44 protein-coding genes and 2 other annotated features (1 of these 46 running past the window's edge) are annotated in these 57,671 nt (G+C 45.1%); of the genes, 20 read left to right on the top strand and 24 right to left on the bottom strand.

Features of this window, described 5'->3' with window-relative positions; all coding sequences use genetic code 11:
• The 10 genes from HW45_RS00770 to gltB (HW45_RS00725) form a co-directional block, all read right to left on the bottom strand.
• On the bottom strand, positions 1-722 hold the start of the coding sequence (locus HW45_RS00770) for an ATP-binding cassette domain-containing protein (protein WP_006072888.1). It extends 733 nt beyond the left edge of the window; the window shows 722 of its 1,455 coding nt (coding positions 1-722); the start codon lies at positions 720-722; its stop codon lies beyond the left edge, outside the window.
• A gap of 115 nt (positions 723-837) precedes the next feature.
• Positions 838-1,446 carry a TRIC cation channel family protein gene (locus HW45_RS00765; RefSeq protein WP_412104864.1) on the bottom strand — a complete coding sequence of 203 codons (609 nt, stop codon included), beginning with the start codon at positions 1,444-1,446 and terminating at the stop codon, positions 838-840.
• Between the two features lie 113 nt (positions 1,447-1,559).
• Positions 1,560-2,378: a vitamin B12 ABC transporter substrate-binding protein BtuF gene (btuF, locus tag HW45_RS00760; protein WP_006072890.1), complete on the bottom strand. Its 819-nt coding sequence runs from the start codon at positions 2,376-2,378 to the stop codon at positions 1,560-1,562.
• Between the two features lie 4 nt (positions 2,379-2,382).
• On the bottom strand, positions 2,383-3,336 hold the full coding sequence (locus tag HW45_RS00755; RefSeq protein WP_006072891.1) for a cobalamin biosynthesis family protein: 954 nt from the start codon (positions 3,334-3,336) through the stop codon (positions 2,383-2,385).
• A gap of 48 nt (positions 3,337-3,384) precedes the next feature.
• A complete protein-coding gene (mtnN, locus tag HW45_RS00750; protein ID WP_006072892.1) occupies positions 3,385-4,080 on the bottom strand; it encodes a 5'-methylthioadenosine/S-adenosylhomocysteine nucleosidase in 696 nt (231 codons plus the stop codon).
• 85 nt (positions 4,081-4,165) lie between these two features.
• Positions 4,166-4,606, bottom strand: a complete 441-nt coding sequence (locus HW45_RS00745) for a DUF1499 domain-containing protein (protein ID WP_038223970.1) — start codon at positions 4,604-4,606, stop codon at positions 4,166-4,168.
• 89 nt (positions 4,607-4,695) lie between these two features.
• The gene (locus HW45_RS00740; RefSeq protein ID WP_038223967.1) at positions 4,696-6,108 is read right to left on the bottom strand and encodes an FAD-dependent oxidoreductase; all 1,413 of its coding nucleotides are present in this window, start codon (positions 6,106-6,108) and stop codon (positions 4,696-4,698) included.
• Positions 6,109-6,126: 18 nt separating this feature from the next.
• Positions 6,127-10,590 (bottom strand): glutamate synthase large subunit, encoded by a 4,464-nt coding sequence (gltB, locus tag HW45_RS00735; protein ID WP_038223965.1) that lies wholly within the window; start codon positions 10,588-10,590, stop codon positions 6,127-6,129.
• Positions 10,591-10,961: 371 nt separating this feature from the next.
• Positions 10,962-12,431: a glutamate synthase subunit beta gene (locus HW45_RS00730; protein WP_038223963.1), complete on the bottom strand. Its 1,470-nt coding sequence runs from the start codon at positions 12,429-12,431 to the stop codon at positions 10,962-10,964.
• Entirely contained in the window at positions 12,431-16,978 is a 4,548-nt protein-coding gene (gltB, locus tag HW45_RS00725) for a glutamate synthase large subunit (RefSeq protein ID WP_038223961.1), read from the bottom strand. The genes HW45_RS00730 and gltB (HW45_RS00725) overlap by 1 nt, the downstream gene beginning before the upstream one ends.
• Positions 16,979-17,504: 526 nt before the next feature.
• On the opposite strand from gltB (HW45_RS00725), the gene HW45_RS00720 reads away from it, so the two are divergent.
• The 3 genes from HW45_RS00720 to HW45_RS00710 all read left to right on the top strand — a co-directional run bounded on the left by HW45_RS00720 (position 17,505) and on the right by HW45_RS00710 (position 21,330).
• Entirely contained in the window at positions 17,505-18,443 is a 939-nt protein-coding gene (locus HW45_RS00720; protein WP_038223959.1) for a TIGR01212 family radical SAM protein, read from the top strand.
• Positions 18,444-18,511: 68 nt separating this feature from the next.
• Positions 18,512-20,863 (top strand): aerobic respiration two-component sensor histidine kinase ArcB, encoded by a 2,352-nt coding sequence (gene arcB / locus HW45_RS00715; protein WP_006072899.1) that lies wholly within the window; start codon positions 18,512-18,514, stop codon positions 20,861-20,863.
• Positions 20,860-21,330 (top strand): hypothetical protein, encoded by a 471-nt coding sequence (locus HW45_RS00710; protein WP_006072900.1) that lies wholly within the window; start codon positions 20,860-20,862, stop codon positions 21,328-21,330. Before arcB ends, HW45_RS00710 begins: the two co-directional genes overlap by 4 nt.
• A gap of 68 nt (positions 21,331-21,398) precedes the next feature.
• Here HW45_RS00710 and arcA read toward each other — a convergent pair whose 3' ends face one another.
• Positions 21,399-22,115 (bottom strand): two-component system response regulator ArcA, encoded by a 717-nt coding sequence (gene arcA / locus HW45_RS00705; RefSeq protein WP_038223957.1) that lies wholly within the window; start codon positions 22,113-22,115, stop codon positions 21,399-21,401.
• Between the two features lie 329 nt (positions 22,116-22,444).
• Between arcA and HW45_RS00700 the strand changes: the two genes are divergently transcribed.
• Together HW45_RS00700 and HW45_RS00695 are read left to right on the top strand one after the other, a co-directional pair.
• Positions 22,445-22,834, top strand: a complete 390-nt coding sequence (locus tag HW45_RS00700) for a DUF3293 domain-containing protein (RefSeq protein WP_038223955.1) — start codon at positions 22,445-22,447, stop codon at positions 22,832-22,834.
• A 101-nt stretch (positions 22,835-22,935) separates the two neighbouring features.
• The gene (locus HW45_RS00695) at positions 22,936-23,418 is read left to right on the top strand and encodes a putative 4-hydroxy-4-methyl-2-oxoglutarate aldolase (protein ID WP_006072903.1); all 483 of its coding nucleotides are present in this window, start codon (positions 22,936-22,938) and stop codon (positions 23,416-23,418) included.
• Positions 23,419-23,441: 23 nt separating this feature from the next.
• Here HW45_RS00695 and HW45_RS00690 read toward each other — a convergent pair whose 3' ends face one another.
• A complete protein-coding gene (locus HW45_RS00690) occupies positions 23,442-23,915 on the bottom strand; it encodes a hypothetical protein (RefSeq protein WP_038223952.1) in 474 nt (157 codons plus the stop codon).
• 277 nt (positions 23,916-24,192) lie between these two features.
• Positions 24,193-24,308 (top strand) — a sequence feature (Thr leader region).
• Between the two features lie 29 nt (positions 24,309-24,337).
• Here HW45_RS00690 and thrA point away from each other — a divergent pair.
• From thrA to HW45_RS00665, 5 genes are all read left to right on the top strand, one after another.
• Positions 24,338-26,797: a bifunctional aspartate kinase/homoserine dehydrogenase I gene (gene thrA / locus HW45_RS00685; protein WP_038223951.1), complete on the top strand. Its 2,460-nt coding sequence runs from the start codon at positions 24,338-24,340 to the stop codon at positions 26,795-26,797.
• A gap of 1 nt (position 26,798) precedes the next feature.
• The gene (gene thrB, locus HW45_RS00680; protein WP_038223949.1) at positions 26,799-27,761 is read left to right on the top strand and encodes a homoserine kinase; all 963 of its coding nucleotides are present in this window, start codon (positions 26,799-26,801) and stop codon (positions 27,759-27,761) included.
• Entirely contained in the window at positions 27,758-29,038 is a 1,281-nt protein-coding gene (gene thrC / locus HW45_RS00675; RefSeq protein ID WP_031493147.1) for a threonine synthase, read from the top strand. The genes thrB and thrC overlap by 4 nt, the downstream gene beginning before the upstream one ends.
• Before the next feature lie 139 nt (positions 29,039-29,177).
• A complete protein-coding gene (locus tag HW45_RS00670; RefSeq protein WP_038223948.1) occupies positions 29,178-29,975 on the top strand; it encodes an arylamine N-acetyltransferase family protein in 798 nt (265 codons plus the stop codon).
• Between the two features lie 86 nt (positions 29,976-30,061).
• A complete protein-coding gene (locus tag HW45_RS00665; protein ID WP_038223947.1) occupies positions 30,062-31,054 on the top strand; it encodes a Gfo/Idh/MocA family protein in 993 nt (330 codons plus the stop codon).
• A 75-nt stretch (positions 31,055-31,129) separates the two neighbouring features.
• Here the strand turns inward: HW45_RS00665 and HW45_RS00660 are convergent, their stop codons facing one another.
• A complete protein-coding gene (locus tag HW45_RS00660) occupies positions 31,130-32,614 on the bottom strand; it encodes a carbon starvation CstA family protein (protein ID WP_006072910.1) in 1,485 nt (494 codons plus the stop codon).
• Positions 32,615-32,890: 276 nt separating this feature from the next.
• Here HW45_RS00660 and HW45_RS00655 point away from each other — a divergent pair, with 276 nt between their 5' ends.
• Positions 32,891-33,232 carry a DUF2799 domain-containing protein gene (locus HW45_RS00655; RefSeq protein WP_031493145.1) on the top strand — a complete coding sequence of 114 codons (342 nt, stop codon included), beginning with the start codon at positions 32,891-32,893 and terminating at the stop codon, positions 33,230-33,232.
• Between the two features lie 40 nt (positions 33,233-33,272).
• On the opposite strand, the gene murQ is transcribed toward HW45_RS00655, so the two are convergent.
• Entirely contained in the window at positions 33,273-34,205 is a 933-nt protein-coding gene (murQ, locus tag HW45_RS00650; protein ID WP_038223946.1) for an N-acetylmuramic acid 6-phosphate etherase, read from the bottom strand.
• A gap of 8 nt (positions 34,206-34,213) precedes the next feature.
• Positions 34,214-35,332, bottom strand: a complete 1,119-nt coding sequence (locus HW45_RS00645; protein ID WP_038224064.1) for an anhydro-N-acetylmuramic acid kinase — start codon at positions 35,330-35,332, stop codon at positions 34,214-34,216.
• Positions 35,333-35,434: 102 nt separating this feature from the next.
• Between HW45_RS00645 and nagZ the strand changes: the two genes are divergently transcribed.
• Positions 35,435-36,418: a beta-N-acetylhexosaminidase gene (gene nagZ, locus HW45_RS00640; protein ID WP_038223943.1), complete on the top strand. Its 984-nt coding sequence runs from the start codon at positions 35,435-35,437 to the stop codon at positions 36,416-36,418.
• A gap of 91 nt (positions 36,419-36,509) precedes the next feature.
• Here nagZ and btsR read toward each other — a convergent pair whose 3' ends face one another.
• Positions 36,510-37,235 carry a two-component system response regulator BtsR gene (gene btsR, locus HW45_RS00635; protein WP_006072915.1) on the bottom strand — a complete coding sequence of 242 codons (726 nt, stop codon included), beginning with the start codon at positions 37,233-37,235 and terminating at the stop codon, positions 36,510-36,512.
• A complete protein-coding gene (locus HW45_RS00630; RefSeq protein WP_038223941.1) occupies positions 37,232-38,935 on the bottom strand; it encodes a sensor histidine kinase in 1,704 nt (567 codons plus the stop codon). The genes btsR and HW45_RS00630 overlap by 4 nt, the downstream gene beginning before the upstream one ends.
• Positions 38,936-39,185: 250 nt before the next feature.
• Here HW45_RS00630 and HW45_RS00625 point away from each other — a divergent pair, with 250 nt between their 5' ends.
• On the top strand, positions 39,186-40,259 hold the full coding sequence (locus tag HW45_RS00625) for a 3-deoxy-7-phosphoheptulonate synthase (protein ID WP_006072917.1): 1,074 nt from the start codon (positions 39,186-39,188) through the stop codon (positions 40,257-40,259).
• 8 nt (positions 40,260-40,267) lie between these two features.
• Positions 40,268-41,395, top strand: coding sequence for a bifunctional chorismate mutase/prephenate dehydrogenase (gene tyrA / locus HW45_RS00620; RefSeq protein ID WP_038223939.1), 1,128 nt, complete (start codon positions 40,268-40,270; stop codon positions 41,393-41,395).
• 53 nt (positions 41,396-41,448) lie between these two features.
• On the opposite strand, the gene HW45_RS00615 is transcribed toward tyrA, so the two are convergent.
• Both HW45_RS00615 and ettA read right to left on the bottom strand, forming a co-directional pair.
• The gene (locus HW45_RS00615) at positions 41,449-42,456 is read right to left on the bottom strand and encodes a M23 family metallopeptidase (RefSeq protein ID WP_038223937.1); all 1,008 of its coding nucleotides are present in this window, start codon (positions 42,454-42,456) and stop codon (positions 41,449-41,451) included.
• A 146-nt stretch (positions 42,457-42,602) separates the two neighbouring features.
• Positions 42,603-44,270 (bottom strand): energy-dependent translational throttle protein EttA, encoded by a 1,668-nt coding sequence (gene ettA / locus HW45_RS00610; protein WP_006072920.1) that lies wholly within the window; start codon positions 44,268-44,270, stop codon positions 42,603-42,605.
• Positions 44,271-44,573: 303 nt separating this feature from the next.
• On the opposite strand from ettA, the gene sltY reads away from it, so the two are divergent.
• Together sltY and trpR are read left to right on the top strand one after the other, a co-directional pair.
• Positions 44,574-46,517, top strand: a complete 1,944-nt coding sequence (sltY, locus tag HW45_RS00605; protein WP_038223934.1) for a murein transglycosylase — start codon at positions 44,574-44,576, stop codon at positions 46,515-46,517.
• 72 nt (positions 46,518-46,589) lie between these two features.
• Positions 46,590-46,877 carry a trp operon repressor gene (trpR, locus tag HW45_RS00600; protein ID WP_006072922.1) on the top strand — a complete coding sequence of 96 codons (288 nt, stop codon included), beginning with the start codon at positions 46,590-46,592 and terminating at the stop codon, positions 46,875-46,877.
• 43 nt (positions 46,878-46,920) lie between these two features.
• Here trpR and yjjX read toward each other — a convergent pair whose 3' ends face one another.
• The gene (yjjX, locus tag HW45_RS00595; RefSeq protein WP_006072923.1) at positions 46,921-47,436 is read right to left on the bottom strand and encodes an inosine/xanthosine triphosphatase; all 516 of its coding nucleotides are present in this window, start codon (positions 47,434-47,436) and stop codon (positions 46,921-46,923) included.
• 190 nt (positions 47,437-47,626) lie between these two features.
• Between yjjX and HW45_RS00590 the strand changes: the two genes are divergently transcribed.
• A complete protein-coding gene (locus tag HW45_RS00590) occupies positions 47,627-48,286 on the top strand; it encodes an OmpA family protein (protein ID WP_038223932.1) in 660 nt (219 codons plus the stop codon).
• Positions 48,287-48,355: 69 nt separating this feature from the next.
• Here HW45_RS00590 and pheA read toward each other — a convergent pair whose 3' ends face one another.
• The 4 genes from pheA to bamD all read right to left on the bottom strand — a co-directional run bounded on the left by pheA (position 48,356) and on the right by bamD (position 52,712).
• Positions 48,356-49,537, bottom strand: coding sequence for a prephenate dehydratase (gene pheA, locus HW45_RS00585; RefSeq protein WP_006072925.1), 1,182 nt, complete (start codon positions 49,535-49,537; stop codon positions 48,356-48,358).
• Positions 49,538-49,549: 12 nt separating this feature from the next.
• Positions 49,550-49,669: a sequence feature (Phe leader region), on the bottom strand.
• 122 nt (positions 49,670-49,791) lie between these two features.
• Positions 49,792-50,118 carry a ribosome hibernation-promoting factor, HPF/YfiA family gene (hpf, locus tag HW45_RS00580; protein ID WP_006072926.1) on the bottom strand — a complete coding sequence of 109 codons (327 nt, stop codon included), beginning with the start codon at positions 50,116-50,118 and terminating at the stop codon, positions 49,792-49,794.
• A 286-nt stretch (positions 50,119-50,404) separates the two neighbouring features.
• Complete coding sequence (locus HW45_RS00575; protein ID WP_051867632.1) at positions 50,405-51,826, bottom strand: lytic transglycosylase F; 1,422 nt, start codon at positions 51,824-51,826, stop codon at positions 50,405-50,407.
• Positions 51,827-51,986: 160 nt separating this feature from the next.
• A complete protein-coding gene (gene bamD, locus HW45_RS00570) occupies positions 51,987-52,712 on the bottom strand; it encodes an outer membrane protein assembly factor BamD (protein WP_006072929.1) in 726 nt (241 codons plus the stop codon).
• A gap of 130 nt (positions 52,713-52,842) precedes the next feature.
• On the opposite strand from bamD, the gene rluD reads away from it, so the two are divergent.
• From rluD to clpB, 3 genes are all read left to right on the top strand, one after another.
• Positions 52,843-53,817, top strand: a complete 975-nt coding sequence (gene rluD, locus HW45_RS00565) for a 23S rRNA pseudouridine(1911/1915/1917) synthase RluD (protein ID WP_006072930.1) — start codon at positions 52,843-52,845, stop codon at positions 53,815-53,817.
• Positions 53,817-54,545, top strand: a complete 729-nt coding sequence (gene pgeF / locus HW45_RS00560) for a peptidoglycan editing factor PgeF (RefSeq protein WP_038223928.1) — start codon at positions 53,817-53,819, stop codon at positions 54,543-54,545. The genes rluD and pgeF overlap by 1 nt, the downstream gene beginning before the upstream one ends.
• Positions 54,546-54,631: 86 nt before the next feature.
• Positions 54,632-57,205: an ATP-dependent chaperone ClpB gene (gene clpB / locus HW45_RS00555; RefSeq protein ID WP_038223925.1), complete on the top strand. Its 2,574-nt coding sequence runs from the start codon at positions 54,632-54,634 to the stop codon at positions 57,203-57,205.
• Positions 57,206-57,671 lie beyond the last annotated feature (466 nt).

Genomic DNA, 57,671 nt, shown 5'->3' with positions numbered 1-57,671 from the left:
CGAATTAGCGCAAGCCATTGTTCGCTTTGCGCTGAAGATTGAGCCAGTAGCTGTGAAATGACAGGGTGAGCGCGCCATTGCTGATAGCTTAGTTGCTCGGTCAATGTACCATCTTCAAACATGGCGACATGATTAACCCAAACAGGGATTTCATCTTCCCTTGAGGTGATCACCACCAATTGAATATGCAGTGATAGGTCGCGAAGGTAGTCGGCGAGCATCTTGCGATGCAGCGTATCTAAGCCGACAAATGGCTCATCCAAAATAAGCAGTTTAGGTGAGGTTGCTAATGCTCTGGCTAACATAACGCGACGTGTTTCGCCGGTTGATAGTTGCTTAAAGCCTCGCTCTTTTAAGTGCAAAAGATCCAGCTCTTGAATCAACTGCTCTGCTACAGTTTCGTTGCTGGCAAACTCGGATACCAGTTGAATCACGGTGCGACCAAAATCGATTCGATCCATAAAGTCGGTATCGTCATTGGCATTTTCTAGTTCAAGTAATCGCTGCTGTTCTGCTAAAGAAACTTGTGCGATGCCGGTTTGTAAACCAAGAATCTCCCCTTCTTTAGGAAGGATTTCTTGGCACAATAAGTCGCCTAATAAGGAGCCTACATTGCCTTGGGTTTCAAATACTGCCCAATGTTCACCAGATTGAATGCGCCAATCTGGAATAGAGATAGAACCAGCTTGGTCAAAAGAAACGTGATTGAAGATGACATCCATAGACTTTTCCCTGTCATTGGTCTGAAAGACGATGAATGAACCAACATACTAAAGCGAAAGGGAAAAATGAAGAGTAAAAGCTAGAGATTGTTATCTCTAGCTTTTGGTAATTAGGTTACTTATCTAAAGCAAACGTAGGTAAGGATAAGTGCCAGCGAATAGCGCCTAAGCGAATAACCAGCGTTGCAACAATACAACACAAGAAGGCCACTTCTGAAGAAGCACCAAGTAACAGAGCTGAAGTATGGAAAACACCACCTATGATACAGGCTGTTGCGTATACCTCACGGCGCAGTACCATAGGGACCTCGCGAGCCAGCACATCCCGAATAATACCGCCACCGCATCCGGTAATTACCCCCATAATGACTGCAACCATATAGGAGTCTTGGAATAGCATTGACTTCTCAACCCCGATACCGACAAAAACCGCAAGACCAACGGCATCGCACACTGGTAACACATACCAAGGAAGTCGACGTGGATGGCGAATCAATAGCATGGTCACAATACAGGTGATGAAAATGACCCAAAGGTAAGTGTTGTCGGTGATCCAGAAAACTGGCGTTGCACCGAGTGCCATGTCTCGAATCGTGCCGCCACCTATCGCTGTGACGCTACCGAGTACCATTACACCAAAAGGATCCATCCTGAGTCTTCCTGCAAGTATCACTCCTGATATCGCAAACACTGCCGTACCAAATAAGTCGACCAAATAGAGCATGGAGTCCACAGCTAGTTTCTCACTGAAGCATTAAAAGGAAAGTTCGCCAATTTTACGGGATTTAACGATTGCGCCTAGTGGTTCGTAGCTGAATGTGATCCATCTCTCAATTATTATTGAGTTCTTACCTGATCCAGATACTTGCAAACCTGTTGTATGGCTAGAAGTGTTCTTGGTGTTGGTCTGTTTAGCCAGTCAGACGTCAATGACCACACATGATGTTGGCTAACTGCTGGTAACTCCCGCTGCCACTTGTGCCACATGGTGCCGTTTTTAATGGCATGTTCTGAAGTAAAAATGGCTTGGGGCTGGCGAACTATTACTTGTTCAGGGCTGACTTGTGGATAAGGGGCTTTGCTATCGGCAAAAATATTTTCACCACCACAAAACTCAAACACTTCGCTCGGCCAACTGCCTTGCGCTAAGGTGATAATGGGCTTTTCACTTAGCTGGTAAAAGTAGCGAACGGGTGTTTCTGTGTCATATTTTTGCTTTAACTGCGCTAAACCTCGACGAAACTCTTTGGCTGCGTTTAAGCCAATGGAAGGGTCATCGGCATATTGGCTTAATTTCTCGATGTTGATAGCGATATCATCGAGAGTTTTGGTTTGTGAGTAAAATAGGTTAAATCCCAGCTTTTCTAGTTTCTCCAATTCACGTGCAGGGTTTCCCGCAGGCCAGACAAGAATGAGGTCAGGTTGCATCGCCACGATTCGTTCCAATTTGATACCTTGGTAATTGGCCACTCGCTCCAACTCTTTCGCTTGCTCTGGATAGTCACTGTATTCACTTACTGCGATAAGCTTATCGCCAAGTCCTGCGGCATACGCCAGTTCCGTAGCATGAGGAGCTAAACTGATAATACGTTGTGTGTCTGCTAGAGCATGTTGAGTTGCCAAAAAAGTAATGACAAGTATGAGCCAATTCTTCATGAAATTAGAAACCTCTGTGAATGATAAACATGACTAGGCTCTGCATCACTAGCCAAAAATAGATACGCCAAGCAATGTGTTTCTGCAACAAGGCCAAGTGATAAGCTGATGGTGCTACTTTTCCGCCGATACGTGCTCGCTGAAGTTTTTCACCTTGATAGATAGCTGGCCCACCAAGAGCAAGCTCAAAACGGTGTGCACAGCCACTGATGAGCCAAGCCGTGACTGGGTTATGCCACGATTTAGCTTGCATTATGGCGTGTTTAATAGAGGTAATGGGCAGACCAGCAAACATGAGTATTGAAAACAGCTTCTGGGGTGCGAAATCCAACAGTGAAAATAGCCAAGCAATAGGTTTACCGAAACTAGCAAAGCCTTTTTGGCTAGGACTCCAATTGCGAGCGAGCTCTAAAGTCAGTCGATACAGCAAAGCGCCAACACCACCACTAACGCCGTACCAAAACAGCACGCCGACTACGTTTCTAGCATAACTCAGAAGTAGAGTTTCAGAGCCTGCCTTGCCTATGCCCAGAAGCGATAGGTTGTTGGTCTCTCGGTTTACTTTGGTTGACAGCAGTCTACGCGCATTGGCTTTATCTTCTTGAGCGAGGGCATTAATAAGTTTGTGGGCGTACTGTTCGTTGTTGCGCCAATCAATGGCCAAGAGAAGCAAGGCTAATTGATAGAATTCTGGCTTCCAAACTAATGGCTCAAGAGCCCAAAGTACTAGGCTAGTGGGGACTAACATTAGTAACAGGGCAAGCCAACCCGCAAGGCGTTGTTGCTCGTTTGTTGACGATGGGGAATTGACTTTACCTGCTACTAGCGCAGCAATCTGCTGCCAAAATCGAACAGGATGAGCGGCGGAGGGGATTGGAATTAGCAGATGAAATAACAGCGCACTCCACATTACCAGTAGTGCGCCATTTCCATATAAACTCTCTAGAAAAGAGCTCATTCAGCAGTCCTTGCGTTTTATTTCCCTTAGGAGGCTTAAGTTGAAGGGTTACTTAAGCAAATCCACCATATTTACTACCATTTCAGACGAGCTTTGCGCTGCCAAAGGTAGGAATTCTTCGAAGCTCATTGGTGACTCTTTGTCTGCCACGTCAGAGATAGCACGTACCACTACGAAAGGTGTATTGAACTGGTGGCAAACTTGCGCGATAGCTGATGCTTCCATCTCGACAGCGATAACACCAGGGAAGTTCTTACGGATAGTTTCTTGACGCTCTGGACGACATACAAACTCATCACCAGTACAAATTAGACCACGTACTGCGTGCTTATCTTTCATCTGTGCAAGCGCTTGTTCTGCTGTTTCCATCAATTTAGCGTCGGCAGCGAAGGCCGCTGGTTGACCCGCCATCTGACCAATTTCATAGCCAAATGCCGTCACATCAGCGTCGTGATGACGAACTTCAGTGGAGATGACGACATCTCCTAGGTTGAGTGAAGACTCAAAGCCACCTGCAGAACCTGTGTTAATAACCACATCAGGTTGGTAATCGCTAAGAAGAATCGTTGTTCCTACAGCTGCCGCTACCTTGCCAATACCTGACTGTAGCAAGACAATGTCTGCACCGTTAAGTTGACCAGTAAAGAAGGTGCAACCGCCTTTTTTAGTTTCAACAAGGTTTGTTAATGCTGATTTTAGGATGGAAACTTCTTGTTCCATTGCGCCGATTACGCCGATTTTCATAGAGATTCTCTCAGGTTGGAAAACGTATTTGGCGTGCAGTATAGCAATAGTCTTTGCACAGCCCAACCATTGCTATAGCAATTACTCAAGGGTTTGCTTCAATCAGTCCTGATTCGATCAACTTGAGGCGAAATGCTTCAACTCTTTCACGGTTCACGTCAAAGTCGTAATAGCCAATTCTAGCTTCGGAGCGAACCAATAATTGGTCTCCTTCAATTTTTAGCTCCATATCATCGACATAGCGAAAAACACTGGAGGTGTATTCGACTCGCAGATAATTGCCTTCTTTGGCCGCAACTTCGGCATTCGGAAGGGTTAAGGCGACTTGTTCTATCTGATTGATATTGGTGTTTGGCGTCAATGTGAATGGGGCAAGTGTAAACTCTTCTCGGCTATCTTGAGTTGAAACACACCGAGGACTATCGCCACAGGGTTGCTCTGTCCGGTCCGTTGTTGTTTTATAACCTGCACCGCATGCGGTTAGGATCATCACTGAAGAAAGTGTAAGCCACTTGGGTAATGTCATAATCATCCCTTAAACAAAAGCCCAGCTAGGCTGGGCTAAGAAAACAATGGTCATTCTGATTGATGGAGATCGGAATGGCGTGTCTGGTATTAGACCTCTAAGAAGTCTAGTATGCCTTCTGCCGCTTTGCGCCCTTCGTCAATGGCAGTAACCACGAGATCTGAACCACGAACTGCATCACCACCAGCGAAGATCTTCTCATTGGTCGTCTGATACATAAATTCTTGAGAGGCTGGAGCTTTGATCCGTCCCCATTGATCGAGTTCTACACCGTGAGGTTCAAGCCATGACATCTGGTGCGGTTGAAAACCGAACGCCATGATAACAGCATCAGCGGCAAGAACGTGTTCACTGCCTTCTACTGGTTCTGGACGACGACGACCAGCCTCATCGGGCTCACCTAGTGCCGTTTTCACTACTTTAACGCCGCATGTGTTGCCATTGGCATCCACCTCTATGCCTAGAGGCTGCAAGTTGAACATAAAGTTCACGCCTTCTTCACGAGCATTTTTTACCTCGCGTCGGGAACCCGGCATGTTAGCCTCATCTCGTCGATAAGCACAGACAACGCTACTAGCTCCTTGGCGAATAGACGTTCTGACACAGTCCATAGCTGTATCACCACCACCAAGAACTACCACTTTTTTACCTTTCATATCAATGAAAGGATCAGAGGCTTCCAACTCCATAACTTTGTAGGTGTTGGAAATCAAAAATGGTAGGGCATCAAATACACCAGATGCCTCTTCATTTGTCAGACCTGCCCGCATGTTTTTATAAGTGCCGACACCTAAAAACACCGCATCATAGTCTTTAACTAGTGTTGCCATGTCGATATCTTTACCCACTTCAGTATTGAGCTGAAACTCGACGCCCATTTCGCTAAAGATTCGACGTCGGTTTAACATGACATCCTTTTCCAACTTGAACGATGGGATACCGAATGTCAGCAGTCCGCCGATTTCTGGGTAGCGGTCAAAGACAACGGGCTTAACACCATTGCGAACTAGGATATCTGCAGCGGCGAGTCCCGCCGGGCCTGCACCTATGATAGCCACCTTCTTGTCCGTCCACTCCACATGGGACATATCCGGCTTCCAGCCCATTTCAAAGGCTTTGTCGGTAATGTATTTCTCGACATTACCTATAGTAACGGCACCAAAATCTTCATTGAGTGTACACGAGCCTTCACAAAGGCGATCTTGTGGACAAACTCGTCCGCAGACTTCAGGTAGACTGTTGGTTTGATGTGATAGCTCGACAGCTTCAATGATTCGTCCCTCATTCGCCAGCTTAAGCCATTGAGGGATATAGTTGTGAACGGGGCATTTCCACTCACAATAAGGGTTACCACAGTCAAGACATCGGTCTGCTTGAGCGGTTGCTTGTTGTTTCGTAAAGGGTTCGTAAATCTCTACAAACTCAATTTTGCGAACCTTGAGCGGCTTTTTAGCCGGGTCGACGCGGTTCACATCAATAAATTGGTATACGTTCTGGCTCATAATTCTGGTTCCTTCCAACTATTGTGCTTGAACGCGCAGCTCAGCGGCGCTTCTGCTTTGATGACCAAGTAGTGTGCGTAAATCCGCAGCTTTTGGTTTGACTAGGTAGAACTTTGGAATCCATTCATCAAAGTTCGCTAGAATATTCTCAGCATGCACAGAGCCGGTTTCTTCTAAATGCTCGGCAATCAGTCCACGAAGGTGTTCTTGGTGAATATAGAGATCGGATAAAGAGATAGCTTCGACAGATTCGGTGTTCACACGTCCTTCAAAGTCCTCGTTAGTATCCATTACATAGGCAAAGCCGCCCGTCATACCCGCACCGAAGTTCACGCCTGTTGCACCTAGAATCGCCACGATGCCACCAGTCATATACTCACAAGCGTTGTCGCCTGCCCCTTCGATCACTGCAATGGTGCCTGAGTTACGGACACCAAAACGCTCGCCAGCGGTCCCAGCAGCGAACAATTTACCGCCAGTGGCGCCATACAAACAGGTGTTACCAATGATAGTGGCTTCATTACAAGTGAATGTTGTACCGACATGCGGCTTCACGACCAGCTTACCGCCAGCCATGCCTTTGCCTACATAGTCGTTAGCATCACCGGTTAGATAGATTTCAACACCACCCGCGTTCCATACCCCAAGAGACTGACCCGCTGTACCATCGAGGAAAAGCTTAATAGGGCGACTCGCCATCCCCTGGTTGCCATAACGTTTGGCTACTTCACCTGAGAGTCTCGCTCCTGCAGAGCGATCGGTATTACGGATATCAAAGTAGAAGCTACCACCTGATTTAGCATCGACCGCAGCTTGTGTTTCTTCGACAATCTTTTGGTTTAGCAGTGCTTTATCGAACGGCTGATTTGGCTCTGTCCAGTACAAAGGCAGCGAAAGAGGAGATATAGGGGCCTCCAAGATATTCGAGAGGTCAAGCTTGGCTTGTTTCGCGGTCATACCTTCGAGACTCTCGAGCAGATCAGTACGACCGATAAGATCAGTAAGTTTCTCTACTCCTAACTGAGCGAGTAACTCTCTTACTTCATCAGCAAGACCTGTGAAGTAGTTGACCACCATTTCAGGTAAGCCCTTAAAGTACTCTTTTCGCAAGGTCTCATCCTGAGTGGCTACGCCAGTGGCACAGTTATTCAAGTGACAAATACGTAAGAACTTACAGCCCATAGCCACCATTGGTGCAGTACCAAAGCCAAAGCTTTCCGCACCTAAAATTGCAGCTTTGACTACATCAAGCCCTGTTTTAAGGCCTCCATCAACTTGAAGACGAATCTTGTGTCTTAAGTTGTTGGCAACAAGAGCTTGTTGAGTTTCAGCCAGACCGAGTTCCCAAGGACAACCTGCGTATTTGACCGACGTTAGTGGACTCGCCGCAGTGCCGCCATCGTAGCCGGAAATAGTGATAAGATCGGCGTAGGCTTTTGCTACTCCTGTTGCGATAGTGCCAACTCCCGGCTCAGACACCAACTTAACTGACACGAGCGCATTTGGGTTGACTTGTTTAAGGTCGAAAATCAGCTGTGCTAAATCCTCAATAGAATAGATATCGTGGTGAGGAGGTGGGGAAATCAAGGTAACACCTTGTACTGAATGGCGCAGTTTGGCAATCTCCGCTGTCACTTTATGGCCAGGAAGCTGTCCGCCTTCACCGGGTTTAGCGCCTTGAGCCACTTTGATTTGCAACACATCGGCATTGGTCAAATAGTGCGGCGTGACACCAAAACGTCCAGAGGCAATTTGTTTAATGCGAGAGTTACGATTCGTGCCAAATCGACGCGGATCTTCGCCACCTTCACCTGAATTGGAATATCCGCCAAGTTTATTCATCGCCATGGCCAGTGCTTCATGAGCTTCTGGGCTTAAAGCACCAATGGACATTGCAGCAGAGTCGAAACGTTTATACAGCTCTGAATTCGGCTCGACTTTGTCTAGTGCCAGTGGTGAGTCTGACTTTTTAAGCGCCATCATATCGCGCAGCATAGACACAGGACGTTCATTTACTTGTTTGGCAAACGTCTGATAATCAGATGATTCACCACTTTTCACTGCTTTTTGCAGCGTACCAACAACATCTGGGTTGTAGGCGTGGTATTCGCCGTCATGAACATATTTTAGTAGTCCACCGTGCTCGACAGGCTTGCGTTTTGCCCATGCTTTTCTAGCTAGGTTAAACAGGTCTTGTTGGAAATCTTCGAAGTTTGCACCTTGAATACGAGTAGTCACTCCCTTGAAGCAAAGATCGACGATGTCGGTGTGCAGACCAACGGCTTCGAACAGCTGAGAGCAGCGATAGGAGGCTACGATGGAAATGCCCATTTTGGACATAATTTTATACAGACCTTTATTGATACCGTATTGATAGTTTTGCATCACGTCTCGGTAGCACTTATCAATAGCACCATCATCGATCAGTTTACCAAGTGCTTCGTAGGCCAAATAAGGGTAGATAGCCGTAGCGCCGAAACCAAGCAATACAGCAAATTGGTGAGGGTCTCGGGCCGTTGCAGTTTCAACGATAATATTGGCGTCACAACGTAAGTTGGCTTCGATTAAACGAGTTTGCACCGCGCCGACGGCCATTGCTGCCGGAATAGGTAGTTTTCCTTTGACTAGAGCTCGATCTGAAAGAACCAATAAAACGGTTCCTTGCTTGATGACGCTCTCGGCACTATCGCAAAGGTCAAGCAGAGCTTGCTTGAGATCTTTCTCATTTGGGTCGTAATTAATGTCCAAAATAGTATTGCGATAGTGCTTATCACTCAGCTCTAACAGTTGCTGCATATCAGAGTAAAGGAGTACTGGAGAGTCGAATGTGACTCGATAAGCGTGACCATCGGTCTCACAAAATACATTCATCTCTTGACCAACACTGGTCGCCAATGACATCACATGCTTTTCGCGCAGTGGATCAATCGGTGGGTTGGTGACCTGAGCAAATTTCTGACGGAAATAGTCGGTGACCAAGCGCTCTTTAGAAGAGAGGACTGCCATTGGGGTATCATCACCCATAGAGCCGACGGCTTCTTGGCCCATATCACCTAAAACACGTAATACCTGATCCGTCTCTTCGTTCGTCATAGCGAACTGCTTTTGATAGGTTTTCAGCAGGGGTTCATCAAAACTGCGAGCTCCGACTTGGTCGTCCGGTAATTCACTAAAGGAGGTCAGTTTGTGGACGTTGTTTTCCATCCACTCTCGGTAAGGATGACGGCTCTTTAGATCGTTATCTATGTCTTCTGAATGCCATAGCTCACCTTGTTGAGTATCGACAACAAGCAACTCGCCGGGGCCAACACGACCTTTCTCTGCAACTTCATCAGGGGCGTAGTCCCAGATACCCACTTCAGACGCTAAGGTAATCAAATTGTCTTTGGTAATCACGTAACGCGCTGGACGTAGGCCGTTTCTATCTAGGTTACATGCAGCATAGCGACCATCTGATAATACGATCCCAGCAGGTCCATCCCATGGCTCCATGTGTTTGGAGTTGAAGTCATAGAAGGCGCGTAAATCAGGATCCATGTCTGGGTGATTTTGCCATGCTGGTGGCACAAGCATACGCATGGCACGGAAGATATCCATACCTCCTGATAGGAACAGATCCAGCATGTTATCTAAGCTGGATGAATCTGAGCCAGTCTCATTCACGAATGGCGCAGCGGTTTGTAAGTCAGGCAGCAGAGGTGATGCGAACTTGTAGGCACGCGCTTTTGCCCATTGCCTATTCCCCTCAATAGTATTGATCTCACCATTGTGCGCCAAATATCTGAATGGCTGTGCTAATGGCCAGCGTGGTTGAGTGTTCGTTGAGAAACGTTGGTGGAATAGGCAGATCGATGACTCCATGCGGAGATCTGCAAGATCGAGATAGAAGCGTGGAAGATCAGCTGGCATGCACAGCCCTTTGTAGACGATCACTTGCGTCGATAAGCTACAAATATAGAAATCTTCATCATCGATGATGCGCTTTTCAATGCGACGTTTGGCTATATATAAGCGTCGTTCAACATCTTGTTCACGCCAACCTGCGGGTGCAGAAATAAAGACTTGAACGATGTCGGGTACCGAGCTCAGTGCGATTGGACCAAGTACGTCATCATTGGTGGGAACGTCTCGCCAACCGGAAACAGTGAGTGTTTCCTGTGACAATTCTTGGTTGATGATATCTTTCGCTGACTGCGCTTTTACCGGGTCTTTGGAAAGAAATAGCATGCCTACGGCGTATTGTTTGCCGAGGTTCCAACCATTTTCTTCTGCGATGAGTTTAAAATAAGAATCCGGTTTTTGGAGTAGTAGGCCACATCCGTCGCCTGTTTTTCCATCTGAGTTGATACCGCCACGATGAGTCATGCGGTCTAATGCTGAGATTGCGGTGCGAACCAGTTTGTGGCTGGGCTGACCTTGCATATGCGCAATAAGACCAAATCCACAGTTGTCTTTTACAAGACTTGGATCGTAAAGAGCCATTGCCTTTCTCCCTTTGAGCTTGCTGTCATCCTGACAGTAAATTAATGCTTTTTAATGACTTTTTGTTGTTATTTGCGTCAAATTTTTAGAATTTATAAACTTAACAAATTGTATCTATTCTATTTTCACGAACTTCACAACGTATAGCTTATGGCGATAAAGGTCAAGTTTTCAGAAATTTGTTGTGTATGATTCAGAAATTCAAACGATTTATCTGCGATAGGTGACAAGTCATTGCTGTGAAATAGTGAGAAGGTTAACAGTTTGTTGGGGTTGCAATGAAGACGGACACAAAAAAGGCCAGCAAACTGCTGGCCAAATTAGGAAGGAATACTGTTAGTTACTTATTGGTGTAACCAGACAGACAACCTTTAGGCTGAAAGCATTAATGAATCTGCTTTCGCTTCAAGGTTGGTGTTGCCCATAAGGTATTCATCGATGGCACGTGCACACTCACGTCCCTCGTTGATGCAACGCACGACCAGAGACTGACCAGTACGCATATCACCTGCGGCAAAAACACCTTGCTGGTTGGTTTGGAAACCTTGTGACGCTACGTTTCCTCGCTCATCCAGTTTGATATCAAGTTGTGCTAATACGCCCGTTGGTTCTGGGTGTAAGAAGCCCATTGCTAGGAATGCCATATCACAAGGAATGACACGCTCAGAGTTAGCCACTTCTTCAAAACTTGGGCGTTCACCTGGCGCAGCGTCTTTCCATACGATGTCAGCAATACGAAGACCTGTTACTTGACCTTCATCGTTACCGATGAATTCTTTTGTCAGGATATTCCAATGACGGTCACAGCCTTCTTCATGAGAAGTGGTTGTTTTCATAATCATTGGGTATTGAGGCCAGGGCATATTCGCAGGGCGTTTTTCTGGTGGAATCGGCATGATTTCGACCTGAGTAACACTCGCCGCTTTGTGACGGTTTGATGTACCCACACAGTCAGAACCTGTATCGCCACCACCGATAACCACAACGTGCTTATCTTTAGCGTGGATTTCTTCGCCTTTCAGATCCATATCGTTAGCACGACGGTTATTCTGAGCAAGGAACTCCATAGCGAAATGTACGCCTTTAAGTTCACGTCCAGGAACAGGTAAGTCACGAGGAACGGTAGAGCCACCTGTTAACAGCACCACATCAAACTCTTGGCGCAGTTGCTGAGCATTAACATCAACGCCCACATGTTGGTTTACTTTAAACTCAACGCCAGCTTCTGCCATCAGATTGATCTTACGGTCAATGATGTCCATACCCAGTTTGAAATCTGGGATGCCGAAGCGAAGTAGGCCACCCACTTTCTCATCGCGTTCAAATACAGTCACAGAGTGACCTGCACTGTTGAGCTGTTCAGCGGCAGAGAGACCAGCAGGGCCAGAACCGATGATAGCAACAGTTTTACCAGAACGAGAACGTGGCGTTTTCGGTTTTGCATAACCTTCGCGGTATGCTGTTTCAACGATAGTTTTCTCGATATTACAGATGGTGATAGGGTCTTGGTTAATACCCAGTACACAAGCACTCTCACAAGGAGACGGACAGACGCGACCTGTAAACTCAGGGAAGTTGTTAGTAGAACTTAGGATGTTCCAAGCTTCTTCCCAGCTATCACGATATACGGCATCGTTGAACTCTGGGATGATATTGCCGATTGGGCAACCACTGTGGCAGAACGGCACGCCACAATCCATACAACGAGAAGCCTGAGTATTGATTTTGTCGCCAAACTCTTCGTTTAGTACGAACTCTTTGTTGTCTTCAATACGAACGGCTGGGTCGAGCTTCTTTGGAAGCTCGCGACCATGTTCTAAAAATCCAGTAGGCTTACCCATTATACTGCCTCCACTTCTTCCGTTTGAGCTTGCTCAGCTTCTGCTTTGCGCTTTTGAAGTACCGCTTTGTAATCACGCGGCATAACCTTAACGAGTGACGCTAGGCTTACTTCAAAGTTATCTAAGAACGACTGAGCGACTTCACTTCCTGTGAACTCTACATGCTTAGTCAGCATATCTTTAAGTAGTTCGCGATCTTCTTGTTCGATTGGGTCTAGGTCGACCAATTCAGGGTTTAGCTTGGTTTCAAAATCACCCGCTGTATCCCAAACGTAGGCAACACCGCCACTCATACCAGCCGCAAAGTTACGTCCTGTCGAACCAAGGATGATGGCCGCACCGCCAGTCATGTATTCACAACCGTGGTCACCGACACCTTCAACAACGACTTTAGCACCAGAGTTACGTACACAGAAACGCTCACCAGCCATACCGCGAATGAAGGATTCACCAGACGTTGCACCGTAGAAACATACGTTACCAACCACGATGTTATCTTCAGCGACAATCGTTGATTTCGCATCAGGGTAGAGTACTAACGTACCGCCTGACAGACCTTTACCCCAGTAGTCGTTCGCATCGCCTTCCACTTCAAACTTAACGCCTTTAGCAAGGAAAGCGCCGAATGATTGACCTGCGCTGCCAGTGAACTTCACGTTCATTGGTTGAGGTAGACCTTGGTCCTTGTAGACTTTAGAAATCTCATTCGACAGCATGGTACCAGCTGAACGGTCGGTGTTGATGATAGGGAACTCAGCATTTACGGCTTCGCCCTTCTCAAGTGCTGGAATCGCTGCTTGAATTAACTTACGGTCCAGAACCTGTTCTAGGTTGTGGTTTTGTTCCGTTTGGTTGTAAACGCCATCTTGCTCACGAGCCTGTTCAATATGTAGTACAGGTGTTAGGTCGAGGTTCTTATATTTCCAGTGACCAATATCTTCACGAACTTTTAGTTTGTGAGATTGACCCACCATCTCATCGATAGTGCGGAAACCAAGTTCAGCCATCACTTCACGTAAGCCTTCAGCCATGTATTGGAAGAAGGTAACAACATCTTCTACGCGACCATCGAAGCGCTCACGTAGTGTTTTGTTTTGTGTTGCGATACCCACAGGGCAGGTGTTCTTATGACACTTACGCATCATGATACAGCCTTCAACCACAAGCGCTGCGGTTGCGACGCCCCATTCTTCAGCACCAAGTAGAGTTGCTACCGCAAGGTCACGTGGCGTTTTCATCTGACCATCAGATTGAACCACGATACGGTTACGTAGACCGTTCTTCAGAAGCGTTTGGTGTGTTTCTGCCAAACCAAGCTCCCAAGGAAGCCCTGTATGGCGAATTGAAGACATTGGTGAAGCACCAGTACCACCATCGAAGCCCGCAATCAGGACAACGTCAGCTTTCGCTTTTGCAACACCTGAGGCGATAGTACCTACACCGGCTTCTGATACTAGCTTCACGTTAACGCGACCCGCGCGGTTAGCGTTTTTCAAGTCGTAGATCAGCTGTGCCAAATCTTCGATTGAGTAGATATCGTGGTGTGGTGGTGGTGAAATCAAGCCAACTCCTGGCGTTGAGTGACGAGTCGCACCGATCCAATCATCGACTTTATCACCAGGAAGCTGACCACCTTCACCTGGCTTAGCCCCTTGAGCCATCTTGATTTGTAGCTCATCAGCGTTAGTTAAGTAGTAAGACGTGACACCGAAACGACCGGATGCAACCTGCTTAATTGCTGAGCGTTCCCAGTCACCGTTTTCTTTACGTTCGAAACGAGTTGGATCCTCACCGCCTTCGCCTGAGTTAGACTTAGCACCGATACGGTTCATGGCTACAGCAAGTGTTGAGTGAGCCTCGTAAGAGATAGAACCGAATGACATCGCACCTGTAGCAAAGCGCTTCAGAATGTTTTCAATTGGCTCAACTTCTTCCAACGGGATTGAGCCTGCTGGGTTCTTAACGAAGTCTAATTGGCTACGCAGAGTCGCAGCGTTATCGCCTTGGTCATCGACGGCTTTCGCATACTTCTTAAACTGAGAGTAATCTTTGTTGCGAGTTGACTCTTGCAGTAGGGAAATAGTTTCTGGGTTAAACAGGTGCTTTTCACCACGCTGTTTCCACTGATAAACCCCACCCACATCAAGAACTTGAACTGGAATTTCACGTGTTGGGAAACCAATACGGTGACGAACCAAGACTTCTTTGGCGATATCGTCGATGGTAAGGCCTTGAATACGTGAAACCGTACCCGTGAAATACTTCTCAACTACAGACTTACTGATACCTAGCGCTTCGAAGATTTGTGCACCATGGTAAGACTGAAGTGTGGAGATGCCCATTTTCGAGAAAATCTTTAATAGGCCGCCGTTGATCGACTTACGGTAGTTCTCGAACAGCTTAGAGATGCTGGTTTCCGGATCCAGTTTCTTAGTGCGTTGTAGCTCAACCATAGTCTCGATAACGAGGTATGGGTTAACCGCGTTTGCACCATAGCCAACAAGTGTTGCAAAGTGGTGCGTTTCACGTGCATCGCCAGTTTCTACTACGATGTCACACTTAGCACGCAAGCCTTTGCGGATTAGGTGGTGGTGAACCGCGCCTACCGCCAGCATCGCTGGGATAGCAGCATGGTTAGAGTTGATAGCTCGGTCAGTTAATAGAATGATTGAGTAACCATCGATAACCGCGTCTTCTGCGTATTGACAGATACGTTTTAGTGCACGTTCTAGCTTACCTTCGTCTTCACTTGCTTGGAAAACGATGTCAAGAGTCTTCGCTTGAAGATGCTCATTATCGATAGCACGTAGCTTCTCAAGTTCTGAGTTAGATAGAACTGGGGACTCTAGCTCAACTTTTTGGCAGTGCTCCGGAGATTCCGATAGCAGGTTCTGATCTTTACCAAGGTAAGTGTTCAGAGACATCACCATACGTTCACGAATCGGGTCGATTGGTGGGTTGGTAACCTGAGCAAATAGCTGCTTAAAGTAGTTAGACAGATGTTGTGACTGGTGCGAAAGGATCGCTAGTGGCCAGTCAGCACCCATTGCAGAAAGTGGCTCTTTGCCATCTTTTGCCATAGGGACAATGATTTCGTTTACTTCTTCCGAGCTCACGCCAAACGCTTGCTGTTTGTGCAGTAGCTTCTCTGGAGAAGGTTGGCTGAACTCGTTGCTCGCATCTGGAAGCTTCTTCAGGCTAAGTAGGTTCTCTTCCACCCATTTCTGGTATGGCTGAGCACTTGCAATGCCATCTTTCACTTCTTCATCAGAGATGATGCGACCTTGCTCTAGGTCAGCAACGAAGATACGACCTGGCTGTAGACGGCCACGGAACTCAACGTTCTCTGGCTCAATGTCGACAACACCAGATTCTGATGCCATAACGAGGAAGTCATCTTTGGTCACGGTATAACGTGATGGACGCAGACCGTTACGGTCAAGCGTTGCACCTACCTGAACACCGTCAGTGAAACATACCGATGCTGGGCCATCCCATGGTTCCATAACGTTCGCGTGGTACTGGTAGAACGCACGACGGGTTGGATCCATGTTTTTGTTTTCTTGCCATGCTTCAGGAATCATCATCATTAGCGCATGTGGCAGGCTACGACCAGACAGAACTAGGAGCTCAAGTGCCATATCGAAGTTTGATGAATCCGAGCTGCCTTCTTGACAGATAGGGAGCAGCATGTCGATTTCTGCTTGTGTGAACAAGTCAGATTCGATGATAGCTTCACGCGCCTTCATCCAGTTCAAGTTACCGCGAACCGTGTTGATTTCACCGTTGTGGGCAATGTAACGGAAAGGCTGCGCTAGGCGCCATTTCGGGAAAGTATTGGTAGAGAAACGAGAGTGAACCAGTGCAAGCGCTGTCACCATCGTTGGATTTTGTAGATCTAGGAAGTACTGAGGTACTTGCTCAGTAGTGAGCTGGCCCTTGTAAACCAGTGTCTTGTACGACATTGAATTGATGTAGAAGTCATCACCAATGTTAGACACACTTTCTAAGCAAACGCGTACTGTGTAGTTACGTAATACGTAAAGCTTACGTTCTAGCTCCTCAGGCGTACAGCCCGGACCACCAGAAACGAATACGTGTTCGAATTGTGGCTCAGTGCTCAATGGATCAGCACCAATCATTGAGTTGTCAGTTGGTAAGACACGATATCCAATTACTTCCAACTCTAAACGTTGTGCATTGCGCTCTAGAATGTCACGACATTGTGCGCGTTTGTGCTCGTCTTTCGGGAAAAGAACAACACCGACACCGTATTTCTCAAAAGAAGGCAGCTTAATACTAAGCTTAACAGCTTCTTCCAAAAGAAATTCATGGGGCTTCTGAAGTAGGATACCTGCGCCATCGCCACTGCATGGATCGCAGCCTTGACCGCCACGGTGTTCCATGCGCGCTAGCATATCCAGGGCTTGGGTCACTACTTCGTGTGATTTACGGTTTTTTAGGTGAGCAACAAAACCGATACCACAAGCGTCATGCTCCAACTCTGGAGTATACAGACCTTGTGTATTCTGCTCTCTATCTACCATAGATACTTCCTTCCAGTTTAATCTAGGCACAACTAGAGTGTGTGATTGTGCCTTGTCCTTTGTAATTTTGATTCTTGACTGCCAGAGGGGGCAGTTTTCGAGTCCATTCTGCATCTCGCAGGAAAAGTGTTGCGAGAAAAACATTCCGTGGTGATATTCAATGTCATCTTTCCACAATCCAGTGGAATATGTTGGTGGGAGTAGAATATCAACCTTCAATCTACTAATTCGTACTGTAATAAAAACGGCAAAAACAGCAGAATTGTGTAAGTATCCTACAATTTTGCGCTGTGTAATTCCAACGAAAGTTACGTCTGTTCCACATTTTTTTTATCTACTTTTGAATATATCTAATAACATACATGCAACATTTGCCGTTTTTCTGTTGTTTTTATGAATATTTATTGATTTTGGTTAAGCATGCTTTTCCCGCTCGTTGATACGATGCATGGTTTTCTTTTGCAGGGATGTAATTTAGTTTCACTAATTAGAGTGAGATTCATTCTTATTAATAGGTTTTTCGAACATGCAATTACATGAGTTGGTGAATACCATCGGCCAAGATCTCCAGCGTCGATACGGTGAAAAAGTTCACAAACTGACCCTGCACGGTGGTTTTAGCTGCCCTAACCGAGACGGCACGATAGGTCGTGGTGGTTGTACATTTTGTAATGTTGCCTCCTTTGCAAGTGAAGAGACACAGATTCAATCCATTCATGAACAGCTCACGGATCGTGCTGGTGAAGTGAAGCGCGCAAAGAAGTATCTCGCTTATTTTCAGGCTTATACCAGCACTTATGCAGAAGTACAGGTGTTGAAAAACATGTACGAAGAGGCACTTAAGTATGCTGACATCGTTGGATTATGTGTCGGAACGCGTCCTGATTGTGTTCCTGAATCCGTACTTGAACTTTTGGCTGGGTACGTTGAACAAGGCTATGAAATTTGGCTGGAGTTAGGGCTGCAAACGGCTCACGATCAAACACTTAAACGCATAAATCGAGGCCATGATTTTGCTGTGTACGATGAGATCACTCGACGCGCTCGTGCACTTGGAATCAAGGTATGTACACATCTTATCGTCGGTCTGCCAAATGAATCAAAGCAAGACAATCTTGTTACTCTAGACAAGGTGCTGGCCACCGGAACGGAAGGCATTAAATTGCACGGTTTACATATTGTTGAAGGTAGTACGATGGCTAAGGCGTGGCGTGCTGGGAGATTAGAAGCGCCAACGCTAGAGTTTTACTTAGACGTGGCCAGTGAAATGATTCGTCGTACGCCAGCAGAGATTATTTTTCACCGCGTCTCCTCTTCCGCGCGAAGACCGACCTTGTTGTCGCCACTTTGGTGTGAGAACCGTTGGTTAGCGATGACAGAACTAGGCCGAGTGTTAACCAAACAAGGCCAACAGGGCTCATTGACTCTGAATCCGTTTATTTATCACAAACCTGTTCTCAAATAATTCTACTACCGTGTGAAGCTTCTGGCTTAATGATAGACTTAGGCCAGTTGTAACGCACGGAGTGCTGAATGAAACCTATCAAAAACCTCGCTCAATATTATGTCGACTTGTTAGTAAAGCTCGGCATTGTTCGTTTTTCTATTCTTCTCGCATTGGCTTTGGTGGCATTAGCCGTTGTGGTTCAGGTGGGTATTACCCTTGTTTTGAACGGGCGTGTAGATGACATCGATATTGTCCGTTCGGTATTTTTCGGTCTGCTTATTACTCCGTGGGCTGTGTATTTTCTCTCTGTTGTTGTCGACCAGTTGGAAGAATCACGTCAGCGTCTCTCTAAGATGGTTTCTAAGCTAAAAGACATGCGTTCGCGTGACCAAGATTTGAACCACAAGCTGCAACAAAATATCCGCAAACTCAATCAAGAGATTGAAGAGAGACAAAAAGCGGAGGAAGCGCGTGAAGAGGCGATGAAGGATCTAGAAAATGAGGTGTTTCAACGTGAACGTACTCAACTAGAGCTGGCTGAACGAACCGCTTTACTGCGTTCATTTATTGATGCTTCTCCCGACTTGATCTATTACCGCAATGCGGAAGGTGTCTTCTCTGGTTGTAACCGGGCGATGGAAGAGTTGACTGGTCGAAAAGAAAAAGAGCTAGTGGGTTTGACTCCATGGGACGTTTACTCTGAAGAGATCGCTAAACAAGTTGTTGAAACCGACCATAAAGTGATGGGTGATAACCAAGCACTGACGTATGAGCAGTGGTTAGAGTACCCAGATGGCAAGAAATGTTTCTATGAACTGCGTAAGGTGCCGTTCTATAGCAAAGATGGTAAGCACCTTGGGCTGGTTGGTTTTGGTCGTGATATCACCGAGCGTAAGCGTCATCAAGAGTCATTAGAGAAAGCGAGTCGAGACAAAACAACGTTTATTTCGACCATTAGTCATGAGCTGCGTACACCGTTAAATGGCATTGTCGGTTTGAGCCGAATGTTACTTGATAGCCATCTAAATACTGAACAGCGTAAGCACATGCAAACTATTAACGTCAGTGCCATCACGCTAGGCCATATCTTTAATGACATAATTGATATGGATAAGTTTGATAGACGTAAGCTTGAGCTTTTCCCTGAACCACTGAACTTTGAAGACTTTGTCACTGAACTTGAGAGCATTTCGGCTCTTATGGCGGAGCAGAAAGGGTTACGATTTGATCTTGAGCGTTTAACGGATCTCCCAGAAGGCGTGGTAGTCGATGCGACGAGACTGCGTCAGGTGATTTGGAATCTGGTTAGCAACGCCATGAAGTTCACCAAGCAGGGTGGCGTTGTGATGACCATCAGTGCTGATATTGAAGATAATTATGCTCATATCATTATCGAAGTTGAAGATACTGGAATAGGTATTCCTCAGCACGAACTTGATAAGATCTTCGCTATGTATTATCAGGTGAAGTCAGGGAAAGACAATTTACATGCTGTGGGCACCGGAATTGGCCTTGCGGTTTCTAAGCAGCTGATCAAGATGATGGATGGTGACATCACGGTAGACAGTGAAGAAGGGTTTGGAAGTACATTTACGGTATCCATCAATGTCCCTTGTGCTGATAAACAACAATTGGCTCCAGTAGAAGTGAAGCAACAAGGTAGTCTCAATATTTTCTTACTGGAAGATATAGAGTTGAACATTACGGTTGCACGTTCGCTGTTGGAAAGCTTAGGGCATACAGTCAGTGTTGCAATGACGGGCGAAGAAGCCATCGCGACTTTTAAGCCAGAAGAGTATGACCTTGCGTTGCTCGATATTCAGTTACCTGATATGACGGGCTTTGATGTTGCGCAGAACTTTAGGGAGCACTACACACAATTGCCTCCTTTGGTCGCTTTAACGGCGAATGTGCTAAAGGATAAACAAGAGTACCTAACAAAAGGTATGGATGACGCTATCAGTAAGCCACTGAGTGTTAAAGCACTCACGGAAGTCATTAACAAGTTTGCTGGCGATGAAGAGTCTACTGACGTTGAAGAAGCAACCGTAGTTGAGAAAACAGATATCAATGACGAACTGTTTAATCGACTATTAGATTTCGATATGTTGGATTCTTATGTTGATATTGTCGGCACCAAACCTGTGTACGATAGCATCACTATGTTCGAGCAAATGATGCCAGACTATCTCGAGATACTGGATTCGAACATGACTGCGAAAGATCAATCCGGCATTGCCTCTGAAGCACATAAGATTAAAGGTGCTGCGGGGTCTATTGGCTTAAAACGCATTCAATCAGTTGCCCAGAAGGCTCAGTCTCCGGATATGCCAGCATGGTGGGAGAACATTGAAGATTGGGTTGAAGAGATAAAAAACGAATATCACAATGATATTCAAGTACTTAAAATGTGGTTGGAAAGTAAGGAATCAAAATGAAGAAAATACTCACAGCACTAGCACTTTCTGCAGCTTTAGCCGGTTGTGCAACCTCTCCAGCGACAGACTCAAAAGTATGGATGACGGGAAATACTGCTATGGTTGAACAGCAGACTGTTCGTCTAGAGTCGAACCTTTGGATCGATATGATGCCAAAAATTGGTGAAACGACGGCACTGGTAAAAGAACAAACTCTTCACGGTGCATTAAACCTAGTGACTGACACGCAGCTACCAGCTGATATGGATGTAGCTATGGTGGTATTGAAACAAGGCGATGTGTCTTGGGAGTTTGAAGGTGACGACTTTGAGCTGCGAAATCACTCGGAGAATCAGTGGGAAGTGGCGTTTAACTGGCAGTTAGAAGTCAACATTACTAAGCCAGTAGATGTTGCTGTGCAGCTGGTTGGTGGTGACAAACAAACTTGGGTCGTCAATAAACAAGTGAATGTGGATACGGTGTATTGATTGAGGTCGAATCGCTTTTATTAAAAAGGGACGCACAGTGCGTCCCTTTTGCATTCGTTAGAAGATGATTACTCTTCTAGGTCGCCACAGAAGCGGTAGCCTTCACCGTGGATAGTTGCGATGATTTCTGGAGTACCTGAAACTGACTCAAAGTGTTTACGGATACGACGAATCGTTACATCTACAGTGCGATCGTGAGGCTTAAGCTCACGACCAGTCATCTTCTTAAGAAGATCGGCGCGAGTTTGAATCTTACCTGGGTTCTCACAGAAGTGCAGTAGAGCACGGAACTCTGAACGAGGTAGCTTGTAGCCGTCGCCACTTGGGCTAACTAGTGAGCGACTATTGATATCAAGAACCCAACCGTTGAACTCATATTTCTCAACGCTGCGTTTTTCTTCAGTAGCGGCACTTGTGCTCATTGAACGAGTTAACAGGTTACGTACACGGATAGTTAATTCACGAGGGTTGAATGGCTTAGTGATGTAATCATCAGCGCCAATCTCTAAACCTAGAATTTTATCCACTTCGTTGTCACGACCAGTCAAGAACATTAATGCTACATTAGCTTGCTCACGAAGTTCACGAGCTAGTAGTAAACCGTTTTTACCAGGAAGGTTGATATCCATGATAACAAGGTTTACAGAGTTCTCAGACATGACTTGGTGCATTTCCTGACCGTCGCTGGCCTCGAATACAGCATATCCTTCTGCTTCAAAAATGCTTTTAAGGGTGTTACGGGTTACTTGCTCATCTTCAACAATAAGAATCTGCGGGCTTTGCATCGGCGGTACCTAATTTAAACTTGTGATAATTCTGTCGCTAGTAGAATAAATTCTAGGCAAAAAGTTAACATATAGGTAATGTTTCTTAGATGTTTACTCAAAATCGTAGAAACAGTTACAGGTTAAGTCGCCTTCCGTGATGTTGCCAAAAAAACGAGAAATCCCTTAAATCTCTTATTATTCTGCTATGTCATTGAGGCGAATTCTATAATGTTAACAGCATGCTAACAATGGTCAAATGTTAATTCCATGCACTTTGTTGATTTAAATCAATAGCGCCTTTGTAACAAATATTAATAGTATTGGGCAAATACAACAATTTAGATAATATGAGTATTGATGCACACTTGTGGCGTGCCTATTCAGAAATTTGCATAGAATTTATCACTGAATGGGACTGCGAAAATTACGTGATCATAACGGCTTGGAACCCACAGAGTCGTAAACTGTCTAACGAACTAAATTGCATAAAAAACCTCGACTTAGAGCAAAGGCTCAAAATCTATGACTACCAAAATGTTAAGGTGGGGAACCCGAGTTTCAGCTGGGTTGAAGACAGCTTTGCGGTAGAAATGACTTTAACGCAAGGCTGTGAGTTAGCGCAAAAATACCAGCAAAATGCCATTTATTGGGTAGAAAATGGTGTACTGTTTTTGGTTTCCTGTGATGAGAGTCAAACGCAAAAAAAATTAGGCCGATTGGGTGATTTCTTACGTTAGCAGAAAAAAATTACCGGATAGGCGATAAAGGATTTTAATTTAATGCTCTTCTAAAGACTTGCTACTAGCATGGCTATTGAGCAAAAAATCACGGAGGAAAAATGAGAGATATCACACCTGATATTTGTGACCAACACGAAGATAAAGTCATGTTGCTGAATTTGCCACTGCAAAATTTCGGGCAACGTGCCGCGTTCTGGGGAGAGATTGTAACGGTGCGCTGTTACCACGATAACTCAATGGTGCGAGAAGTGTTAGGGCAAAATGGTACAGGCAAAGTACTCTTTGTTGACGGTAATGGTTCTTGTGCCAAAGCACTGCTTGGGGATCAACTCGCGATTATGGCAATAGAAAACGGATGGGAAGGCGTGATTGTGAATGGCGCAGTTCGCGACGTGGCGGCTATGGCGGAAATGGATCTGGGAGTGAAAGCGCTAGCGGCATGTCCTTTCAAAACAGAAAAACGTGGAGCAGGTCAAATCAACGTTACATTAACGATGAACAACCAAATCGTTCAACCTGGGCATTACGTTTATTCTGATTGGAATGGGGTATTGATCGCTAAAGAAGCATTAGAGTTTTAAGTCATGCTTGAACTGATGCTCAGTTAAAAACGGAAGCCTAGACCCACTTCAACGCCTTGTTGTATCTTCTCAAAATCGAAGGTGGCGTGAACGTCTAGGTTTTCGGTTAATCTCATCCTACTTGATATTTCCGCAGCCATTGCGCCTTGTCTTTCGTTATTTTCTTCATATTGATAGCCACGAAGTGTACTTTTTACCGAGATACGGTCAGACACATTGTAGCTAACGCCACTCAAAAATCCTTGGTCTATCGACTCGTGCGAATTATTCAATCGAGCCCCGATGTAAACATCTAACGAGTCAAAGATTGAATAGGAATAGCCACTATCAATATTCCAAGTATCAAAAGAATCACTGCTACCCAGCTTAGTGCCTGAAGAAAGAAAGAAGTTATGAGGGGAGGCGTCATGCTGCGAAGGCAGCGTAGGTAGGTCTACCGCGAGGGACATTCCTGAGAACAATAGCAAGGGTAAAGCGTAAAAAGACACTGCTTTCATAGCACCACTCCTTGGTTATTGTTTTTATAGTTTATTGACTTCTAATTAAAGCACATAAACTAAGCAAAAAGTTGTAAATCTATATAGCAATTGGTTATTAATAAAGATCCTAACTGAATAAGTTATCTGCAATTATCAATTTCTATGCGTTTAAGAAAAAAACGCCGCTAAAGCAATAAAAGTACATTTTTTAATTGACTCAGCTACAACAAATAGGTTAAACGTATGGGTAAGCACATAAGAGATTTTTAAGAAGACCCTATGTTTAGTTGCCAGCACGTAGTAATGACCACCACGATTATTATTACCGACATTACCAATGTTGGGGCGGGCTTGTAGACGGAAGAAATTCAAAAACAAGGCCTGTATCCCCAAGATACGGGCCTTTTTTTTACCTGTTTTGAGTATTTCGGGAGGAAAGGATGCGAGTACTAAAATTTGGAGGTTCATCATTAGCTGATGCAGACCGCTTTTTAAGAGCAGCGGACATCATCGCTAATAATGCCCAGCAAGAAGATTTGGCAGTGGTGCTATCGGCACCGGGTAAAACGACAAACAAACTTGTCGCCGTTATTGAAACTGCCCTAAAAAACAATGAAGTTGAGTTGCAGATTTCAGAGCTTGAAACATCATTCAACGAGCTATTTTCTAATATTGCTGCTGTACTCCCGAATATTGAGCGCACAGATTTTGACAACCAAGTCAAAACATCTTTATTCCAATTGCATCAATTTGTCCACGGTATCCGATTACTCGGAACTTGCCCAGATCACGTGAATGCTCGCATTATCTCAAAAGGTGAGCGAATCTCGATTCAACTTATGAAAGCCGTACTACAAGCTAAAGGTCAAGCTGCGGATCTTATTGATCCAGTTAAGTACCTTTTTGCTCAAGGTGATCATTTAGAAGCGATGGTGGATGTGGAAGTATCAACCCAAAACTTCCAAGCTAACCCACTGGCAGAAGGTGTCGTGCACATTATGCCGGGCTTTACTGCTGGCAACGCTAAGGGTGAATTGGTTACGCTTGGCCGTAACGGCTCTGACTATTCTGCGGCGGTATTAGCAGCGTGCTTGCGTGCTGATTGTTGTGAAATTTGGACGGATGTTGATGGGGTTTACAACTGTGACCCTCGTCTGGTTGATGATGCTCGCCTTCTCAAGTCACTGAGCTATCAAGAAGCGATGGAGCTTTCTTATTTTGGCGCTTCGGTTCTTCATCCAAAAACTATTGCACCTATCGCTCAGTTCCATATTCCATGTCTCATCAAGAACTCGTTTAACCCACAAGGGGCTGGTACCTTGATCGGTCAAGATACTGGTGAAGACAATTTACCAATCAAAGGTATCACAACGCTGTCTAACCTTATCATGGTGAACGTATCTGGACCTGGTATGAAAGGCATGGTGGGTATGGCGAGTCGCGTTTTTGGCGCTATGTCATCAGCGGGTGTGTCCATCGTTCTTATTACTCAGTCATCTTCAGAATACAGCATCAGTTTCTGTATTGAAGAAGAAGACAAGCTTGATGCTGAGCGAGCATTGCGCGAAGCCTTTGAACTGGAGCTTAAAAACGGTTTACTAGAGCCTGTTGAGTTTATGGATGATGTCGCGATCGTGACACTAGTGGGCGATGGCATGCGCACGTCTCGTGGTGTCGCTTCTCAGTTCTTCTCATCACTGGCAGAAGTTAACGTCAATATTGTCGCAATCGCACAGGGCTCCTCCGAGCGCGCTATCTCAGCGGTAATCCCAGAAGACAAAATTTCTGAGGCCATCAAAGCGTGTCATGAAAATCTTTTCAATTCCAAGCACTTCCTAGATGTGTTTGTCGTTGGTGTTGGCGGTGTTGGTGGTGAGCTGGTGGACCAAATTCAGCGCCAGCAAGCCAAACTGGCAGAGAAGGGCATCATTATCCGCGTATGTGGTCTAGCAAACAGTAAAGGTGTCTTGCTAGATGGTAAGGGACTTCCTCTAGACCAATGGCGCGATCGTATGGGCGACGTAAGTGAGAAGTTCTCGGTGGCAGGTTTAGCCGCATTGGTTCAGCGTAATCACATTATTAACCCTGTTTTGGTTGATTGTACTTCTAGTGAAGACATTGCCAATCAATATACCGAGTTTTTAGCCGCAGGCTTCCATGTAGTCACGCCAAACAAAAAGGCCAACACTGCGAGCATGTCTTACTATCATCAACTGCGTGATGTCGCTCGTAACTCTCGTCGTAAGCTAATGTATGAAACAACGGTAGGGGCAGGTCTGCCAGTTATTGAGAACCTACAGAACCTGATCGCAGCAGGCGATGAGCTAGAGAAATTCAACGGTATTCTATCAGGTTCGTTATCTTTCATTTTCGGTAAGTTAGATGAAGGGTTAACGCTAAGCCAAGCAACTAATGTCGCAAAAGATAAAGGTTTCACTGAGCCAGACCCACGTGATGATCTATCAGGCATGGACGTAGCACGTAAACTGCTCATCTTAGCTCGCGAAGCGGGGATGGCACTTGAACTTGAAGATGTCGAAGTTGACCAAGCGTTGCCACCAGGTTTTGATGATTCAGGTTCAGTAGATGAGTTTATGGCCCGTCTGCCCGAAGCGGATGCTTACTTCAGCCAACTGTCAGCGGACGCTGCCAAAGAAGGCAAAGTGCTGCGCTACGTGGGCGAAATCGCAGATGGTAAGTGTCGCGTACGCATTGCTGCCGTGGATGAAAACGACCCTATGTTCAAGATTAAAGATGGTGAAAACGCACTGGCATTTTACAGTCGCTATTATCAGCCAATTCCACTGGTATTACGTGGTTACGGTGCGGGTACAGAAGTGACCGCAGCAGGTGTGTTCTCTGATGTGATGCGTACATTAGGCTGGAAACTAGGAGTGTAAGATGAGTGATAGCGTTGTCGTTTATGCTCCGGCCTCTATTGGTAACGTGAGTGTTGGTTTTGATGTATTGGGTGCAGCAGTCTCTCCTATAGATGGCACCCTACTTGGCGATTGCGTTGAGGTTAAGCTCGGTGATAAGCCTTTTGACCTAGCAACGAAAGGCAGCTTTGTTGATAAGCTGCCCGCTGACCCGCAAGAGAACATTGTTTACGATTGTTGGAAAGTGTACGCCCGTGAATTAGATAAGAAAGGACTAGCCCTTAAACCTGTGTTTATGACACTTGAGAAGAACATGCCGATTGGTTCTGGCTTAGGATCGAGCGCTTGCTCTATCGTCGCGGCGCTAGACGCTTTGAACCAATTTCATGGCAATCCATTAAATGAGACCGAGTTACTGGCTCTTATGGGAGAAATGGAAGGGCAAATTTCTGGTGGCATCCATTACGACAATGTGGCACCTTGCTATTTAGGCGGTGTGCAACTGATGCTGGAAGAGCTTGGTATTATTAGCCAAGAAGTGCCTTGTTTTGATGATTGGTATTGGGTGATGGCGTATCCAGGCATTAAAGTGTCAACGGCAGAAGCGCGCGAAATTTTACCTTCTCAATATCGTCGTCAAGACATCATTGCTCATGGTCGTCATCTGGCAGGGTTTATCCATGCATGTCATTCTAATCAGCCTGAATTGGCAGCAAAGATGATCAAAGATGTTATTGCCGAACCATACCGTGCTAAGTTGCTACCTGGCTTTAGTCAAGCGCGTGAATACGCGGCAACAGCGGGGGCTTTGGCAACTGGAATTTCAGGTAGTGGCCCAACGCTGTTCAGCATCTGTAAAGAAAAAGATGTGGCAGAGCGAGTGGCTCGCTGGCTAGAAGAAAATTACGTACAAAATAACGAAGGATTCGTGCACGTTTGTCGTTTAGACAAGCAGGGTTCGAAAGTAACAGGAAGTGAGCTATGAAGCTTTACAACATCAAAGAAAATGACGAGCAAGTCTCGTTTGGCCAAGCTGTCCGTCAAGGCTTAGGTCGCAACCAAGGTCTATTTTTCCCATCTGAGCTGCCTAAGTTCGATGACGTAGATGCTTTATTAGCTGAAGATTTTGTGTCGCGCAGTGCAAAGATTCTCTCTGCGCTAATTGGCGAGGAGTTGCCTGCAGAGAAAGTCAGCGAATTAGTGGACAATGCGTTCCAATTTCCGGCTCCAATCAACCAAGTGAAAGATGGTGTGTACGCACTAGAGCTTTTCCATGGTCCAACATTGGCATTTAAAGACTTTGGAGGCCGTTTTATGGCTCAGTCTTTAGCTGCGGTTTCTGATGGTGGCAAAATCACTATTTTGACAGCAACATCAGGTGATACTGGTGCGGCAGTCGCTCACGCTTTCTATGGTATGGAAGACATCAATGTCGTGATTCTTTACCCGAAAGGTAAAATCAGTCCACTTCAGGAAAAGCTGTTCTGTACGCTAGGCAAAAACATTCACACAGTGGCCATCGATGGTGACTTTGATGCTTGCCAAGCGCTCGTGAAACAGGCATTTGATGATGCGGCATTGCGTGAAGAAATTGGGTTAAACTCAGCAAACTCGATCAACATCAGTCGCTTGATGGCGCAAATTTGCTACTACTTCGAAGCGGCGGCTCAACTAAGCAAAGAGCAGCGCGAAAACCTCGTAGTATCGGTGCCAAGCGGTAACTTCGGTAACTTAACGGCAGGCCTGCTTGCGAAAGCGCTTGGATTGCCTATTAAGCGCTTTATCGCGGCAACCAATGCGAATGATACTGTGCCACGCTACCTAGAAACAGGTGAGTGGGATCCAAAACCGACAGTGGCAACAACGTCAAATGCGATGGATGTTAGTCAGCCAAACAACTGGCCGCGTATCGAAGAACTCTGCCGCCTTAAAGATTGGGGTTTGGACACGTTAGGCAAAGGGGCGGTCTCTGATGAGCAAAGTGCGGAGTCGGTTCGTGATCTTAATGCACTAGGCTACTTATGTGAACCTCATGGTGCGATTGCTTATCGAGTACTTGAAGAGCAGTTGCAACCGGGTGAAACAGGCTTGTTCTTGTGTACCGCGCATCCTGCTAAGTTTAAAGAAGTGGTCGATGATATCTTAGGTTCTGACATTGAGTTGCCTGGACCATTGGCTAAACACGCGGCAATGGAGCTGTTATCTGAAGATTTAGCTAATGACTTTGAGGCACTAAAAGCGGTGTTACGCCGAGTCCAATAGGTCTAGATGACACTAATCGCAACGCCTTGAAATTTAAGTGTGGCTGAGTAAGCACATTTAGGTTTCGGGCGTTTTTTTGTATCTGTTGTTTGCAGATTACCTAAAACAATCAACACTGCCACTATTAAAGGAGCTCAGGATGACCCCTGTTCAAATGCGTGATTATTTCGATAAGCTTGGCATTAAGAATGAGCTTAAGCCTACGGTGGCCGATATGATATCACTTCATCGTGCTCAGCATAGGACGTTGCCATTTGAAAACTTTGACGTCTTCGTTGAGCAAGGAATTAAACTTGATATTGATGCGATCTTCGAAAAACTGATACGTCATCAGCGTGGCGGCTATTGTTTTGAAGTCAATGGGTTACTGTTTCGAGTTATGGAGAGCTTAGGTTTTACCGTTAGGCCACTATTAGCACGAGTACATCTTAGCGGCGAGCCTTCGGGACGAAGCCATCAAGTGACATTGGCTACGATTGATGACCAGCAGTGGATTGTTGATGCAGGGTTCGGTGCGAATACGCCAAGAGCACCTCTGGAGCTGACATTGCATAGCGAGCAGTGTATTGACCACCAGTGTTTTCGATTTATCGAAGATGAACGCTGTGGTTATTTACTTCAAGTGAAACAGCAAGGTTGGGTGAGTCTATACAGCTTGGATATGACCTATGTATGTCGTGGCGATATTGCGTATGGCAATCATTTTACCTCGACCAGCCCAGATACTCACTTTACTAACAGTTTGATTGCAGCAAAGCCAATTGAAGGCGGCATCATTACACTACTCGATAGCACGTTAAAAATTAGAATGGGCAACGAAGAGGCGCAAGAAGTAGAACTGACTAAAGCGGACTTGGCGGAGAACGTTGACCGCCACTTTGGTATTCAGCTAGAGGCATCACAGCTTGGTAGCATCATCGCAAAACTTGGATGGTAATAGCTGACAATGTCACACCGTATGATACTTGAGTAATCGTATGACTTAGGTATGGTTGGCAAAAAACATAATGTGAAGGGTAGAGGATGTTGGAGAAAGCTCGTTGGGGTATTGCAGGTTTAGGGAAAATAGCACGTCGGTTTGCCATCGACTTAACTCAACATTCGCAATGTGGCGAATTGGTTGCGGTGGCAGCACGTGATGAAGCTAGGGCCTCGAAGTTTGCCGAAGAGTTTGAGTGCAGACGCTCGTATGGTTCCTACCAAGCATTAGCGGATGATGCCGACGTAGATGTGGTCTATATTGCGACATTGCATCCCTATCACCGAGATTTGGTGGAGCTTTTTTTAAGCGCTGGTAAGCATGTGCTGGTAGAAAAACCCGCATTTACCAATGTAAAAGATTGGGATGAAATGGCTGCGCTAGCGATACGACATGGTGTCATCTTGGCGGAAGCCATGAAGTCTGTTGTGTTTCCTGCCTACCAAGAATTAAAACAGTTTATTGTCAGCAACAATATCAAGCTAACCTCAGTACAGGCAGCATTTGGTAATTGGCATGAGTATGATGAGAACTACCAGATCTTCAATGCTCAGCAAGCCGGTGGTGCGACACTGGATGTGGGAGTGTATGCGCTGTGGTTGTACGCGGATTTATGTACATTGTGTGGCGTAACTATTGGTAAGCCCGACGTGGTCTTTTCTCAAGATAACCCTCAAGCAAAGGTGGATGAAACCGCAGAGTTTCATTTTAAATCCGGACTTCAAGGTCAGTTAGCTGCCTCAATAACACGCAATTTAGTGCGTAGTGCTGTCATTCAGGGTGAGGACTTTGAAGCGACTATTGCAGAAAAGTGGTGGAACCCGAAATCAATTCAAGTGGTGTATCGAGGTGAGACCGTATTGATAGCACCGCAAACTATCGGGACTGGCTTTGAACATGAAATTGATCATCTAAGTGGGCTGATTTTGCAAGGTGCTAAGGCCTCATCAATCCTAAAGCATGAAACCAGTCGAGCCGTCATTGGGGTGATGGAGCAAAGTCTGATTGCTGGAGGTTTGGGTTATCTTAACAAATAATCAGATAACAAATAAAAAGCGCCTTCAAGGTGAAGGCGCTTTTTTAGCTCTAAGAGCGGATAACGGGATAATCAGTTAAGCAGTTTCTGCTTTGCCTTGTGGCTTCTCTTCATCTGCAAGGTCTGTTTCACCTTTACCTTTCGACTTCTTAATCACGTAGCCAGTGATAGACAGTGAGGCAACAATACCTAGAATTGTTGACAGCTGCATTGGCAGACCGAAGCCTAGGGTTGCGTTATTCAAGATGAAGGTAATAACAACCGTCGTCATAAAGATGGCTGGAACAGTCGTTACCCAGTGCATCTTGTTGTGACGTAGTAGGTAAGCCGAGGCTGTCCATAACATCATTACTGCAGTTGTTTGGTTAGCGAAACCGAAGTAGCGCCAGATAACACCAAAGTCTACTTGAGTTAAGATGCCACCGATAACGAATAGTGGTAGAGCCATCAGTAGGCGGTTACGTAGTGTTTTCTGTTCCATGTTGAAGTATTCAGCAAGGATTAGACGGCTAGAGCGGAATGCAGTATCACCTGAAGTGATTGGCAGAATAACCACACCTAGGAAAGCAAGCACACCACCAAATACACCCAATAGGCCAAATGAAGCGCTGTACACTACGTTACCTGGACCACCATTTTTAACTGCTTCAGCTAGCGAGTCGATAGAGCCGAAGAAAGACAGAGCAAGAGCACACCAGATAAGAGCGATAACACCTTCACCGATCATTGCACCGTAGAAGACGAAGCGACCATTCTTTTCGTTTTCCATACAGCGCGCCATCAGTGGAGACTGTGTTGCGTGGAAGCCAGAGATAGCGCCGCAAGCAATAGTGATGAATAGAGCTGGCCATAACGGTAAGTCATTTGGGTTCATGTTGGTGAACATATCGCTGACTTCAAAGCCACCCATAACTTGGTGCTCGCTTGATAGTGCCACTGCGGTGATAAGACCAACAGACATGAAGATGAGCAGTGCGCCAAATAGTGGGTAGAAGCGACCAATAATTTTGTCGACAGGTACGATTGTCGCGATGATGTAATAAGCGAAGATAACCACAACCATGGTTGTCATGCTCATTGACATGCCCATTTGGTCATTCACTAGGTTAGTGATCATGCCTGCAGGTGCAGAAACGAATACCACACCAACAAGTAGCAACAAGACGATGGCAAAAATGTTCATAAAGTGTTTGGCGCCATTGCCTAAGTAACGACCGGTAATAGTAGGAACAGAAGCACCACCGTTACGTACTGAAAGCATACCTGAGAAGTAATCGTGCACTGCACCAGCAAAGATACAACCAATGACAATCCAAAGCATAGCGGCAGGACCGTATAGTGCACCCATGATTGGGCCGAAGATTGGACCAACACCAGCGATATTTAACAATTGAACCAAGTACACTTTCTTGGTCGACATTGGCACGTAGTCAACACCATCAGCTTTAGTGTGAGCTGGTGTTTGACGTTTTGTATTAATACCAAAGACCTTCTCAATGAAAGCCCCGTAGATAAAGTAGCCGCCGATCAAGGCTGCAACACAAGTTAAAAACCACAACATAACTGTTATCCCTAGTTTGTGATGACATTAAATTCTGGTAACCATTATAAAAATGATGAATTGGCTACACATCGGCTTATTCGGTTAGTGGTGGAATAGATGATTAAGTGGTCAATAACCAACTTAAGTGGTTTTATCGAAGAGTAAGTGGTCGTTTTTCCGAGTTAAGTGGCGGTAGAAAAGCGTGAAGCTCATCACTTAGTCAAGGATTGAGTGGTAAAAAACACTTAAAACTGGCATTGTGACGGCAGAGAGAGTTGGATGAAAAGGAATCTCATGAAAGCGTTTTTAGTGGCAGCATCCGCTTTGTTAATATTTGGATGCGCCAAAGGAGTGGATGACCTCGCTAAAGAGGGAAGTTGGGAACAGATTGGCTATCAAGATGGTGTGCGTGGGCAATTGTCTCGCAGTTACTCTGACCTTAATAAACTCGGCGCTGCCGTTCATTCAGAGTACGACTCGGGCTATCAAAGAGGCATTCTAGAGTTTTGTGATGCTGATTTTGCTTATCAAATCGGGTTATCTGGGCAGTATTACACTGGGGCGTGTGAAGGCTTACCCGATGGACAGCGTTTTAGAATGGAATGGCAACGCGGTTGGAATGACTATTCCCATTAAAAAATGATTTAGGAAGCTAGGGCATGACACCCTAGCTTTTTTATTCACTTTCTTGGCTCTTGCTTATTACTGCTTTTCTTAGGAAACCGTCTTGTTGATGTAACTGCTGATGTGCTTGCTGCTTATCTAATCCAGTTAGAATCATGAGAATCGACAGCTTCACGTCATATTGAGCTTCTTTTAACGTGACTTCTGCCTGTTGTTTGTTGCAATCCGTAGCCTGCATCACAATGCGCGTTGCTCTGGCGACTAACTTTGCATTGGTCGCTTTTACATCCACCATCAGGTTCTCATAGCTTTTACCTAAACGGATCATACTTGCTGTCGTGAGCATGTTGAGAACTAACTTCTGTGCGGTCCCCGATTTCAGTCTAGTGGAACCTGTCAGAGCTTCCGGACCTACCACAGGACTAATAGCTATTTGAGCGATGTTAGCAATATCAGAAGCGGGATTGCATGACAGTGCGACTGTCGTGGCACCCAATTGATTGGCGTATTCTAATGCGCCAATGACGTAAGGCGTGCGCCCACTAGCGGCGATGCCAACAACCACATCTTTTGAAGTCAGCTTATGGTCAATAAGGTCTTGTTCACCAAGAGCTGGGTCATCTTCTGCACCTTCTTTGGCTCGGAACATCGCGTCATTACCGCCAGCGATGATACCGACGACCATATCAGGGTCGGTGCCAAAGGTTGGTGGGCATTCTGATGCATCGAGTACGCCTAATCGGCCGCTGGTGCCAGCACCCAAATACAATAATCGACCACCTTGTTTAAAGGCCTTAGTGATGGCGTCTACCGCCAGCGCAATGTCTGGAATGACCTTTTCTACCGCAAGAGGCACTAGGGCATCTTGTTGATTCATGCGCGCTAGAATCTGTTGCGATGAGAGTAAATCTATATCCATGGTCTCAGGGTTTCTTCCCTCGGAGACAAGTTGAGAAAGCGCATTGAGAAGTGCGTCGTTAGTCATAGTGGTTCCTAGTCAGCTGAATAGAGTACGCCTAAAGGGACGGCTTTACTGGCGCCAGTTACTGAGGGCAAATTGCTCGGTATCTTGTTGAGATAGCAATGTGCAAGCCAAGCGAAGGCCATGGATTCCATATAATCTCCACTAATGGCTTCGCTATCGGTTGGTGCCACATTCCAGCCTTTAAGCAGTTCACTCAGGCGTTTCATTATTATTGGGTTATTTGCGCCACCGCCACACACTAAAAGCTTCGGCGCAGTACCGATGGGATAGTTCTCAATGGCATTAGTGATAGTCAGGGCGGTAAATTCGGTTAGTGTTCTGAGCACATCATGCTCGTTCATCGGCGTTGAGATGGCAGCAAGGCATTGTTTCAACCACTGTTCATGATAATGCTCGCGTCCGGTACTTTTTGGTGCAGGACGTTTTAGGTAGTCATCTTTGAGCATTTCATCTAACAAATGGGTGAGCACATTGCCTTGTGCAGCAAGCTGTGCATCTTTATCAAAAGGTTGGCAAAAAGCGTGAGAGCACCAATGATCCAAAAGCACATTTCCAGGTCCTGTATCAAAGCCAATCACCTCGCCGTTGGGCTGCAATATGGAAACATTGGAAATACCACCAATGTTTAAAATCACCTGTGTTGAGTCACTATCGGCAAATAAGTAACGATGGAATGCGGGTACTAAAGGTGCACCCTGTCCACCGAGTGCCATATCTTTACGCCGAAAGTCTCCGATCGTATCAATACCTGTAAGTGTTGCTAGGAGGTTATTGTCGCCCAACTGAGTGGTAAAGCGTATTGCACCATCTGGTTGGTGAAAGACGGTTTGGCCGTGATTGCCGATGGCTGCAATGTCGTGAGCCGTATAAGTGGTTTTACTAAGCAAAGAATTGACGGCCTCTGCATAAAGTAACCCTAGTTGGTGGTCGAGTTCGCCGATATGTTTAAGGTTGGTTTCTTGACCATGACAGATAGCAAGCACTTGAGTTTTCAGTGATTCAGGGTAGCTAAGGAAATCGCTGGCGAGTAAGTTAATTTCACGGTCTTTTATCGATATCAGTGCAGTATCGACACCATCCAAACTGGTACCCGACATTATGCCTATGTAAAGCGCTTCCTTAGTCATCATAAACTTACTCCGTTTTTACCTAGCAATATTGTAAATCAAAAATAATCAGAATAATCTCTGGAGACGCCCATTTGATAATAAATTTGCAGAGGAGCAATTATGGGACCGCTATGGCTTGATGTGGAAGGTTATGAACTGAGTGCTGAAGATAAAGAGATTCTTGAGCATCCTACCGTTGGGGGCTTGATTTTGTTTGCGCGTAACTATCATGATTCCGAGCAGCTTATTGAACTGAACCGCCAAATCCGTCAAGCGGCGAAAAAGCCCATTGTTATCGGTGTGGACCAAGAGGGGGGGCGTGTTCAACGTTTTCGAGATGGTTTTACATTATTGCCGCCAGCCGCTCGATACGCGCAATTACGTGATGAAGCGCTCGCGAACCAAGCTGGTTGGCTTATGGCAGCAGAATTGATTGCTCACGATATTGATTTGAGCTTCGCGCCTGTTCTCGACCAAGGACACCAATCTAAAGCCATCGGCAATCGTGCTTTTGGTGATAACTTTCAAACCATCGTCCAGTACAGCACAGCGTTTATGGCCGGCATGAAAGCTGCGGGTATGGCGACTACTGGCAAGCACTTCCCTGGTCACGGAGGAGTAACGGCAGATTCTCATTTCGAAACGCCAATGGACAGTCGAGACACTATCTTTGAAGATGATATGCGAATCTTCAAGGCTCACATCAAAGCGGGTGTGTTGGATGCAATGATGCCAGCTCACGTAGTGTTCCCGTATTATGATGACAAGCCTGCCAGTGGTTCGAGCTATTGGTTAAAAGAGGTACTTCGTAATCAGCTAGGTTTTAGAGGTATAGTGTTCTCTGATGATCTTTCTATGGAAGGCGCAGCTATCATGGGAGGACCCGCTGAGCGTGCGCAACAAGCGCTGGACGCAGGCTGTGATACGCTGCTTATGTGTAATAACCGTCACTACTCTATCGAGGTACTAGATAACTTACCAATTACTAAGGTGAAGCAGGCTAGTCGGATGTTGAGGAAGAAAGAGTTTAGTTTAGAAGACCTTAAGAAGAGTGCTCAGTGGAAAGCGGCGAATCACAAAATTCTGTCGTCGTTGGAAGGCTAGGAGTTGCTATTAGGATCCCCTTGCCGGTGCAGGGGGATAGCAGTTGAGGAGTGCCCAGCTTCAGCTTATCGAGATAAGCTGCTTACTTCCGTTAGTGAAAGCCTAACGTCTCTTTTAATGATTTCAGGTAGCGGCGACTCACAGGTATTGGGTGGTCACTCTGAGTAATGATCTCCGCTAACCCATTGTCTAACAGCTTAATTTCTTTAATAGCCTTGACGTTCACTAAAAACTGGCGGTGGCAACGGATCAACGGCGTTTTATCTTCGAGTACTTTAAGCGTTAGCTGCGATGTGGCCTTTTGTTCGGCAGTTTGAACATGTACACCGGAAAGGTCGCTGTAGGCAAACTCAACATCGGTAGTTGGAATAATGACGATACGGTTGTGGCCGACACAAGGGATTTGGTCGAGTGTTTGTGGTGCGAGAGTATCGATCGCTTCCAGCGTTTGTTGCTCACGTTTTTTTAGTCGCTTAACGGTTTTTTCAAGACGACACGGATCAACAGGTTTTAGTAAGTAATCGAACGCATTATCTTCAAACGCTTGGATGGCATATTGATCGTAAGCGGTGACAAAGACGACTTTCGGCATGGTATCAGGGTCGAGCATGCCAAGTAGTTCAATACCGGTGACTTGTGGCATTTGAATATCAAGAAAGACCACATCTGGTTTGAGTTGGTTAATTTTCTTGAGACCTTCAATGGCATTACTTGCCTCACCAATGATGTCAATTTGCTCGGTTTCCTCCAAGAGCTCTATTAGCTCTTCACGAGCAAATAACTCATCATCAATTACTAAAGCTGTTAACTGTGTCATGACGCAATAGCCGTCCTTTTATCTTTGCGTGTAGAAGGCGAGGGGATGATAAAGCTCATTCGCGTAAAGTGGTCTTTTTCCACTTCAATTTTTAGCGCTCCGTCACGACCAAATTGATTTGTTAGGCGTTTACCGACAATTTGCATACCTAACCCTTCATGTCCCTCCTTGGGCGCAATAAAGGTTCCGGCATTATCCTCGACGACTATCTCGCTCCCTGACTGAGTGGTGTGACTATAGATTCGAATGATCCCACCTTCAATTAAATTGGAAATACCATGCTTAATCGCGTTTTCAACCAGAGGTTGTAAAGTGAAGCTCGGTACTTCTTGTTCTAACAGTTCTGGAGCAATATCAATATCTACTTCTAAACGGTCGGTAAAACGCGCCTTTTCGATAGTGAGGTAGGCGTTAACGTGGGCTAATTCTTCTTTCAAGGTGACCGTTTCGATATTCTGTTTCAGGTTGCTACGAAAAAACTGAGAAAGATGCTGTATTAGGCTGCGCGCTTTATCAGGGTCGCGCCTAGTGATAGCGCTAATGGTGTTCAACGCATTAAACAGAAAGTGTGGGTTAACTTGTGCGTGAAGTAGCTTGATTTCTGCCTGTTTGAGTAAGGTCTGTTTGTTTATGTAGTCACCATGAAGGATCTGGCTAGAGAGCAGTTGAGCAATACCTTCAGCCATGGACATATTGATGGTTGAGAACAGCTTACGTTTGGGCTCGTATAGCTTGATAGTGCCAATTACTTCGTCTCCCGTGCGCAGTGGAATTATAAGCGCAGATCCCAATTTACAGTCTTCAGAGATTGAGCACTGGTAAGGATTCTCTTTGCCATCGAGGTAAATGATCTCGTTGTTGTTCATCGAATCGAGCGTACTTTGAGAGGAGATAGGTCGGTTAAGGTGATGATGGTCAGCGCCTATGCCGACAAAAGCCAGTATCTTGTCATGATCGGTAATGGCGACGGCACCGACATTGGTTTCTTCGTAGATAATTCGTGCAATCTTGCTGGCGTTATTGGAGTTAAAACCATGGACTAAAATGCCCACAGAGCGTTCTGCAATGTTTAATGCGCGACGAGAGAAAGTCGCTGAATATTCCTCGAAAATGGTCTTACGGTCTTGAAGAATGCTCATGAATAGCGCGGCACCGACAGAGTTGGCGATGATCATCGGAGCGGCAATATCAGAAACCAGCGCATAAGCTTGATCAAAAGGTTTAGCTACAATGAGGATGATTAGCATCTGAACCAGTTCCGCCACAAAAGTAATGTAGAAGACAACTAGGGGGTTAAATAGCTCTTCTTTTTTATCCTTTCTGAGAAAATACAGATGCATTAAACCACCGATTACCCCTTCTGCCGTAGTGGAAATCGCGCAGGCTAAATCGGTAAATCCTCCTAAGGTGTAGCGGTGTAGACCACCGGTTAATCCAACGGCAAACCCTACGATGGGACCGCCGAATAGCCCTCCCATCACCGCACCAATAGCTCGAGTATTGGCGATAGCATCGTTTATTTGTAATCCGAAGTAGGTACCCAAAATACAAAACGATGAAAACAGTACATAAATGCTGAGTTTATGACTTAAACGATTGGAGACACTAAACAGTGGAATAAAAAGCGGTGTCTTGCTCAGCATATAAGCGAGCATTAGATACACGCACATCTGCTGCAAAAGGGAGATGATTAAGTCCATAGATTACAACCAACAACGAAGTTGTATTTTATTGTATACGCAACTGACCAATCGTGGCAGTTTGTTATCATCGAACTGTTATCAAGAACTGAAGCGACAGTAATTCTTGGTGTAAAATTATATTTACATTTAATGTTTTTCAAAGTTTACGCTTGCATGTGTTTTTTATCTAGGTATATTACCAGTTAAAGCTTAGCCGGACGGTTTTAATTATAAAGTTCGGTGTAAAATAATATTTACAGGTGAGGCCATGAAGAAGAGTGAACTAAGTAATATTAATATCAGTGACGAACAGGTACTGATTACACCAGAACAACTAAAAGAAAAATTACCGTTGAGTGAAAAAGCTAGAAAGTTCATTCAAGATTCCCGTGAGACTATCGCCAACATTATTCATAAGAAAGATCATCGTCTACTTGTCGTATGTGGGCCTTGCTCTATTCATGATGTAGAAGCGGCGAAAGAGTACGCAAAGCGTTTGAAAGCGTTGTCGGAGCAGCTTAACGACCAGCTATACATTGTTATGCGTGTTTACTTTGAAAAGCCGCGTACAACGGTAGGCTGGAAAGGCTTGATTAATGACCCTCAACTGGATGGTACCTTCGATATCGAGCACGGACTGCACGTAGGGCGCGAACTCTTGGTAGAGCTTGCGGAAATGGATATTCCATTGGCGACAGAAGCGCTTGACCCGATCAGTCCGCAATACTTGGCGGATACTTTCTCATGGGCGGCAATTGGTGCACGTACAACAGAGTCACAAACTCACCGCGAAATGGCCAGTGGTCTTTCGATGCCAATCGGCTTTAAAAATGGAACCGATGGTAGTTTGGCGACAGCAATTAATGCGATGCAAGCTGCTTCATCAAGTCACCGCTTTATGGGAATTAACCGTGAAGGTCAAGTCGCCCTATTAACGACTCAAGGTAACGAAAATGGCCATGTTATCTTACGTGGTGGTAAGCAGACCAATTATGACTCAGTATCGGTCACTGAATGTGAGCAAGAGTTAGCGAAATCGAATCTTGATGCGTCATTGATGGTGGATTGTAGTCATGCTAACTCTCGTAAAGATTACCGTCGTCAACCACTAGTAGCTGAAGATGTCATTCACCAAATCCGAGAAGGCAACAAATCTATTATTGGTCTAATGATTGAGAGTCATATCAATGAAGGAAACCAAAGTTCAGATATTCCTCTAGATCAAATGAAATATGGGGTGTCGATCACCGACGCATGTATCAATTGGGATACAACTGAGGCACTATTACGTCATGCTCATAAAGAGCTTGTCCCATTCTTGGAAAATCGTATTAAGGAATAATCACGTCCATGGCTGCTGAATTGAACGCATTGCGCGACCAAATTGATGACGTCGATAAGCAAATGCTCGAGCTTCTTGCGAAGCGTCTATCCCTTGTAGAACAAGTTGGTGAAGTGAAAAGCCGTCATGGTTTGCCTATCTATGCTCCGGATAGAGAAGCTGCCATGCTAGCGTCTCGTCGTGAAGAGGCGGCGAAGAAGGGCATACCACCACAGCTAATTGAAGACATTCTGCGCCGTACGATGCGCGAGTCTTACGCGAGCGAAAAAGACTCTGGATTCAAATGTCTAAATCCAGAATTACGTTCAGTGGTTATCGTTGGTGGTAACGGTCAACTTGGTGGCCTATTTGGTAGAATGTTCAAACTGTCTGGCTACGAAGTCAAAGTACTAGGCAGCCAAGATTGGGATCGTGCAGATGAGATTCTCGATAACGCTGGTTTGGTTGTTGTCACTGTGCCGATTCACCTCACTGAGGGTGTGATTGAAAAGCTAAATGCGTTACCGAAAGATTGTATCCTTTGTGATTTAACATCGATCAAATCTAAACCTTTGAACTCAATGCTTGATATTCACAAAGGTCCCGTTGTTGGTCTTCACCCGATGTTTGGTCCTGATGTACCAAGCCTTGCGAAACAGGTGATTGTTTACTGTGATGGCAGAGGTGAGAGCGAATACCAGTGGTTGTTGGAGCAGTTCAAGATTTGGGGCGCAAGTTTGTGTCAGATTTCTGCAGAGCAGCATGATAAAGGCATGACGCTTATCCAAGCGCTTCGTCACTTTACCTCGTTTGCTTACGGTCGCCACTTAAGTCAGCAGAACCCAGATTTAGATACGTTAGTTAAACTCAGTTCACCTATCTACCGACTCGAGTTGGCGATGGTGGGTCGATTATTTGCTCAAGACCCAAGCTTATACGGTGACATTATTATGTCTTCAGAAGAGAACATTGAGATGATCAAGTGCTTCCATAAACAGTTTGGAGAAGCATTAGCACTGCTTGATAGCAAAGATAAAGATAAGTTCATCTCTGAGTTTAATGAAGTTAGCGAGTGGTTTGGTGATTATTCACAGCAGTTTATGTCCGAGAGTCAGAACCTACTGAAGCAGGCTAACGATGCCATACATCGCGGTTAAATGCGGGCGATGAAAGAACCAATTAAAAAACGCAGCGAAGTTGCTGCGTTTTTTTAGTTTGTCTGTTCACTTGTTTCGCTGGTGGTGTCTTCGGTAACGGCAGTTTTAATCGAAGAATCCACATAGGGTGCATTAGTTAGGTTTATTTGTAGCTTAACCACGCTACCGACAAGATCAATCAGCGGTGCCCATTGCACTTTCTTTTCTTTCTCGAACACGTAATCGAAGTTCTCAGGGCTCCAATCGATGAAGTACTGAGGGTTAAGTGTGCGCCCTAAAAAGCGTACTTCATAGTGAAGGTGTGGTCCGGTTGAATTACCACTATTTCCACACGTAGCGATGACGTCTCCTTTGCTGACGAACTGCCCACTCTTAGCTTTAAACTTATGTAAGTGAGCGTAAGAGCTCATAAAACCAAATGAATGGCGCACCGTCATATAGTTACCATAGCCTTGACGGCTTGGTCTTACCGTTTCAATAACGCCATCGGCTGGCGCTAAGATTTGTTCACCTGTTTTACAGGTTAGGTCGATACCAGTATGTAACTGGCGTTTACCAGATATAGGGTTAGTACGTCGTCCATAAGACGAGGAAACGCGCTGATAAGTAACCGGGCTGTCATTGGGAATTAAGCGCAGCATTGTGGCACGAACCGCGGAGTCAATGGCGGCCGCATCAATACGCTCCGCTAATGGCATTTCCGCATCGTAGAGCTCTTCATCGGTGAGACCAAGAACTGTTTCCACGTCATTAACTCGTTTGCTCAGGAGTTGGAGCTCATCACGTTTCTCTTCAAGTTCTTGAGAAAGATCGTGAGTGACATTGACTTGTTCTTCCAGTTTAGCTTCAAGTAGCGCTTTTTCTTGCTGTAGATCCGTCAGAGACACTTCAGTAGATGACAGCTGTGTTTGAGATTGGTTATAGGAATAACCGACTAAGCCCAAGGCAACAGGAAAGGCTGCAGCGAAGAGGATGGCAGTGTAAGTACGCTTTCGTCCTAAACGCAGAGTTCGTTTCTTTCCTTGTTCATTCGGTATTACTACCTTGATTCTATTCGGCATAGTGATTATCGCTACACCACATTTGTCTATGAAATGTGGTGATTTTTCAGTTAATTTCGTTATTTTGTGGGTGAAAATCACAAAAAAGAGGGCGCTATTATTAGCGCCCTCTTGAAAAAAAACAAGTTTATCTCAAATTCAAACGGTTATTTTGAGATGCGTTTGTATTTAATACGGTGTGGTTCAGCAGCTTCTGGACCCAAAGTCTTCTTCAGCCATTCCATGTACTCAGTGTAGTTACCTTCATAGAAGTTAACTTGACCTTCATCGCGATAGTCGATGATGTGAGTAGCGATACGGTCTAGGAACCAACGGTCGTGCGAGATAACCATGGCACAGCCCGGGAACTCTAGTAGTGCTTCTTCAAGTGCACGTAGAGTTTCAACGTCTAGGTCGTTGGTAGGCTCATCGAGTAGCAACATGTTGCCACCCGCTTTAAGAAGCTTAGCTAGGTGAACACGGTTGCGCTCACCACCGGAAAGTTCACCGATGATCTTCTGTTGGTCGCTACCTTTGAAGTTAAAGCGTGAGCAGTACGCGCGCGCAGGAATTTCAAAGTTGTTGATCTTAATGATGTCAGCGCCTTCTGAGATCTCTTGGAAAACCGTATTGCTATCGTTCATTGAATCACGGAACTGTTCTACAGAAGCGAGTTTCACGGTATCACCAAGTTCAATCGTGCCGGCATCTGGTTGCTCTGTGCCACTTAGCATTTTGAATAATGTCGATTTACCCGCACCGTTAGCACCGATGATACCTACGATAGCACCTTTTGGAATGCTGAAAGAAAGATCATCAATCAGTACACGGCCATCGAATGACTTAGTCAGGTTGTTCACTTCTAGAACTTTATCACCTAAACGCTCACCTGGTGGAATGAATAGCTCGTTCGTTTCGTTACGTTTTTGATGATCGCCACTTTGTAGCTCTTCAAAACGTGCCATACGTGCTTTTGACTTCGCTTGACGGCCTTTAGGGTTTTGACGAACCCATTCCAGCTCTTTCTCAATGGTTTTCTGACGAGCTTTCTCTTGAGACGCTTCTTGTTGCAGACGTGCGTCTTTTTGCTCTAGCCATGAAGTGTAGTTACCTTCCCATGGAATACCTTCACCACGGTCAAGCTCAAGAATCCAACCTGCTGCGTTATCTAAGAAGTAACGGTCGTGGGTAATCGCAACAACAGTGCCATTGTAGTCCACTAGGAAGCGTTCAAGCCAAGCAACAGATTCGGCATCTAGGTGGTTGGTTGGTTCGTCAAGAAGCAGCATGTCTGGCTTCTCAAGCAATAGGCGACAGATAGCGACACGGCGACGCTCACCACCGGATAGGTGTTGAATCTTCGCATCCCACTCAGGTAGACGAAGAGCGTCAGCGGCACGCTCTAGGGCGTTCTCTAGGTTATGACCATCTTTCGCTTGGATAAGAGCTTCTAACTCACCTTGTTCTTTAGCCAATGCGTCGAAGTCTGCATCTGGTTCAGCGTAAGCCGCATACACTTCGTCTAGACGCTTCATTGCACCAGCAACATCGGATACTGCTTCTTCAACGATTTCACGAACCGTTTTTGATTCATCAAGAACAGGTTCTTGCGGCAAGTAACCTACGTTTAGACCAGGTTGCGGACGCGCTTCACCATCGATATCAGTATCAATACCCGCCATGATACGTAGAAGGGTAGATTTACCAGCACCATTTAGGCCTAGAACACCGATTTTTGCACCAGGGAAGAAGCTAAGAGAGATATCTTTAAGGATTTGTCGCTTTGGTGGCACTACTTTGCTCACGCGCGACATGGTATAGACGTATTCAGCCATTGCCGATCGTTCCTACTTTTGAAGTCAATAAAGTTGTTATTTTACACTACGCAGTCAGAACGTTTCAATTTTCGTTGTGCGATCTTAAGCCTCAATATCATTCAAAATGCGCGGTTTCGCCAAGAGTCAGGGAATTCTCAACAATGGAAACAAATTCTTAATGACAAACCCATTGGCAAGAAGGAGTAATTGGTCTTAAATTGAAGATTGACCATGTATTCAAATGAAGCTGACAAGGCTCAATAAAAAACGACAACAATAAGCTCACTGGTCATTCTTCACAGCATCTAAGGAAATCGGTACATGCTTTTATACGGACGGTATAAGCAACGACTGCTAGCAGTTACTTCGGTCATAGTAGCCTCACTGGCATGGCCTGCATTTGCGGCAGAAACAAAACTAGAACAACAACGCTCAGATTATGATAGGGCGCAAAAGCTCATTGATAAAAAAGATATCAGTGGTTATCAAAAACTTCGGCCTAAAATTGAAGATTACGCTTTGACTCCTTATGTCGATTATCGAGTGTTTTCTTTGCAGCTTGCAGATAAGTCGATTGAGGACGTCAATGCATTTATTGAGCAGCATAAGGGTTTCCCTTTCTCCTATCGTATTAGAGCGCCGTATTTGGATCAATTGGCCCGTCAAAACAAATGGCAAGACATTCTAACCTTTCAAACCTCTTACCCAAATGGTGAGCGATATCAATGTCACTATCATTATGCTCAGCTCAAAACTGGGAATAAACAGGAGGCGTACAAAGGTGCTGAAAACTTATGGTTGAGTGGAAATAGTGTTGATAGTGCTTGTGATAAGTTATTTAAGGAATGGGATAAATCAGGGGCGCTGACTGACCAACTGATTGTCGAGCGAATGATCCTTGCTTTTGAGAAGCGTAATGGATCATTGATGAACTATCTAAATAAGAAGTTGGCAACGTCGACAGGTAAACAGCAGGGTAAGCAAATTAAAGATCTGTTCAAATCGCCTAATAAGGTGGTGTCTTTTGCCGACAGTAATTTCCCACAACCTTACAAAAATCAGCTGACTAAACTGTCACTGCGAAAGTTAGCTCGGAGTGACAAAGATAAAGCAAGAACCGCACTAACTCAACTGAGTAAAAATGCCTCGCTAGACGATGAGTTGCAACAGTCGATGCAAGATTATGTGGCGATGCGTTACATCACGACGGATTCCGAAGCCGAAGCTAACTGGCGTGATAAAGTGCTTAGCCAATCAAGCAATGATGGTTACTTGGAACGTAGAGCGCGTCTTGCGGTGCAACAAGCCGATTGGAAAGGCTTGAACCGTTGGATTAGTAAAATGTCGCCAGAGAAACAAGAAACCAGTCGTTGGCAATATTGGTTGGCGCGTTCTGAGTTGGTAACAGGTAACAAAGAGCAAGGACAACAACGCCTAGAAGGGATTGTAGGTCAGCGTAACTTTTACAGCGCCGCTGCCGCGACATACCTAGAGCACTCTATTGTTTATCCTATTTCCACGACAGTGTTAGACCCTAAAGTCGTGGCGCCGTATCAAGCTAGCTTAGACCGAATCGAAGAGTTGATTGAGCGAGACAAAATAGCCGCAGCTAAATCAGAGTGGCGTTTCTTATTGTCTAACGTAACTGCAGATGAGAAGCAGATGTTAGCGGCTTATGCTGGCAAGAAACGTTGGCATCATTTCACCGTTGTAGCGACAATTTCTGCCAAAATGTGGGACAACATGTCATTGCGCTTCCCAACGGCTCATCGCTGGTGGTTTGATTTCTACAGTGACAAGCTCGACCTTGATAGCGTGTTACTCATGTCGCTAGCACGTCAAGAAAGCGCGATGGATGTGGAAGCGCGCTCTCCTGTTGGTGCTCGCGGCGTGATGCAGATTATGCCAGCTACGGCAAAGTATACTGCGAAAAAGCACAAGATACGCTACGGCAGTACTAGTGACTTGTATCAGGTGGGTAAGAACATTGAGATAGGCTCGCACTACCTTAATGAGCTGCTTGATAACTACGATGATAACCGTATCTATGCATTAGCTGCCTACAATGCAGGGCCTAACCGCGTAAAACGTTGGCGTGAAGCTTCTGATGGCAAGTTAGATGCCATCGCCTTTATTGAAGCGATACCTTTTAGAGAGACTCGTGGTTACGTTCAGAACATTCTAATGTTTCAAGTCTACTATCGAGATTTACTTGGTGTTCAGGGAAGTTTCCTCACTGAAGCGGAAGCGAAAAAACGTTACTAGTGGAGATGGGCTACCAATTCATGTGGGCTTGGAGTTAGAATGGGTAACTGGATGTTTCTGATGGAATATTAAATGGAACCACACTATCAAGACTGGCAACAGGTACTCGACCTTATTCAGCGTTCGCAAAGCAGTGAGCAGCAAGCAATGCTGATGACGATGTTGCTAACACCAGATGAACGTGAAGCAGTGACGGCGCGGGTGAACATTCTCTGTGAGTTGTTAAAGGGAGACATGTCCCAACGCCAAATTAGTCAGATGTTAGGCGTAGGTGTGGCGACCATTACTCGTGGCTCTGCGGAAGTAAAGCGCTTGGCCGACAAAGATAAGAACGCACTCAGCGACTTATTGCTTAAGTAAGCGAAACCTACGGGTTTCGCTTACCTTGTCAGAGAAAACGTCTTTAGAAGTGTTCAGGATTGGTAAATGGGATCAGCGCCAGTATTAACGCTTGGTGATACACAGAACTGCGTGTGAGCTGATGTTGGGTTAGTAAACCAATTGCCCCGCCTTTTTGTTTGATATTATCGGTACCAAAGGTCTTATCCATCACATCGCCTAGTTCAACGCTTGGCGACAGCTGGTCTACGACTGCGGGTGGAAGCATTAGACTCGCGCTTCTTGATTCGCCCGTCTGTGTCTCTGTTTCAATAATCATCCATGCAAACGTGGAATGCCCATCTAAACCAGCTTCAATCCCAACATAGAAATCACCGTCTTTGATGGTTTTCTTGGCATTGTGAACTCGTGTTTTAGCACCAAGATGAGTTTCATCATTGCTCATAGGTTGCTCGGCCACGCCACTTGGCACGTTTACCCCTTGAAAAGTGAACGTTTGGCTAGGAAAAGCGGATTCAAAGGCGCTTTTTACGGCATTGATTTTGGCTGGATTAAGTGACGCGATAACCACTTTGTTCATTCTTACTTATCCATGTCTATACGTTTGGGCTTAATTCTAACGTAAATTTGCCTTAGATTTGTCATTTTATAACGGTGTGCTTTTTATCATTAGTGTGAGTGCTAAATGCCTCCATTAGGAATAATTAGAATTTATATGGTACGATATTCTGTATTTAGTGGTGATGTTGTACGCATAAGAGATAATAGAAATGAGATTAAAAAAAGTAGTGGTTGCCTTAGGGCTTATTTCTCTTGTTGGCTGCCAAGCGACGCAGCGACAAAACGCGACAACAGGAGAGTATGAGACAAACTCAGCAACCAAAGGCGCTGTGATTGGCGCAATTGCTGGCACAGCTGTTGGTATTGCTTCAGGTGGTGATAGTCGTGGGATTCTTATTGGTGCGGCGAGTGGCGCAGCGTTGGGTGGTGGTGTCGGATATTATTTCGACCAACAAGAAAAAGCGCTCAGACAAGAGTTGTTAAATTCAGGTGTGCAAGTTGAGCGTGTTGGTGACAATCAACTTTTATTACGTTTAGAAAACGGTATTGGTTTTGACAGTAGCTCTCACGCTCTTAACAGCAGTATTCACAACACACTGAGAGGTGTAGCGCGTATTTTGGTTGAGTATCCTGATACCAGTTTAGTTATCGAAGGCTATACCGATAGTACGGGTAGTGCTCAATACAACCAAGAGCTATCAGAAAAGCGCGCTGAGCAAGTACGTTCGTTCTTGATTAGTCAGAATGTAGCGGCAGGTCGTGCGGTCGCCCGTGGTAATGGTGAGCGATTCCCAATTTGCAGCAACTCTACACCAGAGGGGCGTCAATGTAATCGTCGAGTGGAGATTAAGATTCTGCCGCTCAAGTAGCTTTGAAGACAGGCCACTGCTCGTAAAATAGAAATAACCCCAGCTCATGATGACTGGGGCTATTTGTTTTTATTCACCTAAATCGGGCATCACTGGTTTTACGTTATCGATAGGGTAGCAGCCAAGTACTTTAAGGTACTTAGTGATCTTTATAAGCTCATGAATGGCTTGTTGCATTGATTCTGAGTCTTTATGGGCTTCCACATCCACATAAAACATCTCTTCCCAAGGGTTACCCATAATAGGGCGTGACTCGAGCTTGGTCATATTGATTCCATAGCGCTGGAGTACTAAGAGGGTTTCAACCAACGAACCTGCTTGCTGAGACGTCGCCATGATAAAGGTAGTTTTTGCTGGAATTTGCGCTGACACTTCAACAGGCTTTCTTGCAACGACGATGAATCGAGTATGGTTTTCTGTCTGATTGGCAATGTTGCTTTGAATCGATTGCAAGCCATACAGTTTGCCGCTGGCTGCGTGGCCGATTGCAGCAACATCGTCTCTATTAAGCTGCTGAACTTTCTGCATTGCATCCGCTGTGCTTGCACAAGACTCTAGTTGAACGCCAGATAGTCTGCCCAAGAACTCACTGCATTGCTGATGAGGTTGTGGGTGAGAGTACAGCGTTTTGATGTTTTCCAGACGAATTTCTTTGGTCGCAACCAAGCAGTGCTCAATAGGTTGGGTGATTTCACCAACGATATGTAAAGTCGTATGTTGCAGTAAGTCGAATACTTCATTAATTGATCCAGAGCTGGTGTTTTCAATAGGCAATACACCGAAATCAGCATGACCTGACTCGACCGTTTTTGTGACTTCTTTGAACTGGTCACAATTGAGTTCAATGAGCTCCGTGTTCTTTCGAGAGAAATAATCTCGGCTTGCTAGGTGTGAGTAAGAGCCCTTAGCGCCTAGAAAGGCCACTCTAGCAACAGGTTTTCTGCTTTGTTGCGGGTTGGCTAAGTTTTGTAGGTAAACCTGTTGCAGCAGAACAGAATCTTCAATGATGGTGTGGAAGATCTTTGTGATGTAAGACGCATCCAGCTCGTACTTGTCTTTACCGTTATTAATGAGCTTAACCAAAAGCTGTTGCTCACGAGCGGCATCACGAACCGGTTTTGAGGTTTCTACTTTGCTTTTTGCTACTTCAATGCTGAGTTTGCGACGTTCAGAAAGAAGCTGCAACAAGTTGTCATCTAGCTCGTTCAGACGTAAGCGAATTTCTTCAAGTGAGTAGTTTGTGTCTGTCATCAAATAATCCTTATAAAAAAACCTCCCATTGGGAGGCTTTCCGTTCGTTTTTGACTTTTCTTTCGAAAACGAAGAAGCCTCCAAGCCTAGTGGAGAAAAAAGAAGTCAAAAAAGAACAGATTAATCGGGTACATAGAAAATGTAGTCTTAAGTTTTTTTGGGCTAAGCCACACAATAAGCAAGGGAGTGGGGAGCGTCAAGCAAAAAAATAGCGCCTTACGGCGCTATTCTACAATCGTTTTATTTACGAGCCTTTATTCGGTTTCTTCTACTAACTCAGGCTTATCCGTGCGTCTCGCTTCTGGCTTATGTCTGAGTTTGTTTAGCTGACGTTCTAACTTCTGTTCTACCTCGTTAACGGCAGCGTATAAATCTTCATGAGTAGCGGAAGCGACAAGTTTGCCTTTGGGTACCGTAATGGACGCTTCGAATTTCATTTGTTTGTTTGGCTCTTCGCTGAAAGCAGTCTGGCAACTAATGATATCCACTTGCCATTTTTCTAACTTCTTAAACTTGCTTTCGATATGCTCACGGATTGCAGAGGTGATCTCAATGTTTTTACCAGTGATGTTTACTCTCATATGTTTTTTCCTCTGTTGCATCCCTCATGGGTTAACTCCAGATTACTTATCCATGGAGAAAAGAATGTGATCTAGATCACTAAAACGATAGGGTTTTTCGCATCAAAATTTAAATGTGATCTATCGCAAAACTTTTTACTGTTAACACATGAAAAGACTTTCTTTTCCGTCAAAAGTCATTAATTTGGAAAGAGTAGCGCACTGAAAATCCTCCATTTTTGGCGCGTTTTTACGACCTAAGAAATCTCCTGCTTAAAATTCACTCGACTTTAAAGTGTGATCACTATCACTCAGTGATGGTCTCCTCTTTTGACCCCAAAACTCGATAAAATTCAATGTCACTGTTTAGTGCTTGTTGTTCCTGCCTGATCTGCTGTAGAGACTCTAGCTGTTTGTAGATAACATAGTATCGGTTGATATTTGCCACGTAAGTAACGGGCTCAGAGCTAATATTCCTTCGTGCCATCAGCTCCACATTGCCAAACCATTTATTAGGGTCGTAACCGTGTTTGGTGGCTAAGCGCCGCATTTTAGCGATGTTTCCCGGACCTGCATTGTAGGCCGCCAACGATAAATAAACTTTGTCATCATTACTTATCGCGTCATCGCTAAAGTATCTATCTCGGATAAAGCGCATATATTTCACGCCAGCATGGACGTTATTCTCAATTTTATTGATGTTTTTGATGTTTACATTGCGATCACGAGCGGTACTTGGAAGGACCTGCATGATGCCAACAGCACCTTTGGGTGAGACTTTGTTTTGGTTTAGCTTAGATTCTTGAAAAGCCTGTGCGGCAATCATAAGGAAGTCAAAGTCGTATTTGTCGCCATACTTCTTGAACAATGAAATCAGCTTATCCAATTGTTGGACATTCTTAGGATCAAGGGCCTTTGAAAACCAAGCGGTGTTATCCAAGTATTTGTTATAAATAACATTTCCTAGCAATGTGCCTTGTTTGGCAGTTTTAATATAAGCGTTTACTTGTTTCTCTAATTTTGGCGACTCTTTGCGCATGGCCCACGCGATTTGACCATCTTTACTCAATGGTATTGAGTCATGGATATTCAAATCGTCAAACGTCTTGTTCCAAAAGAATGCTTTATGGCTATCGAGAACGGTTGCTCCAATATAGCCTTGCTTAACCATTTCGACCAATTCGTAGTCTTGAAGCGTTTCTTCTAAATACTGAACGTAGACAGGAGGCTTATCATTGCTGGTTAGTTCTTGATTCAGTGCCTGTAAGTTTTCGAAATAACTGGAGCTTCCACGAACCCAAATTTCTTGACCACTCAAATCTTCGACACTTTCTAAAGACGGATAATCGTCAGTTGTCACAATCAGCTCGCTGATGTCAGAGAGAATCGGGGTACTGAACTGAATGATTTCTTGTCGTTTGGGTGTGATTGTGAGGTTTGCGACAACGAGATCGCCATAGCCATTAACTAAAGCCGGAATGAGGTCGTCTCGTGGTACAGGAATTACCTGTACTTTCATCTTTGAGTATTTCTTTTTGAGATTTTTCTCGAAGTGATAGAGCTGTTCCGCTCCAATCCCTTTGGGTTGTCCTTTTTCTATGTAATAGAAACCAAGATCAGCCGAGACCAAAACGCGAATAACACGCTTCTCTACTAAACTATCCAAATCGCCAGTATATGGTTCATTACTTAGAGGAGTTAACTCTAAAGCCCTTACTGGAAGTGTCATGATCCCTATGACAAAACATAATAAAATCGCCTTCACAACTATCCCTTTTTGCTACTTAGCTAAAGATAAATATATAAATAAAAAAGGAATTTTGCCAACTTATGGGCACAAAAAAGCGCTGCATTGGCAGCGCTTTTGGAAGGCAGATTTGTCTATAACCCTAAAGTGGGTTTAGTTCCATTAATTTCTCAGTACGCTCAACTTGCTCTTGCATTCCTAGTTCTTCGTACGCTTTCTTTTGCAGTACTAAAGATTGGCGAGCTGCTTCTGTATCAGGATAGGTTTTTTGAATTTCTTGAGCTCTATTGATAGCGGCAATCCAAGCTTCACGTCGGATATAGAAGTCAGCGGTAGCAAGGTCATATTTAGCCAAACGGTTTTTCAACGCAACCATACGTTTCTGCGCGTCTTCGGCGTAAGCACTATTCGGGTAACGTTTTAGTAGGCGATCGAAATCAGCAAATGCAGCTTTTACTGGCTCAGGGTCGCGGTCTGAGCGATCGATCCTGAGAATGTCATGCATGAAGTTTCTGTCTTGTGCCATATGCGTTAAGCCTCGCATATACAACACCCAGTCAGAACGTTCGTGAGTTGGATTTAATCGAGAGAAACGCTCTATCGTAGCCAGACCCAGCGCTAAGTCATCGTTCTTGTAGTAAGCGTAAATCAAATCAAGTTGTACTTGTTCAGTGTAAGCACCAAATGGGTAGCGAGAATCCAGCGCTTCAAGGCGCTCAATGGCTGATGTCCAGTTACCACCTTGTAACGATTCTTGAGCTTCAGCGTAGAGCTGGGAAGGCGGAACATCTGGGACGGTGACTTCTTTGTCAGCACAACCAAACAACAAAGCTAGAGAAAGCAAGCTTGTTAGTTTAAGTAGTTTCATACGAGAACGAGTTTCCTTGACGTAAATATTTTTCCGTGTCCATTACTTTTCTTCTCAGTAACGGATACAATGATGGGCTATATTATCCACACTCGTGGTATTAGTCCCAAGGTTTTTTAAAAAGTTCGATATGGCTCAGCAGATTGAATTAACAAATACAGTAAAAGACAGCCAGTTAGGTCAACGTTTAGACCAAGCTGTAGCTGAATTGTTCGCAGATTTTTCTCGTTCGCGCCTGAAAGAGTGGCTTCTGGACGGAAAAATTGCCGTTAACGGTGAGGTAATCACTAAACCGCGTACCAAAGTTATGGGCGGTGAGTTGATAACCGTTCAAGCTGAACTAGAAGATGAAGAGCGCTTTGAAGCTCAAGACATTCCTCTTAATATCGTCTACGAAGATGATGACATTATTGTGATCAATAAGCCAAGAGATTTCGTTGTTCATCCTGGAGCAGGGACACCAGATGGCACGGTTCTTAATGCGTTGTTACATCATTTCCCAGCAATCGCAGAAGTACCACGCGCAGGTATTGTTCACCGCCTCGATAAAGATACGACAGGTTTGATGGTTGTCGCTAAGACGGTTCCTGCTCAAACTCGATTGGTACGTGCTCTACAAAAGCGTAACATCACCCGTGAATACGAAGCTATTGCTATCGGTAAAATGACGGCTGGTGGTATGGTAGATAAAGCGATCGGTCGTCACTCGACTAAACGTACACTGATGGCTGTGAACGAACTTGGTAAACCTGCGGTAACTCATTACCGAGTTGCAGAACATTTCCGAGAGCACACCCGTATTCGTTTACGTCTAGAAACGGGTCGAACTCACCAAATCCGTGTTCATATGTCTTATCTTCAGCATCCACTGTTAGGTGATAGCGCTTATGGCGGCCGCGCTCGTATTCCACGCGGAGCGAGCGAAGAACTGACTCACATGATTCGTAGCTTTGATCGTCAAGCTCTGCACGCGGTAATGCTTAAGTTTGCGCATCCAGTTACTGGAGAAGAGATGACTTTCCATGCTCCTATTCCAGATGACATGGTGGTCATGACGGAAGCGTTGCGTGAAGACGCTAAGTTAAACAAAGAAGAAGATTATTAATGTCGCTTCTGACGCCAAACTGGAGCAAACCTAATAATGTTGAAGCGGTAAGCTCAACACGTGAGAATGGAGTCTCAAAGGCTCCATTTTCCAGTTTTAATTTAGGGATGCATGTTGGTGATGAACCTTCCGATGTATTGGCAAACCGTCGAGCACTGGAAATCAGTGCGAATATGCCGTCTTCTCCTGTTTGGCTTAATCAAACTCATTCGACTAGAGTCGCTATCGTTCAAGCTCCAACTGAACTGGTATTGGACGCGGATGCGAGTTTTACACGAACGCCCGGTGTCGTCCTTAGTGCCATGACGGCAGATTGCTTACCAATTCTAATATCTGCAAAGGATGGAACAGCAGTTGCTGCGGTCCATGCAGGATGGCGTGGATTGGCCGACGGGATTGTCGAAAAGGCCGCTGGCCTGTTCGATAGTGAAGCACAGGCTTGGATTGGACCAGCAATTGGCTTTGAGTCTTTTGAAGTTGGGCTGGATGTGAAACACGCATTCTGTCAGATGAATCCTGAATATGGAATCGCGTTTAAAGAAAGCGTGAATCCAGAGAAATGGCTTGCTGATCTGGCACTCATTGCACAGATGAAATTACAAGCTTCAGCGATTAGTGATGTAACGCTAAGTAACTTGTGCACGTTTAGCGATGAAAAGCGTTTCTTTTCCTATCGACGTGATGGACAGACAGGTCGTATGGCAAGCTTTATCTGGATCAATCACTGATTTTCACTCCTTTGTCTTGAAATCCGTTTTGCTAGCAACCATCTTAATTGCATAACAAGCTGTATGTAATTTAAACGGGGGTTGCTATGCGCCTAGATCGATTTACTAGCAAATTCCAAATTGCTATTTCTGATGCTCAGTCATTGGCATTGGGTCGAGATCATCAATATATAGAACCTGTCCACCTTATGGTTGCTTTGCTTAACCAAGAGGGCAGTTCTATTCGTCCACTATTAACCATGCTGAACGTCGATGTGGTTCAATTACGTTCCAAGCTGTCTGAGTTAATGGACAAACTTCCTAAAGTCACAGGTGTCGGTGGCGATGTTCAGCTGTCTAGTGCCATGGGGCAAATATTTAATCTCTGTGACAAAATTGCTCAAAAGCGTCAAGACGCCTATATCTCTTCTGAGATCTTTTTGCTTGCAGCAATAGAAGATAAAGGCCCTTTGGGTGCGCTTTTGAAACAGCAAGGATTAACAGAAGCAAAAGTAAACCAAGCAATCGAGCAAATTCGTGGTGGTCAGAAAGTCGATGATCCCAATGCGGAAGAAAAGCGCCAAGCTTTGGAGAAATTTACCATCGATCTTACCGAGCGAGCGGAACAAGGCAAGCTTGATCCGGTCATTGGTCGTGACGATGAGATTCGCCGCACCATTCAAGTACTTCAACGTCGTACCAAAAATAACCCCGTCATTATAGGTGAGCCCGGTGTAGGTAAGACAGCTATCGTAGAAGGACTAGCACAACGTATCATTAATAATGAAGTCCCTGAAGGCTTGCGTGGGCGTCGTGTTCTTTCTTTAGATATGGGCTCATTGGTGGCTGGTGCTAAATATCGTGGTGAATTTGAAGAGCGTTTGAAATCAGTCCTAAATGAACTAGCTAAAGAAGAAGGTAACATCATTCTATTCATCGATGAGCTGCACACTATGGTTGGTGCAGGGAAAGGTGAAGGTTCGATGGATGCAGGCAATATGTTAAAGCCTGCATTAGCTCGTGGTGAACTGCACTGTGTCGGTGCGACAACATTGGATGAATATCGCCAGTATATTGAAAAAGATGCGGCGTTAGAACGACGCTTCCAAAAAGTATTGGTTGATGAACCAAGCGTCGAAGACACCGTAGCGATATTACGTGGCTTGAAAGAGCGTTATGAGCTCCATCATCATGTTGAAATTACTGACCCTGCTATTGTTGCTGCAGCGAGTTTATCGCATAGATATATTACTGATAGACAACTACCCGACAAGGCGATCGACCTTATTGATGAAGCCGCGTCGAGCATTCGACTTCAGATAGATTCGAAGCCGGAATCTTTGGATAAGTTAGAACGTAAAATCATTCAACTAAAAATCGAGCAGCAAGCTCTCAAAAATGAGTCGGATAATGCCAGTGAGAAGCGCTTGCTCGCTCTCAATGAAGAGTTAGAGTCAAAAGAGCGTGACTATGCGGAGCTGGAAGAAGTCTGGAATGCAGAAAAAGCAGCGCTATCGGGTACTCAACATATTAAGTCTGAACTCGAACAGGCAAGGCTCGATATGGATGTGGCAAGACGTGCAGGCGATTTGAACCGAATGTCTGAGCTACAATATGGCCGTATTCCAGAGCTAGAGAAACAACTCGATTTAGCGACTCAAGCTGAAATGCAAGAAATGAGCTTGCTTCGCAACAAAGTGACAGATGCTGAAATCGCGGAAGTATTATCAAAGCAAACTGGGATTCCTGTATCTAAAATGCTTGAGGCAGAAAAAGATAAGCTTCTAAAAATGGAAGATGTTCTGCACAAACGCGTCATAGGGCAAGCGGAAGCTGTCGAAGTCGTATCTGATGCCATTCGCCGTAGTCGAGCTGGCCTCGCGGATCCTAATCGTCCAATAGGTTCTTTCTTATTCCTTGGCCCAACAGGTGTGGGTAAAACGGAACTGTGTAAAACGCTTGCAAGTTTTATGTTTGATAGTGAAGACGCCATGGTGCGTATTGATATGTCCGAGTTCATGGAGAAACACTCAGTCGCTCGTTTAGTAGGTGCGCCTCCCGGTTATGTAGGTTATGAGGAAGGTGGATACCTAACGGAAGCCGTTAGACGTAAACCATACTCGGTTATTTTGCTGGATGAAGTTGAGAAGGCGCATCCTGATGTCTTCAATATTCTACTGCAAGTTCTAGACGATGGTCGCTTGACCGATGGACAAGGTAGAACAGTCGACTTTAGAAATACGGTAGTCATTATGACATCGAATCTTGGTTCATCTCGTATCCAAGAGAATTTCCAGGTGCTTGATTATGAGGGTATCAAGCGAGAAGTAATAGATGTTGTGACCTCTCACTTCAAACCGGAATTCTTAAATCGTGTAGATGAAAGTGTGGTTTTCCATCCATTGGGGGCGGAGCACATTAAATCTATTGCGGGTATTCAATTGCAACGCTTGGGCAAACGCATGGAAGACAATGGCTATCACCTAGTGGTTGCCGATGCAGCTTTAGATTACATCGCCAAAGTAGGTTATGACCCAGTATATGGAGCTAGACCGCTTAAAAGAGCGATTCAACAAAGTATCGAAAACCCGTTGGCTAAAGAGATACTTGCCGGCAAAGTCGACCCAACTAAGCCAGTTCGTCTGATAGTGAACAACGACAAAATTGCTGTTGGGCAGTAAATAGCAAGGGAAATAGAGTAATAAAAGGGGGCTTAGCCCCCTTTTTTGTGTCTTTTTTCGACGCTTTGTTTCTTTTGTGTTCGAACGGCTGTAAAAAACGATTTTATTTCAAATTAGCGCTTGCCAAGAATTGGTTCATCTCTATAATGCCACCTCGCTGACACGGGATGAGGCAACGAAAAGCCTTCACGAGTTAGCAGGTCAAGTTGCTTATAAAGAAGTAAAGCAAAATTAGTTAGGAAAGTGGTTGACACGATAACTGAAATAGCTAAAATGACCGTCCGTTTTGAGTAAGGCTCAAAACAAGCTCTTTAACAATATAAACCTATCAATCTGTGTGGGCACTCGTTGATGATAATCAAATTAGAAACTTCGGTTTCAAATTAGGTTTTCAATGAACTGAGTGACCAATCAAGTCGAAAGACTTGGCACAGTCAATTCATTGTCGTTCTGTTGGAACGATAAT

The organism is Vibrio sp. ER1A, from assembly GCF_000733315.1.
GTDB lineage: Bacteria > Pseudomonadota > Gammaproteobacteria > Enterobacterales > Vibrionaceae > Vibrio > Vibrio mediterranei.
This window is presented reverse-complemented; position numbering and strand designations above follow the sequence as displayed.

What these genes read in the sequence shown, in the direction of transcription:
- HW45_RS00690 (WP_038223952.1), bottom strand. Translation starts at nt 23,915, where the DNA reads ATGAAAGCAGTGTCTTTTTACGCTTTACCCTTGCTATTGTTCTCAGGA.
- arcA (WP_038223957.1), bottom strand. Translation starts at nt 22,115, where the DNA reads ATGCAAAGCCCGCAGATTCTTATTGTTGAAGATGAGCAAGTAACCCGT.
- clpB (WP_038223925.1), top strand. Translation starts at nt 54,632, where the DNA reads ATGCGCCTAGATCGATTTACTAGCAAATTCCAAATTGCTATTTCTGAT.
- btuF (WP_006072890.1), bottom strand. Translation starts at nt 2,378, where the DNA reads ATGAAGAATTGGCTCATACTTGTCATTACTTTTTTGGCAACTCAACAT.
- HW45_RS00765 (WP_412104864.1), bottom strand. Translation starts at nt 1,446, where the DNA reads ATGCTCTATTTGGTCGACTTATTTGGTACGGCAGTGTTTGCGATATCA.
- HW45_RS00615 (WP_038223937.1), bottom strand. Translation starts at nt 42,456, where the DNA reads ATGCCGAATAGAATCAAGGTAGTAATACCGAATGAACAAGGAAAGAAA.
- hpf (WP_006072926.1), bottom strand. Translation starts at nt 50,118, where the DNA reads ATGAGAGTAAACATCACTGGTAAAAACATTGAGATCACCTCTGCAATC.
- mtnN (WP_006072892.1), bottom strand. Translation starts at nt 4,080, where the DNA reads ATGAAAATCGGCGTAATCGGCGCAATGGAACAAGAAGTTTCCATCCTA.
- HW45_RS00575 (WP_051867632.1), bottom strand. Translation starts at nt 51,826, where the DNA reads ATGACACTTCCAGTAAGGGCTTTAGAGTTAACTCCTCTAAGTAATGAA.
- HW45_RS00700 (WP_038223955.1), top strand. Translation starts at nt 22,445, where the DNA reads ATGAGTATTGATGCACACTTGTGGCGTGCCTATTCAGAAATTTGCATA.
- btsR (WP_006072915.1), bottom strand. Translation starts at nt 37,235, where the DNA reads ATGACACAGTTAACAGCTTTAGTAATTGATGATGAGTTATTTGCTCGT.
- trpR (WP_006072922.1), top strand. Translation starts at nt 46,590, where the DNA reads ATGGAACCACACTATCAAGACTGGCAACAGGTACTCGACCTTATTCAG.
- HW45_RS00710 (WP_006072900.1), top strand. Translation starts at nt 20,860, where the DNA reads ATGAAGAAAATACTCACAGCACTAGCACTTTCTGCAGCTTTAGCCGGT.
- pheA (WP_006072925.1), bottom strand. Translation starts at nt 49,537, where the DNA reads ATGACAGACACAAACTACTCACTTGAAGAAATTCGCTTACGTCTGAAC.
- HW45_RS00730 (WP_038223963.1), bottom strand. Translation starts at nt 12,431, where the DNA reads ATGGGTAAGCCTACTGGATTTTTAGAACATGGTCGCGAGCTTCCAAAG.
- thrC (WP_031493147.1), top strand. Translation starts at nt 27,758, where the DNA reads ATGAAGCTTTACAACATCAAAGAAAATGACGAGCAAGTCTCGTTTGGC.
- HW45_RS00740 (WP_038223967.1), bottom strand. Translation starts at nt 6,108, where the DNA reads ATGAGCCAGAACGTATACCAATTTATTGATGTGAACCGCGTCGACCCG.
- HW45_RS00720 (WP_038223959.1), top strand. Translation starts at nt 17,505, where the DNA reads ATGCAATTACATGAGTTGGTGAATACCATCGGCCAAGATCTCCAGCGT.
- HW45_RS00745 (WP_038223970.1), bottom strand. Translation starts at nt 4,606, where the DNA reads ATGACATTACCCAAGTGGCTTACACTTTCTTCAGTGATGATCCTAACC.
- HW45_RS00660 (WP_006072910.1), bottom strand. Translation starts at nt 32,614, where the DNA reads ATGTTGTGGTTTTTAACTTGTGTTGCAGCCTTGATCGGCGGCTACTTT.
- HW45_RS00695 (WP_006072903.1), top strand. Translation starts at nt 22,936, where the DNA reads ATGAGAGATATCACACCTGATATTTGTGACCAACACGAAGATAAAGTC.
- HW45_RS00655 (WP_031493145.1), top strand. Translation starts at nt 32,891, where the DNA reads ATGAAAGCGTTTTTAGTGGCAGCATCCGCTTTGTTAATATTTGGATGC.
- yjjX (WP_006072923.1), bottom strand. Translation starts at nt 47,436, where the DNA reads ATGAACAAAGTGGTTATCGCGTCACTTAATCCAGCCAAAATCAATGCC.
- arcB (WP_006072899.1), top strand. Translation starts at nt 18,512, where the DNA reads ATGAAACCTATCAAAAACCTCGCTCAATATTATGTCGACTTGTTAGTA.
- thrA (WP_038223951.1), top strand. Translation starts at nt 24,338, where the DNA reads ATGCGAGTACTAAAATTTGGAGGTTCATCATTAGCTGATGCAGACCGC.
- murQ (WP_038223946.1), bottom strand. Translation starts at nt 34,205, where the DNA reads ATGACTAACGACGCACTTCTCAATGCGCTTTCTCAACTTGTCTCCGAG.
- HW45_RS00755 (WP_006072891.1), bottom strand. Translation starts at nt 3,336, where the DNA reads ATGAGCTCTTTTCTAGAGAGTTTATATGGAAATGGCGCACTACTGGTA.
- tyrA (WP_038223939.1), top strand. Translation starts at nt 40,268, where the DNA reads ATGGCTGCTGAATTGAACGCATTGCGCGACCAAATTGATGACGTCGAT.
- ettA (WP_006072920.1), bottom strand. Translation starts at nt 44,270, where the DNA reads ATGGCTGAATACGTCTATACCATGTCGCGCGTGAGCAAAGTAGTGCCA.
- thrB (WP_038223949.1), top strand. Translation starts at nt 26,799, where the DNA reads ATGAGTGATAGCGTTGTCGTTTATGCTCCGGCCTCTATTGGTAACGTG.
- HW45_RS00590 (WP_038223932.1), top strand. Translation starts at nt 47,627, where the DNA reads ATGAGATTAAAAAAAGTAGTGGTTGCCTTAGGGCTTATTTCTCTTGTT.
- gltB (WP_038223965.1), bottom strand. Translation starts at nt 10,590, where the DNA reads ATGGCTCTTTACGATCCAAGTCTTGTAAAAGACAACTGTGGATTTGGT.
- HW45_RS00665 (WP_038223947.1), top strand. Translation starts at nt 30,062, where the DNA reads ATGTTGGAGAAAGCTCGTTGGGGTATTGCAGGTTTAGGGAAAATAGCA.
- rluD (WP_006072930.1), top strand. Translation starts at nt 52,843, where the DNA reads ATGGCTCAGCAGATTGAATTAACAAATACAGTAAAAGACAGCCAGTTA.
- HW45_RS00670 (WP_038223948.1), top strand. Translation starts at nt 29,178, where the DNA reads ATGACCCCTGTTCAAATGCGTGATTATTTCGATAAGCTTGGCATTAAG.
- bamD (WP_006072929.1), bottom strand. Translation starts at nt 52,712, where the DNA reads ATGAAACTACTTAAACTAACAAGCTTGCTTTCTCTAGCTTTGTTGTTT.
- HW45_RS00645 (WP_038224064.1), bottom strand. Translation starts at nt 35,332, where the DNA reads ATGACTAAGGAAGCGCTTTACATAGGCATAATGTCGGGTACCAGTTTG.
- HW45_RS00625 (WP_006072917.1), top strand. Translation starts at nt 39,186, where the DNA reads ATGAAGAAGAGTGAACTAAGTAATATTAATATCAGTGACGAACAGGTA.
- HW45_RS00630 (WP_038223941.1), bottom strand. Translation starts at nt 38,935, where the DNA reads ATGGACTTAATCATCTCCCTTTTGCAGCAGATGTGCGTGTATCTAATG.
- sltY (WP_038223934.1), top strand. Translation starts at nt 44,574, where the DNA reads ATGCTTTTATACGGACGGTATAAGCAACGACTGCTAGCAGTTACTTCG.
- gltB (WP_038223961.1), bottom strand. Translation starts at nt 16,978, where the DNA reads ATGGTAGATAGAGAGCAGAATACACAAGGTCTGTATACTCCAGAGTTG.
- pgeF (WP_038223928.1), top strand. Translation starts at nt 53,817, where the DNA reads ATGTCGCTTCTGACGCCAAACTGGAGCAAACCTAATAATGTTGAAGCG.
- nagZ (WP_038223943.1), top strand. Translation starts at nt 35,435, where the DNA reads ATGGGACCGCTATGGCTTGATGTGGAAGGTTATGAACTGAGTGCTGAA.